General features: G+C 58.1%; 54 protein-coding genes (2 of these 54 running past the window's edge). 31 read left to right on the top strand and 23 right to left on the bottom strand.

Annotated features, from left to right (window positions below; all coding sequences use genetic code 11):
• From rsxC to G5195_RS13165, 4 genes are all read right to left on the bottom strand, one after another.
• Positions 1-1682 carry the 5' portion of an electron transport complex subunit RsxC gene (gene rsxC / locus G5195_RS13180; RefSeq protein WP_421223679.1) on the bottom strand. 1048 nt of this gene lie to the left of the window's left edge, so the window shows 1682 of its 2730 coding nt (coding positions 1-1682); the start codon lies at positions 1680-1682; its stop codon lies off the left edge, out of view.
• A gap of 14 nt (positions 1683-1696) precedes the next feature.
• Positions 1697-2275 carry an electron transport complex subunit RsxB gene (rsxB, locus tag G5195_RS13175; RefSeq protein ID WP_005350799.1) on the bottom strand — a complete coding sequence of 193 codons (579 nt, stop codon included), beginning with the start codon at positions 2273-2275 and terminating at the stop codon, positions 1697-1699.
• A 2-nt stretch (positions 2276-2277) separates the two neighbouring features.
• Positions 2278-2859 carry an electron transport complex subunit RsxA gene (rsxA, locus tag G5195_RS13170; protein WP_005337600.1) on the bottom strand — a complete coding sequence of 194 codons (582 nt, stop codon included), beginning with the start codon at positions 2857-2859 and terminating at the stop codon, positions 2278-2280.
• Positions 2860-3045: 186 nt separating this feature from the next.
• Complete coding sequence (locus G5195_RS13165) at positions 3046-3495, bottom strand: very short patch repair endonuclease (RefSeq protein ID WP_421223681.1); 450 nt, start codon at positions 3493-3495, stop codon at positions 3046-3048.
• 68 nt (positions 3496-3563) lie between these two features.
• Here G5195_RS13165 and G5195_RS13160 point away from each other — a divergent pair, with 68 nt between their 5' ends.
• From G5195_RS13160 to G5195_RS13135, 6 genes are all read left to right on the top strand, one after another.
• Positions 3564-5135, top strand: coding sequence for a DNA cytosine methyltransferase (locus G5195_RS13160; RefSeq protein WP_421223683.1), 1572 nt, complete (start codon positions 3564-3566; stop codon positions 5133-5135).
• Positions 5136-5181: 46 nt separating this feature from the next.
• Entirely contained in the window at positions 5182-6663 is a 1482-nt protein-coding gene (locus G5195_RS13155; protein ID WP_421223684.1) for an ATP-binding protein, read from the top strand.
• Positions 6660-9335 carry a Z1 domain-containing protein gene (locus G5195_RS13150; RefSeq protein ID WP_421223686.1) on the top strand — a complete coding sequence of 892 codons (2676 nt, stop codon included), beginning with the start codon at positions 6660-6662 and terminating at the stop codon, positions 9333-9335. The genes G5195_RS13155 and G5195_RS13150 overlap by 4 nt, the downstream gene beginning before the upstream one ends.
• The gene (locus tag G5195_RS13145) at positions 9328-10299 is read left to right on the top strand and encodes a PD-(D/E)XK motif protein (protein WP_421223688.1); all 972 of its coding nucleotides are present in this window, start codon (positions 9328-9330) and stop codon (positions 10297-10299) included. The genes G5195_RS13150 and G5195_RS13145 overlap by 8 nt, the downstream gene beginning before the upstream one ends.
• Entirely contained in the window at positions 10300-12372 is a 2073-nt protein-coding gene (locus tag G5195_RS13140) for an AIPR family protein (RefSeq protein WP_421223689.1), read from the top strand.
• 305 nt (positions 12373-12677) lie between these two features.
• Positions 12678-13046: a VOC family protein gene (locus G5195_RS13135; protein WP_005337594.1), complete on the top strand. Its 369-nt coding sequence runs from the start codon at positions 12678-12680 to the stop codon at positions 13044-13046.
• Positions 13047-13266: 220 nt separating this feature from the next.
• Here the strand turns inward: G5195_RS13135 and G5195_RS13130 are convergent, their stop codons facing one another.
• Entirely contained in the window at positions 13267-14847 is a 1581-nt protein-coding gene (locus G5195_RS13130) for an alpha/beta hydrolase (protein ID WP_421223691.1), read from the bottom strand.
• Between the two features lie 345 nt (positions 14848-15192).
• Here G5195_RS13130 and G5195_RS13125 point away from each other — a divergent pair, with 345 nt between their 5' ends.
• Complete coding sequence (locus tag G5195_RS13125; RefSeq protein WP_005359634.1) at positions 15193-15315, top strand: hypothetical protein; 123 nt, start codon at positions 15193-15195, stop codon at positions 15313-15315.
• Positions 15305-16321 (top strand): 23S rRNA pseudouridine(2604) synthase RluF, encoded by a 1017-nt coding sequence (gene rluF, locus G5195_RS13120; protein WP_115544538.1) that lies wholly within the window; start codon positions 15305-15307, stop codon positions 16319-16321. The genes G5195_RS13125 and rluF overlap by 11 nt, the downstream gene beginning before the upstream one ends.
• Positions 16322-16401: 80 nt before the next feature.
• On the opposite strand, the gene G5195_RS13115 is transcribed toward rluF, so the two are convergent.
• On the bottom strand, positions 16402-17718 hold the full coding sequence (locus G5195_RS13115; RefSeq protein ID WP_421236214.1) for an MFS transporter: 1317 nt from the start codon (positions 17716-17718) through the stop codon (positions 16402-16404).
• A 176-nt stretch (positions 17719-17894) separates the two neighbouring features.
• Between G5195_RS13115 and G5195_RS13110 the strand changes: the two genes are divergently transcribed.
• Positions 17895-18737 carry a LysR family transcriptional regulator gene (locus G5195_RS13110; protein WP_421223697.1) on the top strand — a complete coding sequence of 281 codons (843 nt, stop codon included), beginning with the start codon at positions 17895-17897 and terminating at the stop codon, positions 18735-18737.
• 60 nt (positions 18738-18797) lie between these two features.
• Here G5195_RS13110 and rsmS read toward each other — a convergent pair whose 3' ends face one another.
• From rsmS to G5195_RS13095, 3 genes are all read right to left on the bottom strand, one after another.
• Positions 18798-18953, bottom strand: coding sequence for a pleiotropic regulatory protein RsmS (gene rsmS / locus G5195_RS13105; RefSeq protein ID WP_080768580.1), 156 nt, complete (start codon positions 18951-18953; stop codon positions 18798-18800).
• Between the two features lie 95 nt (positions 18954-19048).
• On the bottom strand, positions 19049-19519 hold the full coding sequence (locus G5195_RS13100; protein WP_337072759.1) for an acyl-CoA thioesterase: 471 nt from the start codon (positions 19517-19519) through the stop codon (positions 19049-19051).
• Positions 19520-19539: 20 nt separating this feature from the next.
• Entirely contained in the window at positions 19540-19842 is a 303-nt protein-coding gene (locus tag G5195_RS13095) for a hypothetical protein (protein ID WP_421223698.1), read from the bottom strand.
• A gap of 142 nt (positions 19843-19984) precedes the next feature.
• Here G5195_RS13095 and G5195_RS13090 point away from each other — a divergent pair, with 142 nt between their 5' ends.
• On the top strand, positions 19985-20623 hold the full coding sequence (locus G5195_RS13090) for a tellurite resistance TerB family protein (RefSeq protein WP_042656069.1): 639 nt from the start codon (positions 19985-19987) through the stop codon (positions 20621-20623).
• 154 nt (positions 20624-20777) lie between these two features.
• Positions 20778-21236, top strand: a complete 459-nt coding sequence (locus tag G5195_RS13085) for a GNAT family N-acetyltransferase (RefSeq protein WP_421223700.1) — start codon at positions 20778-20780, stop codon at positions 21234-21236.
• Positions 21237-21329: 93 nt separating this feature from the next.
• On the opposite strand, the gene G5195_RS13080 is transcribed toward G5195_RS13085, so the two are convergent.
• On the bottom strand, positions 21330-22745 hold the full coding sequence (locus G5195_RS13080; RefSeq protein WP_421223702.1) for a PLP-dependent aminotransferase family protein: 1416 nt from the start codon (positions 22743-22745) through the stop codon (positions 21330-21332).
• Positions 22746-22867: 122 nt separating this feature from the next.
• On the opposite strand from G5195_RS13080, the gene G5195_RS13075 reads away from it, so the two are divergent.
• From G5195_RS13075 to G5195_RS13040, 8 genes are all read left to right on the top strand, one after another.
• Positions 22868-24439, top strand: a complete 1572-nt coding sequence (locus G5195_RS13075; protein WP_421223704.1) for a cytochrome ubiquinol oxidase subunit I — start codon at positions 22868-22870, stop codon at positions 24437-24439.
• Positions 24439-25578, top strand: coding sequence for a cytochrome d ubiquinol oxidase subunit II (gene cydB, locus G5195_RS13070; RefSeq protein ID WP_421223706.1), 1140 nt, complete (start codon positions 24439-24441; stop codon positions 25576-25578). The genes G5195_RS13075 and cydB overlap by 1 nt, the downstream gene beginning before the upstream one ends.
• Before the next feature lie 16 nt (positions 25579-25594).
• Positions 25595-25705: a cytochrome bd-I oxidase subunit CydX gene (gene cydX, locus G5195_RS13065; RefSeq protein ID WP_005337572.1), complete on the top strand. Its 111-nt coding sequence runs from the start codon at positions 25595-25597 to the stop codon at positions 25703-25705.
• 174 nt (positions 25706-25879) lie between these two features.
• Positions 25880-26839, top strand: coding sequence for an MBL fold metallo-hydrolase (locus tag G5195_RS13060; protein ID WP_421236213.1), 960 nt, complete (start codon positions 25880-25882; stop codon positions 26837-26839).
• Positions 26832-27161: a hypothetical protein gene (locus G5195_RS13055; RefSeq protein ID WP_201995464.1), complete on the top strand. Its 330-nt coding sequence runs from the start codon at positions 26832-26834 to the stop codon at positions 27159-27161. The genes G5195_RS13060 and G5195_RS13055 overlap by 8 nt, the downstream gene beginning before the upstream one ends.
• A complete protein-coding gene (locus G5195_RS13050) occupies positions 27149-28006 on the top strand; it encodes a DUF692 domain-containing protein (protein WP_201995465.1) in 858 nt (285 codons plus the stop codon). The genes G5195_RS13055 and G5195_RS13050 overlap by 13 nt, the downstream gene beginning before the upstream one ends.
• On the top strand, positions 27999-28793 hold the full coding sequence (locus tag G5195_RS13045; RefSeq protein ID WP_266135076.1) for a putative DNA-binding domain-containing protein: 795 nt from the start codon (positions 27999-28001) through the stop codon (positions 28791-28793). The genes G5195_RS13050 and G5195_RS13045 overlap by 8 nt, the downstream gene beginning before the upstream one ends.
• A complete protein-coding gene (locus G5195_RS13040; protein WP_064338242.1) occupies positions 28790-29398 on the top strand; it encodes a DoxX family protein in 609 nt (202 codons plus the stop codon). The genes G5195_RS13045 and G5195_RS13040 overlap by 4 nt, the downstream gene beginning before the upstream one ends.
• A gap of 113 nt (positions 29399-29511) precedes the next feature.
• Here the strand turns inward: G5195_RS13040 and G5195_RS13035 are convergent, their stop codons facing one another.
• The 7 genes from G5195_RS13035 to G5195_RS13005 form a co-directional block, all read right to left on the bottom strand.
• A complete protein-coding gene (locus tag G5195_RS13035) occupies positions 29512-30183 on the bottom strand; it encodes an NAD(P)H-dependent oxidoreductase (protein ID WP_421223708.1) in 672 nt (223 codons plus the stop codon).
• 167 nt (positions 30184-30350) lie between these two features.
• Complete coding sequence (locus G5195_RS13030) at positions 30351-31529, bottom strand: MFS transporter (protein ID WP_201995468.1); 1179 nt, start codon at positions 31527-31529, stop codon at positions 30351-30353.
• 488 nt (positions 31530-32017) lie between these two features.
• Positions 32018-32821 carry a 2,5-didehydrogluconate reductase DkgB gene (dkgB, locus tag G5195_RS13025; protein ID WP_216953294.1) on the bottom strand — a complete coding sequence of 268 codons (804 nt, stop codon included), beginning with the start codon at positions 32819-32821 and terminating at the stop codon, positions 32018-32020.
• A 65-nt stretch (positions 32822-32886) separates the two neighbouring features.
• Entirely contained in the window at positions 32887-33183 is a 297-nt protein-coding gene (locus tag G5195_RS13020) for a putative quinol monooxygenase (protein ID WP_064336428.1), read from the bottom strand.
• A 209-nt stretch (positions 33184-33392) separates the two neighbouring features.
• The gene (locus G5195_RS13015) at positions 33393-33983 is read right to left on the bottom strand and encodes a HEPN domain-containing protein (protein WP_266135073.1); all 591 of its coding nucleotides are present in this window, start codon (positions 33981-33983) and stop codon (positions 33393-33395) included.
• 265 nt (positions 33984-34248) lie between these two features.
• Positions 34249-34611 carry a VOC family protein gene (locus tag G5195_RS13010; protein ID WP_266135072.1) on the bottom strand — a complete coding sequence of 121 codons (363 nt, stop codon included), beginning with the start codon at positions 34609-34611 and terminating at the stop codon, positions 34249-34251.
• Positions 34598-34996, bottom strand: a complete 399-nt coding sequence (locus tag G5195_RS13005; protein WP_266135071.1) for a DUF6404 family protein — start codon at positions 34994-34996, stop codon at positions 34598-34600. Before G5195_RS13005 ends, G5195_RS13010 begins: the two co-directional genes overlap by 14 nt.
• A 194-nt stretch (positions 34997-35190) precedes the next feature.
• Between G5195_RS13005 and G5195_RS13000 the strand changes: the two genes are divergently transcribed.
• The gene (locus G5195_RS13000; protein ID WP_266135070.1) at positions 35191-36093 is read left to right on the top strand and encodes a LysR substrate-binding domain-containing protein; all 903 of its coding nucleotides are present in this window, start codon (positions 35191-35193) and stop codon (positions 36091-36093) included.
• A 171-nt stretch (positions 36094-36264) separates the two neighbouring features.
• On the opposite strand, the gene G5195_RS12995 is transcribed toward G5195_RS13000, so the two are convergent.
• The 4 genes from G5195_RS12995 to G5195_RS12980 all read right to left on the bottom strand — a co-directional run bounded on the left by G5195_RS12995 (position 36265) and on the right by G5195_RS12980 (position 41291).
• Entirely contained in the window at positions 36265-36498 is a 234-nt protein-coding gene (locus G5195_RS12995; RefSeq protein WP_421223350.1) for a hypothetical protein, read from the bottom strand.
• 193 nt (positions 36499-36691) lie between these two features.
• Positions 36692-38668 (bottom strand): methyl-accepting chemotaxis protein, encoded by a 1977-nt coding sequence (locus G5195_RS12990; protein WP_421236212.1) that lies wholly within the window; start codon positions 38666-38668, stop codon positions 36692-36694.
• Between the two features lie 217 nt (positions 38669-38885).
• A complete protein-coding gene (glpK, locus tag G5195_RS12985; protein ID WP_204477386.1) occupies positions 38886-40388 on the bottom strand; it encodes a glycerol kinase GlpK in 1503 nt (500 codons plus the stop codon).
• Between the two features lie 54 nt (positions 40389-40442).
• Entirely contained in the window at positions 40443-41291 is an 849-nt protein-coding gene (locus tag G5195_RS12980) for an MIP/aquaporin family protein (RefSeq protein ID WP_005350866.1), read from the bottom strand.
• Between the two features lie 489 nt (positions 41292-41780).
• Here G5195_RS12980 and glpT point away from each other — a divergent pair, with 489 nt between their 5' ends.
• The 9 genes from glpT to G5195_RS12935 all read left to right on the top strand — a co-directional run bounded on the left by glpT (position 41781) and on the right by G5195_RS12935 (position 51695).
• Positions 41781-43139, top strand: a complete 1359-nt coding sequence (glpT, locus tag G5195_RS12975; protein ID WP_005337540.1) for a glycerol-3-phosphate transporter — start codon at positions 41781-41783, stop codon at positions 43137-43139.
• Positions 43140-43241: 102 nt separating this feature from the next.
• Positions 43242-44000 carry a DeoR/GlpR family transcriptional regulator gene (locus tag G5195_RS12970; protein WP_005347045.1) on the top strand — a complete coding sequence of 253 codons (759 nt, stop codon included), beginning with the start codon at positions 43242-43244 and terminating at the stop codon, positions 43998-44000.
• Positions 44001-44316: 316 nt separating this feature from the next.
• Entirely contained in the window at positions 44317-45804 is a 1488-nt protein-coding gene (glpD, locus tag G5195_RS12965) for a glycerol-3-phosphate dehydrogenase (RefSeq protein ID WP_421223346.1), read from the top strand.
• 106 nt (positions 45805-45910) lie between these two features.
• Positions 45911-46999 (top strand): glycerophosphodiester phosphodiesterase, encoded by a 1089-nt coding sequence (gene glpQ / locus G5195_RS12960; RefSeq protein ID WP_103251021.1) that lies wholly within the window; start codon positions 45911-45913, stop codon positions 46997-46999.
• Positions 47000-47217: 218 nt separating this feature from the next.
• Complete coding sequence (gene eco, locus G5195_RS12955; RefSeq protein WP_005337529.1) at positions 47218-47700, top strand: serine protease inhibitor ecotin; 483 nt, start codon at positions 47218-47220, stop codon at positions 47698-47700.
• 298 nt (positions 47701-47998) lie between these two features.
• Positions 47999-48370, top strand: coding sequence for a DUF413 domain-containing protein (locus tag G5195_RS12950; RefSeq protein ID WP_005350885.1), 372 nt, complete (start codon positions 47999-48001; stop codon positions 48368-48370).
• Positions 48370-49242 carry an HTH-type transcriptional regulator HdfR gene (hdfR, locus tag G5195_RS12945; protein ID WP_421223345.1) on the top strand — a complete coding sequence of 291 codons (873 nt, stop codon included), beginning with the start codon at positions 48370-48372 and terminating at the stop codon, positions 49240-49242. Before G5195_RS12950 ends, hdfR begins: the two co-directional genes overlap by 1 nt.
• A gap of 175 nt (positions 49243-49417) precedes the next feature.
• A complete protein-coding gene (locus G5195_RS12940) occupies positions 49418-50359 on the top strand; it encodes a hypothetical protein (protein WP_421236211.1) in 942 nt (313 codons plus the stop codon).
• Positions 50360-50504: 145 nt separating this feature from the next.
• A complete protein-coding gene (locus G5195_RS12935; protein ID WP_421223341.1) occupies positions 50505-51695 on the top strand; it encodes an amino acid aminotransferase in 1191 nt (396 codons plus the stop codon).
• 116 nt (positions 51696-51811) lie between these two features.
• On the opposite strand, the gene G5195_RS12930 is transcribed toward G5195_RS12935, so the two are convergent.
• Together G5195_RS12930 and G5195_RS12925 are read right to left on the bottom strand one after the other, a co-directional pair.
• The gene (locus tag G5195_RS12930; RefSeq protein ID WP_421223354.1) at positions 51812-52315 is read right to left on the bottom strand and encodes a DUF2062 domain-containing protein; all 504 of its coding nucleotides are present in this window, start codon (positions 52313-52315) and stop codon (positions 51812-51814) included.
• Positions 52309-52827 carry a DUF2062 domain-containing protein gene (locus tag G5195_RS12925; protein ID WP_005350890.1) on the bottom strand — a complete coding sequence of 173 codons (519 nt, stop codon included), beginning with the start codon at positions 52825-52827 and terminating at the stop codon, positions 52309-52311. The genes G5195_RS12930 and G5195_RS12925 overlap by 7 nt, the downstream gene beginning before the upstream one ends.
• Before the next feature lie 27 nt (positions 52828-52854).
• On the opposite strand from G5195_RS12925, the gene G5195_RS12920 reads away from it, so the two are divergent.
• Both G5195_RS12920 and msbA read left to right on the top strand, forming a co-directional pair.
• On the top strand, positions 52855-55056 hold the full coding sequence (locus tag G5195_RS12920; protein WP_421223339.1) for a DNA internalization-related competence protein ComEC/Rec2: 2202 nt from the start codon (positions 52855-52857) through the stop codon (positions 55054-55056).
• 104 nt (positions 55057-55160) lie between these two features.
• Positions 55161-56895, top strand: partial view of a lipid A ABC transporter ATP-binding protein/permease MsbA gene (gene msbA, locus G5195_RS12915; RefSeq protein ID WP_157160501.1) — the 5' portion only. The gene runs 29 nt beyond the window's last position; only the first 1735 of its 1764 coding nucleotides appear in the window; it begins with the start codon at positions 55161-55163; its stop codon lies beyond the right edge, outside the window.

The raw sequence follows: 56895 nt of genomic DNA, 5'->3' as shown, positions 1-56895 counted from the left end.
TGCAGCGCAGCGGCTGTTTCGCTGTTTGCGCTTTCCGCCAGTTTGGCGGCGCGGCGCGCCTCCGCTTCCCGTTTGCGGGCTTCGCGGGCGGCAATCACCGCGCTGTTGTCAGGCAAGCCCTCGGCGGTGGCGGCAATGGCTGTGATGGGGGCATCCTGCTTGGCCTTGATGCGGGCGAGGGCGGCTGCCACCGGATCTTCGCCGCCTGCGGCCGTCATGGTCTGACGGCGCTGGGCGGCGGCTTCGGCATGGCGCGCTTCGCGGGCCGCTTTCTCCCGCTCGAAACGGGCCTGCTTGGCCTCGAAACGCTGCTTGGCTCGTTCGGCTTTTTCGGCCTCGGCACGGGCTTCGCGAATGTCGTCTTTGGCGATCTTGTAGTACTGCACCAGCGGGATCTCGCTCGGGCAGACCCAGGCGCAGGCGCCGCACTCGATGCAGTCCATCAGGTTGAGCTTCTCGGCCTTGTCATACTCCTTGGCCCGACTGTACCAGTAGAGCTCTTGCGGCAGCAGAGTAGCCGGGCAGGCATCGGCACAGGCGCTGCAACGGATGCAGGGCTGCTCCGGGCCGGGGGCGGGCAGTTCGGCCTGCGTCGGCGCCAGCAGGCAGTTGGTGGCCTTGACCACTGGCACCATGGCGTGGGGCAGGGTAAAGCCCATCATGGGGCCACCCATGATCACCCGCTGCTCCGCTTCCGGTTGCAGCTCGAAACGCTGCAGCAGCCAGCGCACCGGCGTACCGAGGCGCACCCAAGCGTTGCCGGGTTTCTTGAAGCTGTCGCCGGTGAGGGTGACGATCCGCTCGATCAGCGGCTCGCCGTCGATAATGGCGCGCTTGATGGCAAACACGGTGGCGACGTTGAGCACCATGATGCCGATATCGACCGCGCGGCCCCCCTTGGGTACCTGACGGCCGGTCAGCAGCTCGATGGTTTGCTTGGCACCGCCCGAGGGGTACTTGGTCGGCACCGTCTTGACCAGCACATCTTCGTCGGTGGCGTGACGGGTCAGTTGCTCGATCGCCTCGGGCTTGTTGTCTTCCACCCCGATCAGGGTTAGTTTCGGTTTGAGCAGGTGCTTGAGCACCCGGATGCCATCCATGATCTCGTCGGCATACTGCTGCATCAACCGATCGTCGGTGGTGATATAGGGTTCGCACTCCAGCCCGTTGACGATCAGGATCTCGGTGAGCTGGCCGCGGCCGTCGAGCTTGCTGTGGGTCGGGAACACGGCGCCGCCAAGGCCCGCTACCCCCGCCTGCTGAATGCGCTCGAGCAGCTCGCCCCGCTCCAGATTCCAGTAATCGGCTTTGCCGTTACGCTCGCCCCACTCATCCTCCCCATCCGGGGTGAGAATGACACAGAGATCGCCGAGCCCGGAGGGGTGGGCAACCGTGTGGTTGCCAATCTCGGTGATGGTGCCGGAGGTGGAGGCATGGACAGGGACGACCCGCCCCTTGGCATAACGGGTCAGCGGCTGCCCTTTTTTGACCTTGTCGCCCACCTGCACAAGCAGATCGCCGGCGGGGCCTGCGTGCTGGCGCAGCGGAATGATGAGGCGCGGCGGCAGACCGGCGTCTACCACCGGGCTCTGGCTTGATTGCAGCTTGTTGTCGGCGGGGTGAATGCCACCGTGAAAGTCCCAGAGCGTGCCGGCTTTGATACGTTCGAGTAAGGAATGCATGGTTGCTCCGCTGTTTATTCCACTATCTTGACCGGAATCTTGCCCGGAACATGCACGTTATTGAGATCCCACTTCCAGTTATCGACCGTGGTGGGCACCGGGATCATCTCGATGCAGTCGGTCGGGCAGGGATCGACACAGAGATCGCAACCGGTGCACTCGTTGGCAATCACGGTATGCATCGCCTTGGTGGCGCCGACGATGGCATCCACCGGGCAGGCCTGAATGCACTTGGTGCAGCCGATGCACTGATCTTCGTGGATAAAGGCGACCTTCTTGACCGGCACGGCGGCCTCGTCACTGCCTCCCAGCGGCTGGGGCTCCACCCCCATCAGATCGGCAATCTTGCGCATGGTGGCCTCGCCACCGGGCACGCACTTGTTGATCTGATCGCCGTTGGCGAGCGCCTCGGCGTAGGGTTTGCAGCCGGGATAGCCGCACTGGCCACACTGGGTCTGGGGCAGCAGGGCATCGAGCTGATCGACGATGGGGTCTGCTTCCACATGAAACTTGACGGCGGCAAAGCCCAGGATAATCCCGAACGCCAGCGCCAGCAGGGTGAGCACCAGAATGGCAAAGAGAATATGGATCATGGTTATATCTTGATAAGGCCGGTAAAGCCCATAAAGGCCAGCGACATCAGACCGGCGGTGATCATGGCAATCGACACCCCGCGAAACGGCGCGGGTACATCGGCGGCGACCAGACGCTCGCGCATGGCGGCAAACAGGATCAACACCAGCGAGAAGCCGGTGGCGGCGCCAAAGCCGTAGATCACGCTCTGGATAAAGTCGTGTCGCTCATTGATGCTGAGCAGCGCCACCCCGAGCACCGCGCAGTTGGTGGTGATGAGGGGCAGGAAGATCCCCAGCAGGCGATAGAGGGTCGGGCTGCTCTTGCGCACCACCATCTCGGTAAACTGCACCACCACGGCGATCACCAGAATAAAGGCGAGGGTACGCAGATAGGCGATATCCAGCGGCAGCAGGATATAGTGCTCCACCAGATAGGAGCTGGCACTGGCGAGGGTCATCACGAAGGTGGTCGCCAGCCCCATGCCGATGGCGGTTTCCAGCTTGCCGGAGACTCCCATAAAGGGGCAGAGGCCGAGGAATTTCACCAGCACGAAGTTGTTAACCAGCACGGTGCCGATCAATAAAAGCAGGTACTCAGTCATCAATTACCGTCACTGAAAGTCGGGTTATCGGGGTTTGAAGGCGGGCGGTATTATCTGACGTTAGGGCCAGTTAAACAACCGCAAGGCCGCATGGTTATTATGCAACTGGATAATTTAGCCGGGGTTTTGGGCAAGATTGCGGTAGTTTGGCGAGCTGTTCGCGTGAGCACCATGACTAGAGGGTACTCAGAGGTTTTCGAACTCAGGCCAGTCAAGAAAAGAAGTTGTTCCTCTGATCCGTTCCGGCAGCCAGCCCAATGTCTGAAAATCGGCATTTTTGAGTCCGCACTCCCAAATCCTGAACACTCGCCAGCCAGCTTCATGCAGCTGTTTTTCAACCAGTTCATCACGAGCGGTATTGGTCACAAATTTGTGCAGCCAGAATTCGGTATTGCTTTTGGGTATTGCAGCAAAGCGGCAGCCAGGATGGCGATGCCAAAAACAGCCATGAACGAAAATGCAGAGCCGGTAGCGGGGAAGAACGATATCAGGTTTACCGGGAAGCTCTTTGACATGCACTCGAAAACGAAATCCCAATCCATGAAGATATTTGCGCAGTGTCAGCTCAGGGCGTGTGTTTTTGCTTTTGATGCCAGCCATCATGGCTGAACGGGTTGTAGTATCGACAACATCCATGCTTTTGCTTCCTGCTTGGCGAGCTTCCTGGTATCTTTGTGGCCTGATCAAAAACACAGTAATTTTCAATGAGCATTTTTTCATCATCCATCCCCGTTGTCGATTTGTTTGCCGGTCCAGGTGGTTTGGGTGAAGGTTTTTCATCTCTCAACGATGGCAAGGCATTCGAGATTAGGGTTTCCGCGGAGAAGGACCCAATAGCACGTGAAACCTTGAGACTTCGCTCCTTTTATCGTCTGCTCAAGAATCATCGACGAGATTGCCTTCAGGACTATTACCGGTATTGCAATGGTGAAGCTGAACAAGCATTTACCGAACAGACCATTGATCTATGGGAAAAGGCTGGTTTGGAAGCCATGTCTCTGGAGATCGGCAGTGAATCTGGCAATCAACGACTTGATCAGGCAATTACCAAGGCGCTTGAAAACAGAAGCGAATCTCAGCCATGGGTGTTGATTGGTGGGCCTCCCTGCCAAGCATACTCTCTTGCGGGGCGTTCCAGAAACAAGGGCAAATCCGATTACAAGCCGGAAGAAGATCATCGGCACTTTTTGTACAAAGAGTATCTGCGGATTATTCAAAGAAACAGGCCGGATATATTTGTCATGGAGAATGTCAAAGGCATTCTATCTTCAAAGATAAATGGGGATTTCATTTTTCATCAGATACTGCGAGATCTGGCAAACCCCAATGCCGCATTGGATATGCCCGATGATGGTTTGCGTTACCAGATAGTTTCGCTTGTCAGTGACGAGGTATTCAGGGATGGCGATGACCCCAAGGAGATTGATGCCAGAAAGTTCATCATTCAATCAGAGGAATACGGCATTCCACAAGCTCGTCACCGGGTGATTCTGCTTGGCATTCGTGGTAATCACTCCTTAACTGACTTGCCCAAGCTATCCAGAACCAATCCTGTGACGGTAAAACAGGTTATTGGAAGCCTGCCTGTATTACGCAGCAAGCTAAGCAAGCAACATGATTCTTATGAAAACTGGGAATCGTTGGTAAGAAATGAGCTCAAGTCACTTGGTGTCTCCGCGTTGAATGGCCCTGCGCAGATAACACCACTTGCTACAAAACTTTCCGATGCCGCAAAGCATTTGAATGCACGAAATACCGGTGGGCTACGGAGTAGAAAGAGTGACAAAGATGGGTTCACTAATATCAGAGAGTACGATGACTGGTATTTAGATGCTGAGCTGAATGTCTGGTTGAATCATGAAACTAGAGGTCATCGTATAGATGACTTGGCTCGTTACGGATTTGCAGCATGCTTTGCGGAAAAACATGGGCGCTCACCTAAAGGTCATGCTGATTTTTGCCTGCCTGGACTGGCTCCAGATCATAAAAACTGGGAGTCTGGCAATTTTTCTGACAGATTCAGAGTTCAGTTGGCTGATGCACCATCAACGACAATCACTAGTCATATCTCGAAGGATGGTCATTATTTCATCCACTACGATCCAAGACAGTGTCGTAGTCTGACAGTGAGAGAAGCCGCACGTTTACAGACATTTCCTGACAACTATTTCTTCCAAGGAGGAAGGACTCAGCAGTATCATCAGGTTGGAAATGCTGTTCCCCCATTACTTGCGCGCAGAATAGCTGATGTCGTATTTAGCATTCTGCAAGGGTAATGGATTGTGTTGCTAGATTGTAAGGTAAAATAGAGAAGGTTATCTGATGGCTAGCGTAAGACAACATCCACCAAGTGCAGCGTGTTTGTCTGCCTCTATGAGAGATATAGGTTACTCGCTCGAAACAGCTATTGCAGATTTGATAGATAACAGTATTTCTGCTGGTGCCAGTAAGATCGAGATTATTTGTGATGTTGCATCAACATCTCCGGCAGTGGTAATTCTCGATAATGGCGGAGGTATGACCGAAGATGAGTTATTGGTAGCTATGCGTCATGGAACGCATAATCCCGGTCTGATACGCTCATCGCATGATCTTGGCCGCTTTGGCTTGGGCTTGAAAACTGCTTCTTTTTCACAATGTCGCTCTCTAACCGTAGTTAGCATCAAGCAAGGACTCATATCTGGCGCGGAATGGAATCTAGATCGCATTGATGCATCGGACGACTGGCTTCTATCAATTCTGGAGCCTGCTGAGATTGAAACATTGCCCCATATTGGGTTGCTTGGCGACACTGGTACAGTAGTCATCTGGCGTGAGCTGGATAGATTGATGGAATATGAAGTCGGAGCTCGCCGGGATGAAATCGTCCACGAAAAACTGGAGGCTGTTGGCAGGCATCTTTCCCTTGTATTTCATCGTTTTCTTTCTGGAGAGATAAAGGGATATTCCAAGATTTCACTCAGCATAAATGGTCATCCGATTACAGCATTCGATCCTTTCTGCAGAAAAAATCCTGCCACTCAGATTCTTCCTGAAGAGGTTGTGTACATTGGCGATGCTCAAGTTCGCCTGCAGCCTTTCATTTTGCCACATCATAGTCGCTTGTCAGCCTCCGAATATGACTATTACCAAGATCGCAGTGATTTTATTTCCAACCAAGGTTGCTATGTATATAGAAATGGGCGCCTGATGGCATGGGGCGATTGGTTTCGTATTGTACCTAAAGGAGAAACCACCAAGTTGGCGCGGGTACAAATTGATTTCCCAAACACTCTCGATGAAGAATGGACTATCGATATCAAGAAGTCGCGAGCTCGTCCGCCTCATGCTGTACGTGAACGTCTACGTCAGATTCTTGCGAAGGTCACTGCTCGCAGTGTAACAGTCCACCGAGGACGTGGACAAAAACTTTTCCATAATATTAGCTCTCCATTGTGGGAGCGGTATGCAGATCAAAAAGGGATTAGATATTCGCTGAATATCTCACATCTTCTTGTACAAAAACTTAAAGAGCGGCTCGATGGTGAAGGTATTCGTCATCTTGATCTTCTTCTTGCTGCAATATCCACATCTTTACCTGTTGAAATGGTGTATTCAGATTATTCAGCCAATCCTCGAGAGGTAGAGGTGAAGCAGACTTTTTCAATACAAGAGATACAGGGGCATCTTCATGACCTAAAAAAAGCACTCTGGGGAGAGCTTACTGGTAATGTCGAGGTATTTCGGGATGTGGTTAGGTCAATTAAATTATTTGAAGATCATAGTTCTATCGTTGAGGAATATATAAAAAAGGAATTTTTATGACGCTCCAGAATGATAAGGCAAAAGTTTTACTAGCAGCATTGATTGGTGCTTTTGATGATCAAGAAGAACTCCCATTGTATGATGATATTGCCGAAAAAGCCGCAGGGCTGGCCCCTCTAATTGGATACATTGGTCCTCTCCATAATATAATCTCTGAGGCTGAGGCTATAATGCCATCACGGATGAACGCAGGTGTATCTCTTGTTGACGTTAATGCGCCTCATGATGAGGATTGGATTCATAAACGAGATATCATAAGTATATATGGGGATGCTTATGGTGGATATCTACGAAGCCAAGGTTGGAAGCCAACAGTAGTAAACACCCTCCTAAATGGTGATGCTTCAAAAATTCTTGGATTGCTTCAAGACCCTACGAGTAAAGATGCTTGGAGCCGTCGTGGTCTTGTTATTGGTCATGTTCAGTCCGGAAAAACGGCTAACTACATGGGGGTGATTGCAAAAGCGGCTGATGCCGGTTATAAATTTATCATTGTCATTGCTGGTATTCATAATAATCTTCGTAAGCAAACTCAACAGCGTGTTGATGAAGGATTTGTTGGACGTTCTAGCGATCCTGCAGACCGTGTGAGTATCGGAGTCGGGCTTGATAGAAGCTACCCTAATCCTGTGACGCTCACTAATATCATTTCAGATTTCAATAAGCAGATGGCTGACAGAAGTGGTGCTCAGCTTAACGATTTCAAAAAACCTGTCATTATCGTCATCAAGAAAAATGTGAAAACTCTCGAGGCTCTACACGTCTGGCTTCGTGAATTGAATGCAAAAGGAAGGGACCGAATTGCCGACGTTCCCATGCTGGTCATTGATGATGAGGCTGACAATGCCTCGATCAACACAAATAAGCCAGATATTAATCCAACAGCGACCAACTCGTGGATAAGAAAAATACTACGTCTCTTCACTAAAAACTGCTATATCGGATATACTGCCACCCCGTTTGCAAACATATTCATAGATCCAGATGCCTTCGATAAGGAGGCCTACGAAGAGCTATTTCCCAAAGACTTCATTCATGCACTGGATGCGCCAACAACTTATTTTGGCCCTGACAAGGTTTTTCTGAACGATGAAAGCAGCGATGCTATTATCAGGAAGATTACGGACTGTGAAAATTATCTTCCTCTATCGCATAAGAATGGTTTTCCTGCATTAGAGCTGCCACCCAGCCTTTACCACGCCCTCGATCAATTTATTATCGCAAGAGCTATACGTAATCTTCGTGGGCAGAAAAGAAAGCACTGCTCGATGCTGATAAATGTATCGCGTTTTGTATCCGTGCAGAAAGAAGTTAAAAGTTTCATAGAAATTCGCTTAGAGCGGATACGCGAAGCAGTGAAGGCAAACTACATGATGCCGGAATCTACATCAGCGAAAAATGGACATATGGCGAGGCTACGATCGGTGTTCGATGCTGAATTCGCAGGCAATGAGCAGGGTGGGAAGCATTACTGCTGGGAGGAAGTAAAAGCCGCGCTCTGGTGTGTTTTTGAGCATATGCGGGCCTATGTGGTTAACAGTAAAAGCGACGAAATTCTGGATTTTGCAAAGTATGAAAAGGATGGGGTTGGCTTGACCGCGATTGCTATTGGCGGTCTTAGTCTTTCACGCGGTCTTACCATTGAGGGGCTGACTATCAGCTACATGTACCGCAATACAAAGATGTATGACACGCTGATGCAAATGGGGCGCTGGTTTGGCTATCGGCCGGGCTATGAGGATATCTGCCGTGTTTGGCTGTCCACTGATTCTATCAACTGGTACAAGCATATAGCGCTCGCTTCAGACGAGCTCCGCCAACAGATTACCCGAATGCGACAGGCTGAGATGAGCCCTAAAGATTTTGGTCTCTATATCAAATCCCATCCCGATAGTCTGCTAGTAACTGCTGCAAATAAGATGCGCAACGGTGAAAAAGTCATTCTAAATCAGAATTTCACCGGCCTCCTTGTCGAAAGTTACGACCTTCCCCTAAACCCAGAGATCAATGCTGCAAACGAGGCTCTGATCGAAGAATACTGGCGAAACGGTTTTGGCGGAGTGATTGAAGACACGAAGCAAAAGGGCTTGTTTATCCCTAATGTGGATGTTGAGAGAATTGAAGAGTTTCTACTTCGGTTTAAGTCGCATAAAGATGCAAGGCAGAGGAAAATGTCTGCAATTGAATATCTTCGAGCCATTTCGGCGCAGTATCCGAAAGGTGATGTTCTTTTGATTTCCAAGGGGCCAGTCGATTTTGATAGATTTCGCCTCGGGGTACAGGAGCGGACTGCTGAAGATGCAACGTCGGACAAATGGCGTGTTTCGGGGTACCGTGTTGCCAGTCGAGGTGACGAAAAGCTCGGTCTCAAACCGGAGCAGATTATGGCTGCAGAAAAACTGGCAACGGAGGGCTCTAAGAGTAGAGCGACAGGCCCTTCGGACATTCATTATCGGGTAGTGCGTGACAAGCCTTTACTAATGCTTCACGTCCTGGAGCCGACCGATAAGGCGGAATTGGCGGGAGTTCGGGTTCCTGCATGGGGGTTAAGCTACCCTGATGGTCTGTACGGCGTCGAGATTGAAGTCATAGCCAACAAGGTTTGGATGGAGCAAATGTACGGGTCTCTAGACGATAATCCTGACGCCGATGAGGATTATGACGATGAATAAAATTGTTCCATGGGATGGCATACCGATTCCGTCGGCAGATCTCAGTGTCCTGCGTGTTGCTGGAACCACTGGTATCCCCATTTACTGGGGCCGAGATCCGAGCTCGCAATGCCTGCTAATTATTGAGCTTGGCGGCGACCACATCGCACAGTTTCGCCGGGATATTTTCTCAGTGCATGGCATTGGTATTGATCTTCGCAATTCTAATGATACCGGTCGGCAGCGCCTTATTCTTACGCTGGCGCGTCATATCGATAGTGACCTATTTCATGGCCTTTGCGAAACATTAATAGCCAGTCTAAAAAATGTTGCTGATCCTGCGATAGCACTTGCAGTTACACTTGCCCATTTAAAACGTTGGAAAGCATTCTTGGCTGGCCGTAATGCTAGGCTGCTTTCATCGGAGGAGGTTCGTGGCCTTTTTGGAGAACTTCATATCCTTCGAACGCTTTATCACAAAACTCTCCCACAGGCTGTAGCTGTTGATGCTTGGTGTGGGCCTGATGATTCTCATCATGACTTCATTTTTGGTAACCGTGCCATAGAAGTTAAGTCACTTTCCTGTCGTGAGCGCAGCACTGTTCGAATTTCTTCTGAGGATCAACTTGAATCGCTTTCTGATAAATTGTTTTTGCTGACGCAGCGTATTAGCGATATGCCTAGTTCCGAACACTCCTTGTCATTGAATGGTATAGTCACGCTGATAAAGGACGAACTGATGGATTCCGAGGCTATCGAGCTGTTCATGGATAAGCTAGCAAATGTGGGTTATGCGCCGCTTGCTGAATATGACACGCCTTCTTTTGTTGTGAGTGGTGCTCAGGGATATCATGTTACCGCCGACTTTCCGCGGCTGATAAGGTCTAAATTACCGCAGGGCGTAACCAAGGTGACTTACGACCTTATGTTGGAGGACATCGAGCCATTTTCTTGTGCTCAAACAGATATTTTTAGCGGGTACTAAATGGACACAACCACTGAGGTTTTCTTCCACAACTTTCGGCAAGAGTTGTTAGCTGGAGCTGAAGCCAATGGTCGGTTTCAGCTTGACGAATTCATGGAAGCTGTTGCAGCTGAGCTGATCGATACCGGTTTTACTGAAGGTTTCGAACTCTGTCATTACCGGGCCCAGCGTGGTATGCGTGTTGATGGGTTCTGGTTTAATGATGAAGGAGTTCTAGATCTTTTTATTGCTGATTTTGATTCAAGGAATGAGCTAACAACCCTCAACAAAGCGGATGTAACTGCGGCATTTAAACGAATTTCCAAGTTCTTCGAAACAAGTGCCAATAAGCATTTAGCTAGAGATTTGGAGGTGACATCACCGGAGTTTGGTCTCGCCAAGCAAATTGAGGAGCGAATTACCACTCTACGGCAGATTAATCTGATCCTTTTTTCCGAACGCATACTCAGCGAGAAAATCCAGACCCTATCCGATGCAATAGTTGCTGGTATACCAACGATTTATCACATTTGGGATATCTCACGCCTGCATCGTCAGAGAAGTTCTCGAAACCATAAAGAACCACTTGATATCGATTTCATGCAGATGTTTGGTAAAGGAATTCCCTGCCTTCCTGCTCACTTGGGAACCGATGCTTATCAATCCAATCTCATGGTCATGCCTGCAGATGTGTTGGCAACCCTGTACGAAAAATTCGGTGCTCGCTTGCTTGAGCAGAACGTGCGTACGTTTCTGCAGGCTCGCGGCAACGTGAATAAAGGGATCAGGGCCTCGATCTTGAATGAGCCAAGCATGTTTTTTGCTTACAACAATGGGATAACTGCTACTGCGCAGGAAGTTGAAACAGTGATGACGACTTCTGGCCTTGTAATTACAAGAGTTGTGGACCTTCAAATTGTCAATGGCGGACAGACGACGGCATCACTGTTTCATACACGCAAGCGTGACAAGGCTGATTTGTCCCAGATATTTGTTCAAATGAAGCTGTCTGTCATTGATAGTCTTCAAAGTGAGGCGGTTGTACCAAAAATATCAGAGTATGCAAATACCCAGAATAAGGTGAATGCTGCAGATTTTTTCTCAAATCACCCTTTCCATGTTCGAATGGAAGAGTTCTCACGCCGTATATGGGCTCCTGCGCAACAAGGATTGCAACGTGAGACCCGATGGTTCTACGAGCGAGCACGCGGCCAATATGCCGATGCGCAGTCGAAACTTACCCCTATGGAACAGCGCAAATTTAAAGCTGAGCATCCGAAGCAACAGATGTTCACTAAAACCGATCTTGCGAAATTCGAAAATGTTTGGGATGACCATCCCAAGTGGGTAAATCTTGGTTCTCAGAAGAATTTTGCACGTTATGCCGCTCGGATAGGGGGGGAATGGGATAAATCATCCGACGAGTTCAATGAGTTTTACTTCAAGAGAGCTATCGCTAGAGCTCTAATGTTCCGTGCAACAGAACGAATTGTTTCTGCTCAGTCTTGGTACAACGGTGGGTACCGTGCAAACATTGTAGCCTATACATTGGCGCTACTCGGCTATATCACGAAGCTGCGAAATGCAAATATAGATTTTTTGGATGTCTGGAATATGCAGAAAGTTAGCCCTGCACTTGAAAAGACCATCGCAGTCGTGTCAACAGCTGTGAATGATGATGTCATCAGACCCCCGCAGGGTATTTCCAATATTTCCGAGTGGTGCAAGAAAGATGCATGCTGGGCAAGGATACAGGCCCGTGTCGAAGCTATAGCGAATTCTCTTCCAGCCGAATTTTACGCTGGACTGATTTCACTCGATGAGCAAACCGCTACTATTCGGTCGGCAAAGCAGACACAGAGAATAGATAACGGTATTGAGACACAGAAAAAAGTGCTTGCAGTGTCCGCAACAGAATGGGCTCGTATCCATCGGTCGCTGATTGAGAAGGGCCTCCTCACGCCAAAGCAAGACAGTGCATTAAGGGTGGCCATGCAGCTCCCCTCCAAGTTTCCGACCGAGAAACAAAGTGCGGTGTTGCTGGAGATGCTTGAAAAAGGAAGGCTGGAAGGGGTGACGGTACATGAGGGCTGAATATGTAGCCCATTCCTATCGATGGTGCCCTTGAAAAAGTTCTAGCAAGCAAAAAGCCGACCACAAAGTGTTTACGATTTTTAGGTTGGTCCCAGTGCGGCTGGCCTGTACTCCGATCCCGTAAATAGATGGTGGATAAAGGGTTGCCTGAACCGGCGCCACCTGATGATGCGCGGATTGCGCGCCACGGCACAAATGGGCTTCCACTTGCCGGGTAAGATGGGGTTGCCCGCCGTGGCGACGACAGTCGGATGCTTGCGGGTATATGCCGGTCACATCAGCCAGATCACCACCAGGAGGTAACCATGATCAGCCATATCGACCATCTGGTATTGACGGTCAGTGATATCGAACGGGCCGTGGCGTTTTACAGTTCGGTGCTCAATATGGAGGCCATCACCTTCGGTGCGGGGCGCCGGGCGGTAGGGTTTGGCAACCAGAAGATCAATCTGCAACTGCTTGGGCAGGAGCCGCGCAACCGGGCGCAGGTGGGGTCGGGGGATGTCTGCCTTATCACCCGCTGGCCGCTGGAGCAGGTGATGGCCCAGCTTGCCTGCCACGGGGTGGAGATTGTCGAGGGGCCGGTGACCAAAAGCGGGGCTTGCGGGCCGATAGAATCCATCTACTTCCTCGACCCTGACCAGAACCTGATAGAAGTGAGCATCTATCCCTGACAGGGTTGGTGCGGCGCCTGACGGTGCAACACCTATCAGAATCACTCTACTTCCTCGACCCGGATCAGAACCTGATAGAAGTGAGCATCTATCCCTGAGCCCACCAAGCCATCACTCCCATCGCCATCATCAATAGAAAGGGGCCGTCAATTGACGGCCCCTTTCTTGTATCGCCATCGACCCAGCGCCAGTGGCTCTTTGCCGATACTCCAGAAACATCCTAGAAAGGCGCGCTGCTCTCGTCGCTCTCCTGTAAAAACAGCTCCAGCTCGGCCTGATGGGCCGCATCAGGTTGACCACTGCTGGCAGGAGTTACAGCGGCAGGTCGGGCGACAGGAGGGGCGGTGAGGGTCTCCATTACCCGCTGCTGCAGATAGGGGTAGAAGGGGTTGGAGGAGGTGCGGGTGAGGGCGCCGGGGTTGACGATCAGCACGCCACGCTCGCCACGCAGGGCCAGACCGCCGAGATTGATGCCATATTGCTCCCGCTGCTCCGGGCGCGCCGCCATGCCATAGAGGGGGTCGTCCATCGGGAAGGGGAGCGCCACGTGGGAGAGGGAGTAGATCTCCTTGGGATAATCGACATCCAGCGGGCGGACCTGCTCAGGCTGATCGCCGGTGGCCAGCGTTCTGGCCTGCGTCGCGGGGGAGGCGGGGTCCACATTGCCCACCACGGTGAGGCGATAGTGCCCGGGGGCGTTTGGCAGCAAGCGGTGCAGCGCCAGCTCGGAGGCCGAGCTCATCAGCGGGCCAAACAGGGTGCTGCGGTTGATATCAAACAGCACCAGTTCGCTGCCGTTGGCCGGCAGGTAGTGGTAGAGATCGGCAATGATGGAGCGGGTGCTGACGGTGTAGTCCATCACCGACTGGAAGGTGAGGGCGGGGGGAAATGCCGCCAGCTCGCCACTGGCGGCCAGCTGGCGCACCTGCTGCTGAATGGCGTGGGTCAGGCGGTAGGACTGGCGCGCGCCGTTGACCGGGAACGAGTTGTACTTGAACGGGTTGAACTCCGGCATGGTGTCGAGCCAGGCGGCGTTGGCAAAGGCGGGCAGCAGGGCAGGCACGGCCTTGATCCCGGCGAAGCGGGCAAAGCGGGTCACCCCGATCATCGGGGAGATCAGCACCAGCCGATCCGGTTTTGCCAGCGCACCGCTCGGGTCGGCCAGCGCATCGAACGCATATTTCACCGCCAGCGCGCCGCCGTTGGAAAAGCCCACCAGATGCAGCGGCCGCTTGCCCGGTGCCAGCAATCTGGCCTCCCGCACCGCCAGTCGGGTGGCGGCCAGCCAGGTTTCCCAATCCACATCCACGAGGCCTGCGGGCACGGTGCCGTGGCCGGGGATCCTCAGCCCCAGCGCGATAAAGCCCTGCTGCTGATAGCGTCTGGCCAGATGGCGCAGGCTGTAGGGGGAGTCGGTCAGGCCGTGCAGCAGCACCGCCACCCCTTTGACTTCCCCCTCGGGGCGCAGCAGATAGGAGCGGTTCCAGTTCTGCTGAAAGCGGGCGGGATTGATGGGGGCGTCCTGATAGTAGCGATTGCTGGCCAGTTGCTGCTCCGGCGGCGTCTTGGCGACTACCTCGGTGGCCACCAGCTCGAACAGCTCTGCTTCGCGGGCCAGATAGGCTTGCCAGTCGCTGTTGTCGAGCTCCTCGGCGCTGAGTTCGGGGGGCACCACTGTGTGCCACAGCTGCAGCGGCGCTGCCTGCCAGGCGAAGTAGGCGATCACCGCCCACGCGGTCAGCAACAGCAGCAACAGGGTCAGCAGAGCACGGCGAACAAGGCGGCGAGTGTGAGCCAGCATGGTGCAATCCTTGGCGATAGAGATGGGGCCGCCTCTGGGCGGGCGAGTTCGGCGCAGCACATTTGGCGCGGCCAACCGGCTTAAAGCCTAATGGAAACAAGGTGATATGTATAGTTGATGGCGTTCGTCCGCGCTGGCTGTGGGCACCAGATCCTGCCGTTGGCATCAGGCTGGCCGTTCGAAGGCTGCATCGCGGGCCATCTGGCGCTGTGAACTTATCCGCGGATGCCCGCTTGGGCGCTGCGACCTTGCAACTATCTGCCCCTGAAAGGGGGCAATTATGCTACTGTAGCGGCGTTTTTTGATGGATAAGCTGGCATTGGCCTTTTTTGAAGATGGAATGGTATGCAGAACTTTGACGTAGTGAATTGGCTGATGCAGCAAACAGCCTCCCCGGCACAGCCGGAACAGGCGATGGCACAACCGGGCGCGGCCCAGAACCTGTGGCAGGTGATCCATGCTGGCTAACGAATCCATGCGCCTGAACAAATACATCAGCGAGAGCGGTATCTGCTCGCGCCGCGAGGCCGACCGCTTTATCGAGCAGGGCCACGTCTTTATCAACGGCAAGCGCGCCGGGATTGGCGATCAGGTGCAGGTTGGTGATCTGGTCAAGGTGAACGGTCAGGTGATCGAGCCGCGCGAGGCGGACAGTCTGGTGCTAATCGCCCTCAACAAGCCGGTGGGCATCGTCAGTACCACGGAGGCGGGCGAGAAAGACAATATCGTCGATTTCGTCAACCACAGCACCCGGGTCTTCCCCATCGGGCGGCTCGACAAGGATTCGCAGGGGCTGATTTTCCTCACCAACCACGGCGATCTGGTCAACAAGATCCTGCGGGCAGGCAACGATCACGAGAAAGAGTATCTGGTGACCGTCGACAAGCCGGTGACCGACGAGTTTGTGCGCGGCATGGCGGCCGGGGTGCCGATCCTTGGTACTGTGACCAAGAAGTGCAAGGTGAAGAAAGAGGCACCGTTCGTCTTTCGCATCACCCTGGTGCAGGGGCTGAATCGCCAGATCCGCCGCATGTGCGAACACTTCGGTTTTGAAGTGACCAAGCTGGAGCGTATCCGCATCATGAACGTCAGCCTCAAGGGGCTGCCGGTGGGCGAGTGGCGCGATCTGACCGACGACGAGCTGATCGATCTGTTCAAGCTGATTGAGGACTCCTCCTCCGAGGTGAAACCGGCCAAAGGCGACAAACCCAAGGCGGCCAAGGCCCCTGCGGCGCAAACCGCCAAACCGGGGCAGGGCAAGAAGCCGCGCCGCGATGATGATCACGAGATTGGCGGGCGTCCTAATGTGCCGGGCCCGGAGGCTTTCGAGAAGAAGCTGCCGGTGGGCAAGGGGGGCGCGGGTAAAGGTGCTGCCAACAAGGGCGGCGCTGGCAAAGGGGCTCCCAAGGGTGGCAAACCGGCCGCTGGCAAGCCGCGCACCGCTAACACCGGACGGCAGAAGAAGGGGCGCTAAGTTGCTCCCCTGAGTGGCATCAGCCGCCAGTCATCTCCAATACGGTTATCCCCAACACTATTATCTCCAACACACCGGCCTCAGGCCGGTGTGTTGTTTTGGGCAGCAGAGCTGGTTGGGAGGGGGGCCGAAATGGTCGGCTCGCTGGCGGTCGGTAACCCCATGACGCGGGGATAGTGGCGCGGGTCTAGGCGCAGCACCAGCAGGCTCATCAGCAGCAAGCCCCCCAGTTGCCACTGCCAGGCGGCCGCAAAGTCGCCCACATAGTGATAGAGCCGCGCCGCCACCCAGGGGCCGGTGGCCGCCAGCATAAAGCCGAACCCCTGCATCAGGGCGCTCAGGGTGCCTGCGCGGCGCGGGTCTGGCAGGTGATCGAGCGCAATCACCATGATCAGCGAAAAACTGCCGCCAAGACCGGCGCCGCACAGCATACACCAGAGAATGGGGGCGCTGGCTGGCGCCAGCCAGAGGCCGCCGAATCCCGCCAGCTGCATGGCAATTGCCAGCGCCATCCATGGCCGCCGATCCATCTTGCGGGCGGCCAGCAGCGGCAGGCCGAGGCCACTGGCAGTCTGGGCCAGTGCCAGCCAGGCGACCAGCTCGCCCGCCTGCGCGGCGCTCCACCCATTCGCCATATAGGCGGGGGCCAGCCAGGCCACTACGATGCCGTAACCGCTGTTGATGATGCCAAAGCAGACGATCAGCAACCAGCTGCGGGGCAGGGTGATCAGCCGCTGTTCGCCGTGGGGAATAGCGACTGCCGCGGTGCTTGGCAGACGCACTTTCCACCCCAGCCAGACGAGGGCCAGCAGCACCGGCAGGCTCCAGAGTGCCAGCGCCCGCGACCAGTCGAGGCTCACTGCCAGCCTTGGCGTGAGGCTGGCCCCCAGCGCCCGCGACCAGTCGAGGCTCACTGCCAGCCTTGGCGTGAGGCTGGCCCCCAGCGCCCCTCCCCCCATCATGCAGGCGGAGAAGATCCCCATCACCAGCGGCACCTTGCGGGCGAAGGCCTGCTTGATAAGGGCGGGCAGCACTCCCTGCACCAGTGCCGACCCCAATCCACACAGCGCCGCGCTGGCGATCAGCAAGGCACCGCTTTGGGCATCGAAGCGCATAGCGCTGCCAATGCCGAGCAGCAGCAGGGCCGCCCCCAATAGTTGGCACGCACTGGCGCGCCGACGCAGGCTGGGGGTGAGCAGCACGCCAACCCCGATCAGCCAGAGCGGCAACAGGGTAAGCCAGGCGAGGGTGTCCATCCCCAGCGACAGGGCGCGGCCAATCTCGCCGCTCAGCGGGCCGATGGCGGTAAGAAAGGGGCGCAGATTCAGGCCAGTCAGGATCACCAGCACCAGCAGTGCGGTCTGGCCTGCGGGTTGATCCGCATTTTGTTGATTCATCGGGTGCTGTTTCCGGTTCTGAGAGAGACAGGGGGCTTTCGGGACGCGGAGTCATCGGGGCTGAACATGGCAGATCACCGTCAAAGGAGGCAAAAGCGCCAGCCTAGCGGCGAAACAAACCATTTGGAAATTAAATGATAAAATGAGTTTCAGTGATTTTATAAATGGAGAAACCCATGCTGGATCCCCTGTTACTGCGCAGTTTTGTCGCCATTATCGACACCGGCAGCTTTACCCGCGCCGGTGAACGGGTCCATCTGACCCAATCCACCATCAGCCAGCAGATCCGCCGCCTTGAGCAGCAGCTTGGCTGCCCACTGCTGGATCGCGCTGGCCGTCAGGTGGTGGCGACGGCGGAGGGGGAAAAATTGCTGGGGCTGGCCCGCCGCATTCTGGCGCTGCTGGCACAGGCCGAGGAGCAGGTGAGCGAGGGGAGCGTGTCCCTCAGCCTCGGGGTGCCGGAGGATTTCGCCGCAGGGGCCATTACCCCGGTGCTGGCCGCCTTTGCCCGCGACTACCCCGAGGTGCGGTTGGAGGTGCAAAGCGGCCTGAGCCACGAGATCTGGCAGCGCTTCGAGGCGGGAGAGCTGGATCTGGCGCTGGTCAAGCAAACGCGGGGGCAGGGTTCGCCCCTTGCCAGCTGGCGCGAGCCGCTGGTGTGGGTCGACAGTCGCGACTGGCCCGCACGGGAACGGGATCCGCTGCCGCTGGTGGTGTTTCCGAGCGAAGGGCTCTATCGGCGGCAGATGACCGAGGCGCTCGATGGCCTCGGTCGGCGTTGGCGTATTGCCTATGTCAGCGCCAGCCTTGCCAGTTTGCAGGGGGCGGTGAGCGCGGGGATCGGGGTGAGCTTGCTACCCAAAAGGTTGATGCCCGCCGATCAGCTGGCCCTGACCCAGTGGCCCAAGGTGGCGCCGGTGGAGCTGGCGCTCCATGCCGGGGTAAGCGGGAGTGAGCCGCTCACCCGCTTGAGTTCGGCCCTGATCGCCCTCTGTGACGAGGTGATGGGGCCGCAGTGAGTGGCTCTGTGGGGAAAAACTGGCGTCGGAAAGATAAGGCAGAAAAAGTGCGGGGAGGGATCAGTGATCCTTCCCCTCCGCCAGCTTGCGCTCGTAATCCTGTTTCACAATGGCCAGTGCCGCCAGCACCAGCTCGGGAGCCAGCTCATTGGTTTCCAGCAGTTCAATCAGATCCACCGCGAGTTTTACCTCGGGCGGGGCAGTTTCCAGTGACATGGGCAGGGTTCCGGTTGCGGGAAGAGGGGGGATTATACAGGGGCGCCGCCGCAGGCCGAAAGCGCCCGCTGTATCGGGAAGGGGAATCACCAGGGTCAGAGGTGCTGGCGCATCTCCTTGTCGATCTCCTCGCGCAGGGCGATCAGCTTTTTGGCGTACTGCTGCAACTGCAGATCGCTCTCGCTCACCGGTTGCCACTGAGGTACCGGGGTCGGCTTGCCCTGCTCATCCATCGCCACAAAGATGATGATGCAGTGGGTGGTCTTGTGGCGCTCGGTGTCGGTGGGGTGGCGGCTGTAGACATCTACCGCCAGATGCATGCTGGTGGTACCGGTGTGGATCACCTGGGCGTGCACCTCTACCAGCTGGCCAATCTGGATGGGGCGCAAAAAGCGGATCCCCCCCACATAGACGGTCACCGCATAGCCACCGCACCAGCCAGCGGCGCAAGCATAGCCCGCCTGATCGATCCATTTCATCACCATGCCGCCATGCACCTTGCCGCCGAAATTGACGTCAGAGGGTTCGGCCAGAAATTGCAGGGTCAGTTCGCGGGGGGGGATCATGCTCTCTCCTTGGTTCGGTGTCATTGGCGGTAGCTCTTGCGGTAGGCGTCAGCCTGTTGGCAGGGGGGCAGGTTGTTGAGGTCGGGCCGCTTGTTGCCCTCGCGCTGGCCGAAGCTGGCAAACTCCTGCTGACACTTGTCGGCCTTGCCGTCCTCCTTGATGCAGGCGTCGATCCGCTGTTGCTTGCCCTGCTCGACCAGTTGCTGCTGAGCTTGCTGGCAGGCGGCATCCAGCTTGGCCTGCTGGGCTGAGCGATCCAGCTCGCTGGCGGCACTGGCGGTGCCGCACAACAGCAAAACCACGAAAGGGGTGATGATGCACATCCTGATGCTCCTTGTTGACCTGTTTCAGGTATACCGCGAATGGCGGCAGGATGCACAGGGGACGGCGCAATAATGGGGGCCCATTCACTCTTGGTTCATGACGCCAGCGCCAGCATGGGGCGAACAATAGCGAGGTGTCACGATGAAACAGATGCTGGAACAGTTGCTGGGGGCTGGCAAAGGCTGGCTCAACGAAGGTGGAGACAAGCGCAAGGGGCAGATGCAGGGGGCGCTGGCCGGCGGTGCGCTCGGTCTGCTGCTGGGCAATAAAAAAGTGCGCAAATATGGCGGCAAGGCCGCTGCCGTGGGCGGCGCCGCAGCCCTTGGTGGGCTGGCCTACAAGCTCTATCAGGATTGGCAGGCCCAGCAGGCGGCGCCCGCCCAGCCCACCCATCCCATCAGTGGGCTGGAAGGCAATGCGCTGGATGCCCGCGCGGCGCTTTTGGTGCGCGCCATGGTGGCTGCGGCCCGGGCCGATGGCCATATCGACGGCGCCGAGCGCCAGAAAATTCAGGAGTACCTGACCGAACAGGGTCAGAGCGATGTCGCCCGCTGGATTGACGCCGAGCTGGCCCGTCCCCTCGACCCCCACGCGCTGGCGCGGGAAGTGACCGACATGGAGCTGGCCACCGAGGTCTATCTCGCCTCCCTGCTCGCCATCGAAGTGGATCACTTTATGGAGCGCGGTTATCTCGACGAGCTGGCACGCGCCCTCAAACTCGATGACAACCTCAAAGGGAGCATCGAGCGGCAGGTGGCCCAGCTTAACGCCCCCGCCTGATATCCCTCATCGCCATGGATTGCCGATAACGCCCCGCTCAAGGGGCGTTGTTGTTTAGGTTGCTCGTCAAAAGATGCGGATGAGCCTATTTGGATTGCGGGGCACAGCCCCTAAGATGGCGCAGAACCATCACCATTTTTGCAAGGAGCAACCGTTGGAGATACGCAAGGCAACAGCACTGGATATAGACGCCATTGTCGAGCTGAACCGGCAGATAGGAGAGATCCACCATCAGCACTATCCCGAGGTGTTCTGCCCGCCGTCACCAGAGGAGCGGGCATTTCTGCTCGGCGCCATCGGTGCAGAAGGGCGTCTGTTCTGCGTTGCCGAGCAGGATGGCAGGGTGGTGGGCTTTTTGACTGCGCGGATCGACATCAATGAGAGCGTGCCTTTTCTCAGCAAGCTGCCTCTCTGCCGGATCGGCTCGGTGGTGGTGGATGAGCAGCACCGCTCCCGCGGGATTGGCAAGGCGCTGATAGCCCATTGCGATGAGTGGGCCAAGGCCCGTGGTGCTCAGCAAATCCGGCTGGAGGTGATGGTCTTCAACGAGCGCGCCAAAGCCCTCTACGAGGCGCTGGGCTTCAAGGTGCAGTCGCAGATCATGGCCAGATAACCAGTTTCTGATGGCGAGCCAAGGCGCGTCACTCCCCAACTACACAGGCCCGTTACGGGCCTTTGTTCGTTTCGTCAGCGGCTCTTTGCCTCGTTACTTTTCACCGAGCTGCGCGGCAATCAGCGCCGCCAGCCGGGTGAGGGCCTGCTCCAGCTGTTCGCTCCAGGGATGGGAGCTGTTGAGGCGCAGGCAGTGGTTGTGTTGCCCCTGACTGGAGAAGAGCGCGCCGGGGGCCACTGAAAAACCGCTGCCCAGGGCCTTGGCGTGCAGGGCGCGGCTGTCGAAATGAGCAGGCAGCGCCAGCCAGAGGAAGTAGCCACCATCGGGGGAGGAGATCCGCACCTCGTCCGGCAACAGCCGTTGCAGGGCCGCCCGCATCTGCTGCTGGCGCTGGGCCAGGGTGTGGCGCAGGCGGCGAAAGTGGGCATCGACTCCGCCCTGGCGCAGCATCTCGGCCAGCGCCAGCTGGCTCGGCACATTGGTGGAGAGGGTGGACATCAGTTGCAGCCGCTGCACCCGCTCGGCATGGGGCCCCGCTACCACCCAGCCGACCCGAAAGCCCGGCGCCAGGCACTTGGAAAAGGAGCTGCAGAGCAGGCTGTCGCCACGCTGATCCCAGTGGCGGATCGGCTTGGGGCGCTCGCGGCCAAAGTAGACCTCCGCATAGACGTCATCCTCCACCAGCGGCACCCCATGGCTGTTGAGCAGCGCCATCAGCCGCGCTTTGTGACTATCCGGCATGGTGTGGCCGAGCGGGTGCTGCACATTGCCCATCAGCCAGCACGCCTTGATCGGCATCTGGCTGAGGGCGTCGGCCAGCAGGTCGAGATCGATGCCCACCCCCGGAATGACCGGGATCTCCACCGCCTTGAGTTTCAGCCGCTCGATGGCCTGCAGGGCGCCATAGAAGGTGGGGGACTCCACCACCACCCAGTCACCGGGCTCGGTCAGCACCTGCAGGCTGAGGGAGAGTGCCTCCATGGCGCCGGTGGTGATGATGATCTCCTGCGGATTGACCGCCACCCCGTCGCTGGCGTAGCGCTGGGCGATGGCGCGGCGCAGCGCTTCGTTGCCGGGGGGCAGGTCGGCCACCGTGCTGAAGGGATCGAGCTTGCGCATGCAGCTGGCCATCGCCCGCCCGAGCTGGGGATGGGGGAACAGGGTCGGGTCTGCCACCGACATGCCAAGAGGTACCAGATCCCGCGATTTGCTCGCCTGCAACACCTCGAACACCAGATCGTTGATATCCACCGAGCCGCTGTAGTGGGTCTGGCTCGGGGTGTGCTGCACGACCTGTGGTGAGGCGGCTTTGACGTAGTAGCCGGACTGGGGACGGGCCAGGATCCGCCCCTGACTCTCCAGCAGTTGATAGGCCTGCAACACCGTCATGGGGCTGAGCCCGTGGGTCTTGCAGCTCTGGCGAATGGAGGGGATGCGCTCCCCCGGTTGCCAGATACCATCGTCAATCTGGCTTTGCAGGCGGTCGGCCAACTGCTGGTAAAGGGACATGATCTGGATCAACTGTTATAGGTGTAATTCAATATAACTGCATCTGTTATAGGTGTCATGCTCCGTGATGTACTTGTCACGCACGAAACGTGCAAGGCAAATACAACAAAAGAGAGTGACGCATGATCAATCCGGATGACGTGGTCAGCCTGTCTCGCCTGCAATTTGGCGCCACGGCCCTGTTCCACTTCCTGTTTGTGCCCCTCACGCTGGGGCTGTCCTGGATCCTGGTGATCGCCGAGTCGGCTTATGTGATGACCGGCAAGGTGATCTATCAGGACATCACCCGCTTCTGGGGCAAACTGTTTGGCATCAACTTCGTCATGGGGGTCACCACGGGGATCACCATGGAGTTTCAGTTCGGCACCAACTGGGCTTACTACTCCCACTATGTGGGGGACATCTTCGGTACTCCGCTGGCCATCGAGGGGCTGATGGCCTTCTTCCTCGAATCGACCCTGGTGGGGCTCTTCTTCTTCGGTTGGGACAAGCTCTCCCGCGGCAAGCACCTGCTGGTGACCATGCTGGTGGCGCTCGGCTCCAATCTCTCGGCGCTCTGGATCCTGATCGGTAACGGCTGGATGCAAAACCCGGTGGGGGCCGAGTTCAACCTGTTGACCCAGCGGATGGAGCTGGTGGATATCGCCGCCGTGCTCTTTAACCCGGTGGCTCAGGTGAAGTTCGTTCACACCGTTGCGGCGGGCTATGTGGCCGCCTCCATGTTCGTGATGGGGGTGAGCAGTTGGTATCTGCTGCGCAAGACCGAGGTGCAGTTTGCCCTGCGCTCATTCGCTATTGCCTCCGGCTTTGGGCTGGCAGCCATTCTCTCGGTCATTGTGCTCGGGGATGAGTCGGGCTATCGCACCGGCGAGGTGCAGAAGGTCAAGCTCGCCGCCATCGAGGCGGAGTGGGAGACCGAGCCAGCGCCAGCTTCCTTTACCCTGTTCGGCTTCCCGGATCAGCAGGGAGAGACTACACACGCCGCCATCAAGATCCCGTATCTGATGGGGATCATCGCCACCCGCTCCATCGACGAGGCGGTGACCGGCCTCAAGGATATCAAGGTGCAGAACGAGGCGCGTATTCGCAGCGGCATGGTGGCGGCCGAGGCCCTCGACCAGATCCGGCAGGGCGCTGATACACCGGCCAACCGCGCCCGCTTCGAGCAGCACGGCAAGGATCTCGGCTACGGTCTGCTGCTCACCCCCTATGCCAGCAATATCGCCAAGGTGGGGGAGGCGGAGATTGCCAAAGCGGTCGATGACTCCATCCCGCCGGTGGCGCCGCTGTTCTGGGGCTTTCGGGTGATGGTGGGGCTTGGCATCACCATGCTGGGGCTGATGGTGGTGAGCTTTGTCCAGCTCTGCCGCAACCGGCTGCAAGACTCGCCACGGTTGCTCAAGACCCTGCTCTGGAGCATTCCGCTGCCCTGGATTGCCATCGAGGCGGGCTGGCTGGTGGCCGAGCTCGGCCGTCAACCCTGGACCATCAGCGACGTGCTGCCGGTCTCGGCCTCGGTCTCTTTGCTTCAGCCGGGCCAACTCTGGTTCAGCCTCATCGCCATCTGTTCCATCTACACCCTGTTGCTGGTGGTGGAGCTGTTCCTGTTGCGCCATGTGATCAGCAAGGGGCCCGCCATTCTCCATACCGGCCGCTACAGCGGTGAACAACCCGAACTTGCGAGGATCGCCTGATGGATTACGCAACCCTGAAACTCATCTGGTGGGCGCTGGTGCTCTTCATGATGGTCGGTTTTATCGTGATGGATGGCTTCGATCTCGGCATCGCCATGCTGCTGCCGGTGGTGTCGAAAGATGATGACGACCGCCGTCTGGTGATCAACAGCGTGGGGCCGGTGTGGGAGGGCAATCAGGTGTGGCTGATTGCCGGCGCCGGTGCCCTGTTCGCCGCCTGGCCGCTGGTTTATGCCGCCGCCTTCTCGGGGCTTTACATCCCCATGGTGGTGCTGCTGCTCGGGCTATTTTTGCGTCCGGTCGGTTTTGACTATCGCAGCAAGCTGGCCGATCCGGTTTGGCGCCGCTGGTGGGATCGGGCGCTGGTGGCGGGTGGCCTGATACCGGCGCTCATCCTCGGTGCGGCTATCGGTCTGGTGATGGAGGGGCTGCCGTTTCGCTTCGACACGGCGCTGCGCCTGCACTACGGCGCCTTCGACTTCCAGTGGGGCTGGTTGCTCTCGGTGCTGGCCACTGCCATCAGTCTGTTGCTGCTGCACGGCGCCGGTTTTCTGCAAGCCAAGGTGACCGGCACCCCTGCGCTGCGCGCACGGGGGATCGCCATCCTGCTGGCCCCGCTGGTGAGCCTCTGCTACCTGCTGGCCGGCTGGCATCTGGTGGATCTGCAAGGGTTTCAGCTGACCGGTGTGGGCACACAACCCTTTGACCCGAATGCTGCCATCAGCCCGCTGATGAAGGGGGTGATCCCCCACGCCGGAGGCTGGCTGCGCAACTACTTTGACTATCCGCTGCTGTGGCTGGTGCCGATCATCGGGACGCTGGCGCCGCTGGTGAGCGGGATTGCCTCCTGGCTGGAGCGGGGCCGGATTGCGCTGCTGGCCAGCGCCATCGCCTGCGCCGCCATGCTCTGCTCGGTAGCCATCGCCCTGTTCCCCTTCGTGCTGCCCTCATCCCTCGATGCGGTCAGCAGCCTGACCCTGTGGGACAGCACCTCCAGCTACAAGACCCTGGCCATCATGTTCGGCCTCGTGCTGGTGCTGATGCCGGTCAACCTGGGCTACACCGGCTGGGTCTATCGGGTGGTGCGCGGCAAGCTCGACCGTGCCCGCATCAAGCGCGACAGCCATCAACTCTACTGACCTCAAGGGATCTGCTATGTGGTACTTCACCTGGATTTTGGGCCTCGGATTCGCCCTGCTGCTAGGCCTGTGCAACCTGCTCTGGCTGGAAGCGCGCTGGCAGGCGGACGAACGGGACGGTAACTGACAGCGGGGCTCGCGCCCCGCCACGGCCGGTGGCTGGCGTTCACTCGTCGCCATCGGCCCCTCTATCCCCCCTCTTTAAACGACACAAACGACACAAACGACACAAACGACACAAACGACACAAACGACACAAACGACACACTTTCAACCGACAACCAACCGACAGGTAATTGTGATGAAACAGAGATTGAAAGCGGTGGCGCTGGCCATCGGGTGCGCGCTCACCGTCGCCCCGGCCTGTGCCGAACCGGTACAACTGACGCCACTGGATAAAACCTTCACCCTGCAGGTGCTCGGCAGTGGCGGCCCCATCTCCGACGACCTGCGTGCCTCCTCCAGCGAGGTGATCTGGTGGAAGGGGAAATCCCGCATCCTGATCGATGCCGGTGGCGGCGTCTACCTGCGCTTCGGCCAGGCGGGGGCCAAGCTCGAAGAGGTCGATTTTATCGGCATCACCCACTTTCACACCGATCATGTGACCGACCTGCCCGCCCTGCTCAAGGGGGCCTACTTCTTCGAGCGCAGCGATCCGCTGGATCTGGCGGGGCCAGAGGCCGGCTCGGCCTTCCCCAGCATGAGCGGCTACTTTGATGCCCTCTTCAACAAGGACAAGGGCGCTTATGCCTACCTGAGCGGCTTCAAGGATGGCACCGATGGCCTCTTCCCCATCACCTTGCACGATGTGCCCTACCAGAGCCCGCAGCCCCACACCGTCTATCAGCAGGATGGGCTGACCATCACCGCCCTCGGCATCCCTCACGGTGACGTGCCCTGTCTGGCCTATCGCATCGAGAGCGCCGAGGGAACCATCGTTATCTCTGCAGATCAGAACGGCAGCAACCCGGCCTTTGTGCCGTTTGCCAAGGGGGCCGACATTCTGGTGATGCCGCTCGCCATCCACGAAGGGGCCGACCCTGTCTCCGCCTCGCTTCACGCCAAGCCGTCGGTGGTGGCCAAGATTGCCGCCGAGGTGAACCCCAAGCTGCTGGTGCTCAACCACTGGATGGGGGTCGGCCTCAATCACAAGAAAGAGGCGATGGCCATCGTCAAACAGCAGTTCCACGGCCAGATCGTGGCCGCCCGCGATCTCTCCAGCTACCCCGTTTCATCCGTCAAGGAGTTCGCCCATGAGTAACTCAAGCAGCAACAAAACCACCGGCAAACTGACCCTCTCCATCGCCATGACCAGCCTGATTGCCCTCACTCCGGGGCTGGCGCTGGCGGCCACCCCGAGCGATGCGCCGGTCAAGGCCGCCCCCAGCGAACAGCACGGCGGCAAGTGTGCGGCGGGCAAGTGCGGCACCGAGAAGCGCTTCGAGAAGCAGGCCCTCGACAGTGATCCGCAGGGGCGGCTGGTGCGCGCTCGCGATGGCAAGTGTGGCGTGGTGGGAGAGGGGATTGATGGCAATACATCCAGCCAGGGCAGCAAGATGACGGAGGGGGTATGCGGCCAATAAGCTCCCGCAGTCGGGGGATCGGGCTGCGTCAGGAGCATCTGGATGCGCTCTGCTCCGGCCCCGTCCGCCCCGGCATCGACTTTCTCGAGCTGGCGCCGGAGAACTGGATGGCCATCGGCGGCGCCAGGCGCGAGCAGTTGCACCGGATCGCCGAGCGGTACCCGCTGGTGGCCCACGGCCTCAGCCTCTCCCTCGGCGATTGCCAGCCCCTCAATCGCACCCTGCTCAGCCAGATCCGCACCTTTCTGGACGAGTTCGGCATCGAGATCTACAGCGAGCACCTGAGCTTTTCCCGCGACCAGCAGGGTTATCTCTACGAACTGCTACCGGTGCCGCGCCAGTGGGAGAACATCCCCTATCTGGCCGAGCGGATCGCGCAGGTGCAGGAGGCGCTGGCCCGCCCGCTGGTGCTGGAAAATATCTCCTACTACCACGGCTATGACCACGAGATGCCGGAGGAGGATTTTCTCGCCGAGCTGGTGGCGCGCAGCGGCTGCGAGCTGTTGCTCGATATCAACAACGTCTTTGTGAACAGCCGCAACCACGGTTACTGCCCCAAGCGGATGATTGCCGGGCTGCCGAGCAGTGCGATCAGCTATTTTCATATCGCCGGTCATCTGGAAGAGGCGGATGGCACCTTGCTGGATACCCATGGCAAACCGGTGTGCGAGGCGGTGGTAGCGCTGGCCCGTTATACGGTGCAGACCCACGGCCTGCGCCCCCTGCTGCTGGAGCGGGATCACCATCTGCCACCGCTGGCAGAGCTGGAGGCCGAGCTGGCGCGGGTGCACGGCGCCTGTTGCGAGGCGATCGACAGTCAGGTGCGGGAGGTGCGTTATGGGTAGACGGTTATCTCTGATCACTGCGCCCAAAACGGCGCCGCAGCGGATGCAGCTGCAGACCGCCTGGCTGGCGAGCCGGGTGCGGCTGCCGCAGGATGGCATCGCCAGCCACTATGCCCGCAGCGTGCGTGCCAATGTGGAGTCGGTGCTGGAGAGTGCCTTTGTGCTCACCCACGCTCATTGGGCGCCGGTGGACAGGTGGCTGCTGGTGGAGGGCTTTGTTATCCAGCACGGCGCCGAGACCCCCGAGTTTCACCATATCGCCACCGAGTTTGTCCGCTATGTGCAGCATCGCCACAGTGAGGGCTCTCTCAACTGGCCCAAGCAGCGGCTGGCGCTGCTGGAGTACGAGTGGGCCTGCCTCTGTGTCGAGATTGATGAAGGGGTGGTGCCGCAAGTTATATCGGGGGTTGAGGTGACGGCGGAGAGTCCGCTTGTGCTCAATCCCACCCTGCAACTGCTTGAGCTCCCCTTTGCCATTCGTCGCAGCGGCGTGGTGCCGACCCGGCAGGGCAACCACTTCTATGGCCTGTTTCGCAGCCCGGAGCATCAGGTGGTGACCCAGCGGTTGCGCGAATGGGACGTGGCGCTGATCCAGTTGCTGCAACAGCAACCGGGGATCACCCAAGCCGCGTTCCTGCAACAGGTACAACAGGTTCGCAGCGACTTTGATCTGAGCGAGTGGGCACGCCATTTTCACCGGCTGGGTCTGCTGACCTTGCCCGTCGGTGAGCGCCAGACTGGCACTCCCTTGCCCTCATTTAGCAAACACCAAGGAGAATTCCCATGAACAACACCCTGATCCAGTGGTACGAGCGGGCGGTAGCCCAGTGCAAGCGGCTCGATTTTCTGGCCCTGCTGGCCATTCGCCTCTATCTCATTCCGGTCATCTATGTGGGGGCCCACTCCAAGGTGATGGGGTTTGCCGGCACGGTCGCCTGGTTTGGTGCCCCGGTCTCGGAAGGAGGGCTCAACCTGCCGTTCCCGACCCTGCTCGCCTTTCTGGCGGCGGGCACCGAGGTGCTGGGTTGCATCTGCATCGCCCTTGGCCTCTTTACCCGCATCATGGCCATTCCCACCATCTTTCTGATGAGCGTGGCGAGTGCCATGGTGCACTGGAAGCACGGCTGGGATGCCATCGCCACCGGCAGCATGGAGGCCACCTTGCGCCTCAACGGCTTTATCGAGTGGCTGGCGGCGAACTTCCCCGGTCGTTACAACTACATCACGGAGCTCGGGGATCCCGTGATGCTCAACAACGGGATGGAGTTTGCCGCCACCTACTTCGTGATGCTGCTGGTGCTGCTGGTTTACGGCGGGGGCCGCTACGTCAGCCTCGACTACTGGCTCAAACGTGCCGTGACCGGCAAAGCAGGCGTGCAACAGGCGGCATAAGGCTTGTCCACGGATAACAAAAACCATAACGACAGAGCGTGAAAAACAGCGAGCGGCCGGGTGCCGCTCGCTGTTTTTGTGCTGTGTGGGGGGAGTGTCAGCCGCGTCAGCCGCTACTGGTAGCGGCCGACTGCGATGGGGGACTCCTGCTCAATCTGGCCAAGGCGCTCGGCCCACTGGGCGAGCCAGGTTTCCCGCTCTTCTTGCGAGACCCGCACCGGGGCATAACAGATATGGGGGCGCAGCACATCGAAGCCGACAAATTGCAGGATCCCGCGCTGGATGGGGCGCAGCACCCCGTCGATATCGCCGTTGAAGCCGTCGGGCAGATAGGTCTCGGTAGGGCCGCCGGTGGTGAGGCTCAGCAACGCCCGCTTGCCGCGAAACTTGCCGCTCTCGTAGATATGACCCTGACCGTAGACCCGCCCCATGGCAAAGACTCTATCCACCCACCCCTTGAGGATGGCGGGCAGACCAAACCACCAGAGCGGGAACTGGAAGATCAGCAGATCGGCCGCCTCCAGCTTTTGCATCTCCTGCTCCAGCAGCGGGGCGAAGCTGCCCTGCTCGGTGGCAGCCAGCTCTTCAAGCTGCAGCTTGAGAAAATCGGGATCGCTGGCGGCGGTGAAGTTGCGCCGATCCGAGACGGGATCAAAGCCCATGGCATAGAGATCGCTGGTCATCACCGTGTGGCCCGCCTGCTCCAGCGCCCTGATGGCGTGGCAGAAGAGGGCACCGTTGAAACTTTTGGGTTCGGGATGGGCATAGACGATAAGCACCTTCATAACAGACTCCGTGGCAAATGATGCGAGGGTGACAGGCTTGGTTACTGAAAAAGTGACTGAAACAGTTGCTGAAATAGTTGCCGGGTTGACGCTGTGTCACAGCATAGAAGCCTGCCGCACCGATTGCAGCAGGCGCCACGCCCTTGCGTGACGCCTGCTGGCGCAGCTTATGCCTGACAGGCGGCGAGCCGGACGGCTTCGCGGCGCTCGCTGACATGGGTCAGTCCGTAGGCCAGCAGTACGATAAGGGCGCCGATCCAGGGGGTGTGCATCAGGCCGAGGTGCTCCACCACCAGGCCACCGACGACGGAGCCCAGCGCGATGCCAACGTTGAAGGCGGCGATATTGAGGCCGGAGGCCACATCCACCGCCTTGGGGGTGTGCAGCTCGGCTTGTTTCACCACCAGCACCTGCAGACCCGGCACGTTGCCGAAGGCAAAGGCGCCCCACACCAGCACGGTCAGCACGGCCAGCACCGGATGGGGGGCGGTGAAGGTGAGGGCCAGCAGCACCAGCGCCAGACCGGCAAACAGCAGCTTGAGCGCCGGCAGGGGACCCATCTTGTCGGCCAGCTTGCCACCCCAGATATTGCCGATGGCGACCGATACCCCGTACACCAGCAGGATCAGGCTCACCGCACCGGCGCTAAAGCCGCTCACCTGCTGCAGGATGGGGGCGAGGAAGGTGAAAGCGGTGAAGGCGCCGCCATAACCGAGGGCGGTCTTGGCGTAGACCAGCAGCAGCGGCTTCTTGGTCAGTACCGAGAGTTGCTCGCGGATGGTCGAGGCTGCTCCCTTGGGCAGGTTGCCCGGGATTAGCAGCAGGCTACCCACCATGGCGATGAGGCCCAGCAGGCTTACCACCAGAAAGGTTTCACGCCAGCCAAAGACCTGACCAATCCAGGTGCCGAGCGGTACGCCTGTCACCAGCGCCACGGTAAGGCCGCTGAACATGATGGCGATGGCGCTCGCTGCCTTCTCTTTGGCCACAAGACCCGTGGCGATGGTGCTGCCTACCGAAAAGAAGACCCCGTGCGCCAATCCGGTCAGGATGCGGGCCACAATCAGGCTCTCGTAACCGGGGGCCTGCCAGGCCAGCAGGTTGCCGGCGGTAAAGAGCGCCATCAGCCCTACCAGCAGCCACTTGCGCGGCACCTTGCCGGTCAGCGCTGTGAGCACGGGGGCGCCGATGGCTACGCCAAGGGCATAGAGGCTGACCAGAAGGCCCGCCGAGGGAAGCGAGACATTGAGCTGCTCGGCAATGGTGGGGATAAGCCCCACGATCACAAATTCGGTGGTGCCTATCGCAAAGGCACTCAGGGTAAGGGCAAATAACGCCAGTGGCATAACAACTCCTTGGTTAGGGACTCCCGACGGGAGAATGGCGCCAGTATGCCGAGACAGTTTGTTGGCAAAAATGATGGTTACATCAAATTACTTTTGCCAAATCAGCAGCAATGGCGATGAGTAGGAGGGGAATGGGAGAGACAAGAGTGGCCGCAAAGAGGGGGGAAGAGAGATGAGATCGAAGTGACTGGAAAGCAGAGACAAAGCGTGTTGAGCGAGTAGGGTATAAAAGAGGAAACGGGGGCGGGGGTAATGGAAGGAGACAGGGTTGGCTGAACCTGCTGTGCGTGGGGGAATGAGCAACGAGTGAGATGAAAGGGCAAAAAAAGCGGGAGGCATGATACCTCCCGATTTTGCTGAAAAATGTCGTTGAGCGTTATTTGCACCCTTCTCCCGTCGGGAGAGGGGATAGTTCGCAGTTGCAATAGGCTCGTGAGAGTTGCCGGTATCCGCCGTCGAAGCAAGAGAGCCCATGTCTCCCTTCCCGTTTAATCCCAATCTGGTGCAAAGTCCGGGTTGGCGCAGCGCTCACCCCGATCCAGCGTGGCGATGGCGGCCATCTCCTCGCTGCTCAAGGCGATATCGAGAGCGGCCAGATTGGCAGCCTGATTCTCCCGCTTGGTGGAGCTCGGGATCACTGTCATGTCCTGCGCCAGCAGCCAGGCCAGCGACACCTGTGCAGCCGATACCCCGTGGCGTTTGCCAATCTCCATCAGCAGCGGCTCGCTCAGCACCTTGCCATAGGCGAGCGGCATATAGGCGGTGACGGCGATACCGTTAGCTTTGCAGAACTCGACCACCTTGCGGTTTTGCAGCAGGGGATGAACCTCGATCTGCTGGTGGGCGATGGCCCCAGGCCCCAAAATCTCGATAGCCTGTTTGAGCTGGGCCACGGTGAAGTTGGAGACCCCGATCTCCCGGGTCAGGCCCCGGGCCTTGGCCTCGGTCAACTGCTCCAGATAGACTGCCATCGGCACCTCATCCTTGGGGGAGGGCCAGTGGATCAGCGCCAGATCCAGATAGTCAGTGCCCAGTTTTTCCAGGCTTACCTCCAGGCTCGGGAGCACCTTGCCCGGGCCAAACTCGCTGGTCCACACCTTGGTGGTCAGGTAGATCTCGTGGCGGGCAACAGTGCTGCGGGTCAGCACGGCGCCGACTTCGGCTTCGTTGTCATAGATCTGGGCGGTATCGATATGGCGATAGCCCAGCTCCAGACCGTTGGTCAGGGTGGCAAGCAGCGGCTCGCCCTTCAGGCGGAAGGTGCCCAGACCCATGGGTGGCATATTGATCATCTTATTCCTCAATGGGGTGGTGGTTGGCCCTTGATGGGCTGAACAGAAACAGGCTCTAGGGCCAGTCAGGCGCCCAGTGGCTGATAGCGGCGAATGGTGCTGCTGGCAAACCAGGGCTCGGCCTTGGCGACAAATTCGGTAAAGTGGGGTTGGCCCTGATGGGCGGTGAGGGCCGCTTCGCTCTCCCACACTTCGTAGAGCATCCAGCTGTGGGGATTGTCCAAGTCTTGGTGCAACTGATAGCGCTGGCAGCCCGCCTCTTGCAGCGTGGCCGCAATCAGCGGCTCAAGGGCGGCGCGAAACTGGGCGGCGAATTCGGGTTTGGCTTCAAGCTGGGCAATCACAATCACGGGTGATGACATCTGAACCTCCTTGGCAAAAACGAAGGGTCAGTATGCTTGTCGTGACTTGCTGGAAACAGGGCGCTGGTCGCAAAACAGTATTGAGGGGAGAGCAGCAATGGGATCCGATAAATGACACCGACAAAGTCGGTGTCAAGTGATAGTTAGAGCTGTATAGACTTGCGTAGTTATTATGGAATCGCCAAGATACAGCACTTTTTTTCAGTTGTTTAGCTTGATATCTGATGCTGTCTCTCAAAAACAGAAGCATGGTGCTGATCTATCTTTTCATTGACATAGTTGTCGGTGGCCTTCACCAAGTCTTTTATAAATCTGATTACTTTTTCAAGTTCGTCACGTTTAATCAAATGAGCTGATGGAATTCCTGAGTTTATAGGTTTTGATCGATGGGCTGCATCCCCACGCTTCTTAATCCATTGATTCAATGTTGATCTGGCTTTATCTGGCTCGTAATTTGACCACCGCCACCCTTCAGTGACATCAAACCCTAAATAGTCTTGAAAAATTCGTTTTGTTTTATCGGAGCTAGGGTTGTGGAATGTTTTCAAATCTGCATGAAGTTTTTTTAATATAAAATCACCAAGATAGCTACCTTGAACAATCGCAAGCTTTTTATGCATTTCTTCGACAACACGATCTTCTACATAGGTTTCCCATGCAGTGAGTGCCATTACAAGTCCTGCTCGTTTTAGTACTTCGCTGTTTGGTGGAGGTGGGTTTGCATTTACACTATCAAAATGGGCTAATAACTCTTCAGCATCCTTTATTGCGTATTCAAATCCTTGAATTGCTTTTGACATAATCCCTTCCAGATAAAACGGTATTTAAATATTGTATGGTTGGTATTCAATGTATGGATATGAAAAACATATATACAAGAGCAGCATCATGCTAATAACAAACATTAGCATTGAATGTCGATGATACTTCATTGTTTCCAAAGAATTGCATCGGCAAGATCACAAAACAAGTTATTAATTAGTATTTTTAGATATTTGTAAGAGATCACGGCTGATTATGGATATTGTTGGGGCGCATCGTGTGGATGCTTCTCCCACTAACCCATCACGCACAAGCCGGTTCAGCCCAGACGGCAAACTCATTGCCGCTGGGCTCAACGAAGTGGAAACGACGGCCACCGGGAAAATCGAAAAGAGGGCGGTTGATGATGCCTCCGTGTTGGCTCACCTTGGCTTGGGTCGCTTCAATATCTGCGCTGTAGAAGACCAGCAGGGCGCCGCCCTGATCTGTCAGGTTGCACTGATCCGCCCGATAGAAGCCGCCATCCAGCTCCTCATCGGCAAAGGCGCAGTAGTCGGGGCCGTAATCGACAAATTGCCAGCCAAATACGGCCTGAAAGAATGCCTTGGTAGCGGCAAGATCTCGCGCAGCAAACTCCACATAGTCCAGTTTTTCATGGGCTTTCATTCAGTTCGTCTCCCTCATCATCAGCATCGCTGGGCTCAGCAAGTTGTTCCCACGGGGTCAGTTTAAGTTGCTTATGCCGTAACCTGAGGACACTGGCCATAATGAGGCCGATAAATCCCGCAAAAAATGCGGTTTGACGTAGAGCAAATAGCAGATCCATTCCCATGGGTTGCCAGCTGAAAAACCACAACAGTATGCTCCAGATCAGTCCAAGGCCGATGCCAAATACCAGAAAGTTGGTAAGCCAGCTCTCGTAATGTGGCGGTTTGACAGACCAACCCAGTTGGCGCAACAACCAGAACAAGGGGGGATTGTAGTTGGACTGCCATACCCCTTTGTTAGCCAGCTCCTGATGGGCGGCGGCCAGCCGCTCTTCAAATGTCATGGTATTCATCCTTGTGAAATAAGTGGTGTCATACGGTGCTTTTCAGGCTGCATTGTACTGACAAATCGCGGGCATGATGTGGGCTCGCGGTCACGTTCTTTTTCTGTAGAAAAAAGAACTGGCCTCACCGCACGCTTGCCAATCCACAGCGGCTGCGCCTATAAAGGCCCATTACTCTTGTCCGGATAACAGCAATGAAGACCCATTCTGATGAACTGACCCTGTTTGTGGCGGTGGTGGAGGCGGGCAGTTTTCGCCAGGCGGCGGAGAACCTCGGCATGGACAACTCGGTGGTGAGCCGTGGCATCAAGCGGCTGGAGGAGAAGCTCTCAACCGTTTTGCTCAATCGCACCACCCGCCGGGTCAGTCTGACCGAGGAGGGGAGTTGGTTCTATCAGCGGGCGGTGAAGATCCTGACCGAGATGAGCGAGGCGGAGGGGCATCTGCTGATGCGCCGGGAGCAACCAGAGGGGATCTTGCGGGTAGATGCCGCTACCCCCTTTATTCTGCACCGGCTGGTGCCGATCATCGGCGAGTTTCGCCGCCGCTACCCTGCCATCGAGTTGCAGCTGCACAGTTCGGAGGGCTTTATCAATCTGATGGAGCGGCGGGTGGACATGGCCATCCGCATCGGCGAGCTGACCGACTCCTCACTGCGCGCACTGCCACTGGGCCGTTCGCGGTTGCGGCTGCTGGCTTCCCCTGGCTATTTGAGCGAGCGCGGCACCCCGCGCCAACCGGCGGATCTGCTGAGCGGTCACGAGCTGCTCGGCTTTTTGCATCCCGATCACCTCAACCACTGGCCGCTGCTCAGTGCCGAGCAGGGGGATCGCTTTGCCATTACCCCCAGCCTGCGAGCCAGCAGCGGCGAAACCTTGCGTCAGCTGGCGTTGGCGGGGCAGGGGATCGTCTGTCTGTCAGATTTCATGACCGGGCCGGATCGGGAGAGCGGCGCGCTGGTGGAGGTGCTGGCCCGCAGCAACAGTGGCGCCTCGCGCCCCATCAATGCGGTCTTCTACTCCGATGCCCAGCGGGATATCCGGCTGCGGGTCTGGCTCGATTTTCTCAAAGAGCAGCTGGGCAGCCATACCCTGTAGTTCAGGTTGGTTTGTGCGGTTTGTTTGAACGGTTCGTCGTTGCGGTTTGCTTAACGAAAAACAAGCCGCGCCTTCGTTGCGGCCAATCAGCATGAGCCAGGCGGCAGATAAACAGACGGCCGACTTGAGGGTCGGCCGCCGGTTCGGGAAGGTGTGTGAGCTGAAGCGCAGTTAGCGGGGCAATTTGCGCCATACCCGGCTGAGCAGGGCGCCGCCGATCACCGGTGGAATGGCCAGCAGCAGGGTCCACTGCCAGGAGAGGCCGCCGACGGTGGCGGCCAGTACGATGCAGGTGAGCACCACCAGTTGGGCCACCATCATCAGGAAGGTGCCTTCGCGGGGGGTCAGGGTCTCTTTTTGAGTGGCGACGTGAGCTACGGGCGCTTGAGTGGTGGTGGGTTTCATGGCGATATCCCTCTGTTGAGTCTGATATCACTAAGCAATGGCTGTTCCACATTTTTTCATGTTAATAATCAATGTGTTGTGCTCTTGCTCGTCATTCCCGTTTCGAGAGCGCAGGCAAAATGATTTGCAAAATGAAAACGCCACCCTGAGGTGGCGTCTTGGTTATTGAGAAGAGGAGGGGGAAGCGCCGGGCCTAGCCAATCCGGTATTGGCGGATCTGCTCGTCGATGGCTTTGGCCAATTCGAACAGTTCGCGGCTGGCGGCATTGCTCTCCTCTGCGTGTTCACGCTGATGCTCGGCCACCATGGCGAGCTCGTCAAGCGCAGCTCTGGCTTGCCCCATCTGTTGATCCTGAGCTTGTGCCAGCGCGCTGATTTCGTTGAGTTCCCTTGCTGTCTGGTTAATTTGGCTGGTGGCATCGACCAGCACCTCTCTAGCTTGATGCATCCGGCTATAGCCCTCTTCGCTCAGGGTGTGGGAGCCTGCCATCGAGCTGCTGGCCTGCCGGGTACCCTCCTGCAGACGCAAGATAAGATCCTGCACATCCTTGGTGGCGGTCTGGGTGCGCACCGCCAGTTGGCGCACCTCGTCGGCCACCACCGCAAAGCCCCGCCCCATATCCCCTGCCCGGGCAGCCTCGATAGCGGCATTGAGGGCCAGCAGGTTGGTCTGGTTCGAGACATCGCGGATGAGGTTCATGATCTGGGTGATGTTGTTGCTGTCCCTGACCACCTCTTCAAGCAGCGCGGACGAGGTGCCGATGCTGCTGCGCAAAGTATCGAGACGATCGGCACTCTGGATCACATCCTGTTCGACACTGAGCATGTGGTCAGCGATGCGCCGGGTCACGTCGCTGACCCCCTCGGAACGGCTGGCGATCTGCTCGGCATTGCTGCCGATGGCAGCGACTACATTGGTCAGTTCTTGGATGCTCCTTGCCTGCTGGCACGCTTCTCCCGCCAGTGCCTGCGCCTGATGAAGGGTTTGCGAGGATTGGGCGGAGAGGGCACTCCCCGATTGTTGGAAGCGGGAGAAGCTCTGGTTAAGACTCTGGATCAGCCGGTTGAAGCTCTGGGCCATCTGGCCCAGCTCCGACTCGTCGGAGAAGTCGAGGCGGGTCGCCAGATCCCGATCGGCGGTGATGTGGTGCATGCCATCGGCAGCCTGACGAATCGGGCGACTGATGGAGTGAGCCAACCAGGCGGAGGCCAGCATCGCCAGAGTGCCGATGGCGAGCGACACCATGATGATGAGCTGGCGTGACTCATGTAATCCCTCTTCCAACTCGGCGCTGTTGATCTCGCCAATCAGCAGCCGGTTGAGGGTGGGGATGTAGCGTACAGCAAGAAGGTAGGTTTCTCCCTCCAGCGTCAGTGCCTCAACTGCCACCTGTTCCCCAGCCTTGGGGATAAGCCGTTTGACGGTATCGAGAAAGGATTGTTGATGGTGAGCGGCATCTTTTTGCTCCAGTGCGGGGTGGATCTCGATATTGCCTTCCATGTCCGCCAGATAGACCTGACCGCTCTTGCCGATCCGATAGCTGCTGATGAGCTTGCTCAGGGTGCTCATGTCGATGGAGGTACCGGCCACCGCCAGGGTATTGCCCTCGTGGGTGACGGCGGTATTGATATAGAGGGAGGCACGCTGGTTGAAATCGGAGATGTCGAGGTTCAGTTCGTAAGGTTGATTGCGCTGGAGAAAACCGTAAAACCACTCATCTTTCGGGTCTGACTCGCTCAGCGCTTTCTGGGCGGTGGGGCCGTCACTGAAGTTGAGCAAGGTGTTGGTCTGGCGAGGGGCAATAAAGACGTTACCGCCGAGACGTCGTTGCAGAGCCTGAAAGTAGCGCTCCATCTCGGGCCACTCAGCTTCTGGCATGCCAGCGGTCAGCCAGTCGATGACGAAGCTGTTGCTGGCGAGCGCTTGCGCCTCGGTCAGGTGCTGGGTCAGCTGGGCGGTCAGCTGGTTGGCAATGCGGTCCACACTGCTTGGCAGCTCATAGCGTTCGACCCGCTGCTGTGCCTGCGTGTGGGATATCTGCTCGAGGATCAGGGTGATGCAACTGATGGCGATAACCATCAGTATCGCTACGCCGGAGAGGATCCGGGTGCGGATCCCGAGCCCTGACCAGAGTGAGTGCAGTGTAAAACGGTGTATCGCCCTCTCCATATTTCTCTCCTCCATAAAGAAAGGCCGCATATGCGACCCAGATGATGATTATAGATAGAGAACTCAATTGTGTTGTGACGGTTGGTGAGAACAAGATTCACCAGATAAAAACAGGGGGAGCAACGGGAGGGGAGGGCCGGCAAGGGGTAGACAAAAAGAGGCCGACGTGATGGTCGGCCTCCTTGGTGTTTATCTCAACGGAATGTCGGGAGCCCGATCAATCCTCTTCAGCCCAACGGCGTGAACGCTCAACCGCTTTTTTCCAGCCGTTGTAGCGCTTGGCGCGATCGTCTCTGTCCATCTGCGGGATGAACTCGCGGTCCACGCTGAACTTGTCTTCCAGCTCGTCGGAGCTCTTCCAGAAGCCGACTGCCAGACCCGCTAGGAAGGCGGCGCCCATGGCGGTGGTCTCGATGCGGGTCGGACGCACCACAGGGGTGTGCATCATGTCAGCCTGGAACTGCATCAGGAAGTCGTTGGCCACGGCGCCGCCGTCTACTTTCAGCGCAGCCAGCTTGATGCCGGAGTCTTGCTGCATGGCATCCAGCACATCGCGGCTCTGATAGGCGATGGATTCCAGCGCGGCACGGATGATGTGGTTGCGGTTGGCGCCACGGGTCAGGCCGACCATGGTGCCGCGAGCATAGGGATCCCAGTAGGGCGCGCCTAGGCCGACGAAGGCCGGTACCAGATAGACGCCGTTGGTGTCACCCACCTTGGAGGCGAAGTAGTCGGTATCGCGGGCATCGTGAATGATCTTCAGCTCGTCACGCAGCCACTGGATGGTGGCGCCGCCCATAAACACCGCACCTTCCAGCGCGTAGTTCACTTCCCCTTTCGGGCCGATGGCAACGGTAGTCAGCAGGCCGTTGCTGGAGCGAACCGGCTCGGTGCCGGTGTTCATCAGCATGAAGCAGCCGGTGCCGTAGGTGTTCTTGGCCATCCCTTTTTCAAAGCAGAGCTGGCCGAACAGGGCAGACTGCTGGTCACCGGCGATACCGGCGATGGGGATGCGGGAGCCGCCACCACGGGTGGTGTAGCCGTACACTTCGGAAGAGGGTTTCACTTCCGGCAGCATGGACATGGGGATGCCCAGCTCGTCCAGCATTTTCTCGTCCCATTTCAGCTCGCGGATGTTGTAGAGCATGGTACGGGAGGCGTTGGTCGGGTCGGTGACGTGCACTTCGCCATTGGTCATCTTCCAGACCAGCCAGGTGTCGATGGTGCCGAACAGCAGCTCGCCGTTCATCGCCTTCTCGCGGGCACCTTCCACGTTGTCGAGGATCCACTTCACCTTGGTACCGGAGAAGTAGGCATCCAGCACCAGGCCGGTGTTCTCGCGAACATACTCTTCCAGACCGCGAGCTTTGAGCTCTTCGCAGATGGCGGCGGTGCGGCGGCACTGCCAGACGATGGCGTTGTAGATGGGCTTGCCGGTGGCCTTTTCCCATACCACTGTGGTTTCACGCTGGTTGGTGATACCGATGGCGGCGATCTCTTCGCTGCGCAGGCCAGTCTTGGCCAGCACTTCGGTAAAGACGGAGGATTGGGTCGCCCAGATCTCCATCGGGTCGTGCTCTACCCAGCCCGCTTTCGGGTAGTGCTGGGTGAATTCGCGCTGGGAGGTACCGACAATATTGGCATCCTGATCAAACACGATGGCGCGGGAAGAGGTGGTTCCCTGGTCCAGAGCGACGACATATTTCTTTTCAGCAGACATGATGTTCTCCACGTTTCTATTTTCCACGTTTTTATACGTTGGAGGGGGCCGCTCTTATGCGGCAGCCTCTTCTTTGGCGGTTTGGGTAGCTTGCTCGGTGGTGACGACACGGTTGCCCGGGACGCAGGGAGCCAGCACTTTGACATACAGAGCGGTACCAATCTGGGCGCCAACGATGGGGCCAAGGATCGGAACCCAGAAGTAGGGGTTGTCACGACCACCGGTCAGGGCAACATCACCCCAGCCAGCAAAGAACGCGAACAGTTTCGGACCAAAGTCACGGGCCGGGTTCATGGCAAAACCGGTTAACGGGCCAAGGGAGGCACCGATCACCGCGATCAGGATACCGATCAGCAGGGCGGCAGCGAAACCCTTGGGGGCGCCGTTGTTGTTGTCACCCAGCGCCATGATGCCCAGCATCAGGACAGCGGTGATCACCAGCTCGACGGCAAAAGCTTGCATGTTGGTCAGCAGGGCATTGGGGTAGGTGGAGAAGATCCCGGCGGTGCCGAGGCTCTCGACACTGCCGCGCACCACGTTATGGGTCACTTCCCATTGGGTGAAAAGGTTACCATAAAGGAAGTAGACAAGGGCCGCGAAGCAGAAGGCACCGGCCATCTGGGCGATGATGTAGGGCACCACCTTGCGCTTGTCGAACCCGCAGAAGGTCATCAGCGCCAGGGTGACGGCCGGGTTCAGGTGGGCACCTGAAATACCGCCGGTCACATAGATGGCGATGGCCACACCCAGACCCCAGGTAATGGAAATTTCCCACTGCCCGAAGTTGGCGCCTGCCAGCACCAGTGCGGCCACACATCCGACACCGAAAAATATCAGCAGGCCGGTTCCGATAAACTCGGCGATGCATTCGCCAAGCAGGGTATTGGGTCTTTGTATGCTCATACTTTTATTCCTTATATCCACCCGTAGAGGTTTGATGTTCCGTTCTATCTTTTTGTGTCTATCCGTTGCTGCCGAAAACGTTTCCTTGTTGTTTTTGCGTCTTGCGCAAACGTTATGCTCGTTTGCGCTCGTTATCGGTCGTGACAGAAAATAACCCTTCCCGCTAATTTCACCATCCCCCCTCCATAGGAAATGTGGACAAGATCCCACTCATTGCTAAGAAAATGTGACGTAAAGCATCTTGATAACAGCCGCTTACCACTTAGGGGGTAGCTTGCAACCCTTGCCACACAAGGGCTGGCGCTTGCTGAGCGATTTCTCATTTGGAGCTTTTATTTGTAATAAAACTGCAATATTTGAGCATGCATCACAGATTAAATGAGCGCATATGAGCACAATTGGCTCGCTTGCGAATCGGTGGACTCACATGATTCGTTGGAATGGTCAGGGCATCCTCAACCGCCCATAACAACAATAAGGAAGCAGAACATGCTTAGTCTCTTCAGGCCTGCGGCGCACATCGACAGGCTCCCGGCTGACAAGGTCGACCCCTTCTACAAACGCATGCGTTGGCAGGTGTTTTTCGGGATCTTCTTCGGTTACGCCGGCTACTATCTGGTACGGAAAAACTTCAGTCTGGCGATGCCCTATCTGATCGAGCAGGGCTTTTCCCGTGGTGATCTCGGTTTCGCGCTCTCCGGGGTCTCCATTGCCTATGGTCTCTCCAAATTTCTGATGGGGAACGTCTCTGACCGTTCCAACGCCCGTTACTTCCTCTCCGCCGGTCTGCTGCTCTCGGCTGCCATCATGTTCATGATGGGTACCATGCACTGGGCCACCTCCAGCATTGCCATCATGTTTGTGCTGTTGTTCCTGAACGGTTGGGCACAGGGAATGGGCTGGCCGCCCTGCGGTCGCACCATGGTGCATTGGTGGTCACAGAAAGAGCGCGGCGAAGTGGTTGCGGTCTGGAACGTGGCGCACAACGTGGGTGGCGGCATGATTGGCCCGCTGTTTATCCTCGGGATGGGTTGGTTCAACGACTGGCGAAGTGCCTTCTATGTGCCTGCGGCAGCGGCGGCCGCCATCGCAGTGATCGCCTTCTTCGTGATGCGTGATACCCCGCAATCGGTCGGTCTGCCTCCTATCGAGGAGTACAAGAACGACTATCCGAAGGATTACAACGAGAGCCACGAGCAGGAGTTCTCCGCCAAGGAGATCTTCGTCAAGTACGTGCTGCACAACAAACTGCTGTGGTACATTGCGATCGCTAACGCTTTCGTTTACCTCATTCGTTACGGTGTGCTGGACTGGGCGCCAACCTACCTGAAAGAGGCCAAGCACTTCACCGTCGACAACTCCTCCTGGGCTTACTTCCTCTACGAGTGGGCCGGTATTCCGGGCACCCTGCTGTGTGGCTGGATCTCTGACAAGATGTTCCAGGGCCGCCGTGCACCGGCCGGTATCCTGTTCATGGTGCTGGTGACTCTGGCTGTGCTGGTTTACTGGTTCAACCCGGCCGGCAACCCGACCATCGACATGATGGCGCTGGTGGCTATCGGCTTCCTGATCTACGGCCCTGTCATGCTGATCGGCCTCTATGCTCTTGAGCTGGCACCGAAGAAAGCTGCCGGTACTGCGGCAGGTTTCACCGGTCTGTTCGGTTATCTGGGCGGCGCCGTGGCAGCCAACGCCATGCTGGGTTATACCGTTGACCACTTCGGTTGGGATGGCGGCTTCATGGTGCTGACCGTCTCCTGCGTGCTCTCCATCATCCTGCTGGCGATGACCCTCAAGCATGAGAACATTGCCGTTGCGGCCAAGAAAGCGGCTGCCCATAAGGCATAAAACGTGATCCTCAGCTTATTGATCCCAAAGGGGATCAGGTAAACTGCCAAAAGGCCCCGCATCTGCCGGGGCCTTTTTTTGTCTCATCATCGGAGTGCAAGCGTGAAGCAAACCCAACGACATCTGGAGATCCTGGACGTCCTGACGCGGCAGGGATTTGTCTCGACCGACGATCTGGTGACCCACTTTGACGTCAGCCCCCAGACCATTCGCCGGGATCTGAACGATCTCGCCGAACAGAACAAGATCCGGCGCCATCACGGCGGTGCCTCCCTGCATTCGAGTACCGTCAATACCGCCTACAGCGCCCGTAAAGTGATGCAACTCAAGGAGAAAGAGCGCATCGCCCGCGAGGTAGCGGCCAATATTCCTGACGGCTCATCGCTCTTTATCGACATAGGTACCACCACCGAAGCCATTGCCCGCGCCCTGCTCGATCACCGCGAGCTACGCATCGTCACCAACAACCTCAACGTGGCCAGCATTTTGACGGCGAAGGATGACTTCACCGTCATCATTGCCGGTGGCGAGATCCGCAACCGCGATGGCGGCATCGTGGGGGAGGCGACCCGCGACTTTATCGGTCAGTTTCGCATGGACTATGGCGTCATCGGGATTTCGGGGATCGACAACGACGGCTCCCTGCTCGATTTCGACTATCACGAGGTGAAGATCGCCCAGGCCATTATCGCTCACTCCCGTCAGGTGTTCCTGGCCGCCGACCACACCAAGTTTGGTCGCAACGCCATGGTCAATCTGGGCAATCTCAGCCAGATCCACGCCCTCTTTACCGATCAGGAGCCACCGGAAAAGCTGACGCGATTGATGGCGCAACACCAGATCGCTTGCCACATCTGCTGACGGCGAAACACGCCAAGGCTGTGCCGGTCGCCCGTCAGGGCGGCCTCCTTTCTTTTTTGTCTCCCATCCCTGCACCCATCTCACCCCTTTATGGGTATTGCCAAAACCACTATTCAATCTGGTTTTTTTGGCTATTAACTCGCCGATGTTGGCCCGACGCCATTTGTTCCGCTGACCAGTTCCCTTTGCCACCTCTGACGGGCTGTGGCGATCACACTTTCATCATAAAATGTTCGTTTGTTGTATTTTCATGTTCTAAAATGAGCGAAATCAAACATTGCTGTTATGGCAATCATAAAAATGAAAGTAGGTGAACATGAGCGAACATTATGATCTGGTCGTCGTCGGTGGCGGCATCAACGGGGTCGGCATCGCAGCCGATGCGGCAGGACGGGGTCTGAAGGTTGCCCTGTTTGAGGCGCAAGATCTCGCCTCTGCCACCTCGTCCAACTCCAGCAAGCTGATCCACGGCGGTTTGCGCTATCTCGAGCATTACGAATTCCGGCTGGTCAAAGAGGCGTTGGCGGAGCGTGAGGTGCTGCTCGGTATGGCGCCTCACATTGCGCGTCCCATGCGTTTTCGCCTGCCGCACCGTCCACACCTGCGTCCGGCCTGGATGATCCGTGCCGGTCTGTTCCTCTATGACAATCTGGCCAAGCGCGACAAGCTCAAGGGGAGCTGTGGCGTGCGCTTCCTGCCGCAAGATGGTTTGACCGTGGGGATCAACAAGGGGTTTGAATATTCCGATGCTTGGGTCGACGACGCCCGGCTGGTTGTGCTCAACGCCATGATGGCCCGTGACAAGGGGGCCGATGTGCAGACCCGCACTCGCTGCATCAAGGCGGTGCGCGGTTCCAAACACTGGACGCTCACTTTGGAGCGGGAAGGGGGCGAGCAGTTCACCGTCACCTGCCGTGGTCTGGTCAATGCGGCGGGCCCCTGGGTCAAGACCTTCTATGACGAGAGCCTGCACGAGAAATCCCCCCGCGGCATTCGCCTTATTAAAGGCAGCCACATGATAGTGCCGCGCATCCATGAGCGCGAAGAGGCTTATATCCTGCAAAACGAAGACAACCGCATCGTCTTCGTCATCCCTTATCAGCAGGACTACTCCCTCATCGGCACCACCGATGTGGAGCACCACGGCAGCCCGCGGGAAGCGAAGATCAGCGAGGCCGAAATTACCTACCTGTGCAAGGTGGTCAACGCCCACTTCACTCGCCAAATTGCGCCGAAAGATGTGATCTGGACTTACGCCGGGGTGCGCCCGCTCTGTGATGACGAGTCAGACTCGCCGCAGGCGGTGACCCGCGACTACACTCTCGAACTTTCTGGCGAGTCTGACGGTGCACCGCTCTTGTCGGTGTTTGGAGGCAAGCTCACCACCTATCGCAAGCTGGCGCAGGCCGCCTGCAACAAGCTCAAGCCCTGGTTCAGCCAGATGGGGGATGACTGGACTGCGACCAGCCGGCTGCCCGGCGGCGAGTTTGACTGCTCGGTGCGCGAGCTGGCCCGCGCCTTTGCGCTGGAGTTTGACTGGCTCGATGATCGCAGTGCCCTGCGCATTGCCGAGGCCTATGGCGCCCATGCCCGTCTATGGCTGAAAGAGGATCGCGGCATTCACTTTGGTGGCGGTCTCTACGAGTCGGAAGTGCGTTATCTCATCGAGCGGGAGTGGGCCTGTTCACTGGATGATATCCTCTGGCGCCGCAGCAAGCTGGGGCTGCGCCTGAACGAGTCAGAGCAGCAGATGCTGCAGATCTGGCTCGACCAATACCATCAGGCTCTGCGCAAGGCGAGCTGATGAGTGACGGTGGGCAGTGCGCTGCTGCCCACCGCTTTCCACCGTAAATATGCAACAAACCTCTGATAGAACAATTACCTACACACAATAATAAAGAGCATCACATATGAAAAAACTCGCCGTTTCCCTCATCGCCTTGAGCCTTGGGGCCTCCCTCTCATTACCCGTGTTGGCTGCCGATGAAGGCAAGGTGGTGATCGCCCACCGTGGCGCTTCCGGCTACCTGCCCGAGCATACCCTGGAGTCCAAGGCGCTGGCCTATGGCATGGGGGCTGACTATCTGGAGCAGGATCTGGTGATGACCAAGGATGACCAGCTGGTGGTGATGCACGATCACTTCCTCGATGGCATCACCGATGTGGCGGTGCGCTTCCCCGGCCGTGCCCGTCCGGACGGCCGTTACTATGTGGTGGATTTTACCCTGGACGAGGTGCGTTCCCTGCGTATGACCGAGCCGTTCCAGCTGGTGGATGGCAAGCAGGTGCCGGTCTATCCGGCCCGTTTCCCGCTCTGGAAGTCAGACTTCAAGATCCATACCTTCCAGGAGGAGATAGAGATGATCCAGGGGCTCAACAAGAGCACCGGCAAGAACATCGGCATCTATCCGGAGATCAAAGCGCCCTGGCTGTTCCGTCACGAAGGCAAGGATATCTCCAAGGCGGTGCTGAAGGTGCTCAAGGAGTACGGCTACACCGGGAAGGATGACAAGGTCTATCTGCAGTGCTTCGATGCCGATGAACTCAAGCGCATCAACAGCGAACTGATGCCCGCCATGGGTATGGATCTGAAACTGGTTCAACTGATGGCCGAGACCGACTGGAACGAGACCATGGTCTACGACGCCAAGGGCAAGGCAACCCCCTACAACTATGACTGGATGTTCAAGCCGGGGGCGATGAAAACCATCGCCAGCTATGCCGAAGGGATTGGACCGTGGAAGCCGATGATCGTCACCGAGCCGGGCACTTTGGGCAAGCCGGTCTTCACCGGCATGGTAAAAGAAGCCCACGCTGCGGGCCTGAAAGTTCACCCCTATACCTTCCGTCAGGATGAGGGGCAGATCCCTGCCTATGCCAAGGACTTCACCGATCTCCTTAACATCTTCCTCTATCAGGCCGATGTGGATGGGGTGTTCAGCGACTTCCCCGACAAGGCGGTCGCCGTCATCAAGGCCCATCAAGAGGCGGCCAAATAGCACTCTGGCGCCATTTGAATGCAAAGCGAGGCCAATTGGCCTCGCTTTTTGTTTCAGGTTCCCGTAACGGGAGTGTGCGCCCTGTCAGAAAATAGCCAGATCACGTCATGGTGTGCCGGATCTGCATCATTTTACGCAGTTTTTACGTAGCAGATCGCTGGCATGAAATCGGCAGAGCGGTTAGTCTAGCGGCGTTGAACCAACCCCATGAGGTACAGATGAAAACCGTATTGCGTTTTAGCCTGCTGGGCGCCTTGTTGCTGGGTGGCCATGCCTTCGCCGCCGAGCCGAAAAAATTTGATATCAGCATGTTCCCAGCCGCTGACGTGAATCAGGAACGTGTGGTGATCCGCCTGCCTGAAGTCGAGAAAGAAGCCGACATGATGGTCGAGCTGCAGGTCGGCAAAAAGATGATGGTTGATTGCAACGTACCGCGTTTTGCAGGCAACCTGGAACAGCACAGCGTCAAAGGCTGGGGCTACAACTACCTGAAACTGGGCAAGGTTTCCGACCCCATCAGCACCCTGATGATGTGCCCGGATAACCAGCAGAAAGAGACCTTCGTCCAGATCTACGGTCAGGGCTTCTTCGTGAACTACAACTCAAAACTGCCGTTCGTGATCTACGTGCCGCAGGAGTATGAAGTGCGCTACCGTCTGTGGCGTGCCGACAACCTGGCCCAACCGGCCATGATTGAGTAAGCATGTTTGAACCAAAGGTTCAGCTGGTTCACCTGATGTGATAAATAAAGCGCCGTATGGCGCTTTATTTTTGCCTACACAGTCCAAAAAGTGACGTGTAAATTGGCTGCACGTTTACATAAGTTTATTATTTATCAACGTTTTTTGTGTATTATGCCACAAAATCGGCGTCAGCGATGGGGCAAAGTGACATCGATAAAAGATATTTATTAACATAGTGAGAAAATTGATTTTGCACTCGGCGATGGCCTGATGATACTTGCCCGCAAAGGTCAAACTAACCAGAAAAAAGAGCACTATGAGCTTCGAATCAGACAAGCGTTTCAACGACTTCAAACATTTTCCCCGTGGCCTGCGTCGCAGTGGCGAATTCACTGTGGCCGAAGCGGACAGTCTGGAAAAGTATGGTACCGCCATGCTGGCACTCTACCAGGGCAACCTTGCACCCCGTGACGATGTCGAGTCCGCCTTCGTCGAGCAGGTCAAATCCGGCGAAGCCGGTGCCAACCCCCATGCCAAGGTGTGGTTCAAGTACCTCAAGGTGATTGGTCCCAAGCGCGTTCATCGCCTCTGCACCGTCGTTGGCGGCGCCAGCGAAGAGAGCAGCGGTGGCGGTAGCTTTGATGTCGGTGGTGGCAGCGGCGGTGGCAGTGACGAGTCCATCGATTAATGGATACCGAGCTGCTTCGGACCTTTATCGAGGTGAGCAAGACCCGGCATTTTGGCCGGGCTGCTGAAAATCTCTACCTGACCCAGTCGGCGGTGAGTTTCCGGATCCGCCAGCTAGAGCAGCAACTGGGTGTCAGTCTGTTTGCCCGTCATCGCAACAACATCCGCCTGACCGCCTCCGGTGAGCGTCTGCTGCCCTACGCAGACGCCATCTTGCACACACTTGGTCGTGCCAAGCAGGATGTGGCGCTCTCGCCAGGATTCAGCCAGCAGTTGGCTATCGGCGCGCCCGCGGTGTTCTGGGAGCTCGATTTCAACGACTGGCTGAATCACATCTATGCACTGGCGCCCGGTTTGGCGGTGCGACTGGAAACCGCCTCCCGCGAGCACCTCTGCCGCCAGTTGCTGGAGCGCTCCCTCGATCTGGCCCTGCTCTCCGAACCCACCAAGATCGACGAGATTGCCCTGCATCCCATCGGTGAGCTGGTGTTCGAGCTGGTGAGCCGGGATCCGGCCGCCAATGCCGACAACCTGATGCAGATGCCGCACATCCACCTCGACTGGGGCACCAGCTTCGAGCCGCAACCCAGCCGCTTGCAGAGTCTGCAAAAGACCCCGGTGCTGCACTCCAGCTCCGCCAGCATGGCGTTGCAATTTGTGCTGGCCAACGGTGGTGCTGCCTACCTGCCACGACGGATGGTCAGCCCCTTCCTCGAGAAGGGGGCGCTCCATCTGGTGGAGGGGAGCCAGCCGCTGAGCCGCCCGCTCTATCTCGCCTATCTGGAGAAATCCGATCGCCGGGAGCTGATCGATCAGCTGTTGACCCTGCCACTGGGTTGGCACGACGCCGAACTGCGCCTCAACGTCGAATAAGCGTCGAGTGTTATCCAAGGAAGAGCCCACCCCACGGTGGGCTCTTCTGTTTGGAGAACATTGCAGGGAGCGAGGTCACGTAATTGGCGCGGGAGGCTTGGCGTCATCGGCCTGTAACGGTACCTTTTCAGGCTGTTTGTTTATCCGATTGAGCACTGACAGGGATGGATTGTAATTGATCGACTTTAGTCACCCCGAATGGCGGGCACTGGCGCAGCAGTTGCTGAGCCACTCACCTGTGGTGATCCGTGGCCGCCAGTGGCAACCGCTGGTGGGCCTGCTCAAGGATAACCAGCTGTTGCTCGCCCATGGCAGCCACAGCTATGAGCTCACCCCGGCCGGACGGCGCTATCTCACCCGCGAGCTGATGCTGGCCGAGATCGCCACCGCCCCCCCCGAGCCCGAGGAGTGGTTGCATGCTCAGGGCTGGCAATTGGGGGAGCAGGTCAACGAACGGGTGCTGGCGGCGCTCTATCGCAAGTCAGAGGTGAACTTCACCCCCAACGAGCAGATCGATTTCGAGGACAAGGGGATCCGGCTCTGTGCCGATCAGCTGTTGCGCTTGCGCGCCGCCCAGCCGTTCAGCCTCTTTTTTAGCGGCGGCACCCTGATCGACGCAGCCCCCTGGTTGCAGGCGCTGGGGGAGGTGGCGCTGCCCGAGCGCACCCTGGCGGGTCTTGGCAAGATCCTGTGGGGGGAGGGGAGCATCGAGCGGGTGATCACCACAGACAGCGTCGGCGCCTTTGCCGAGCTGCCTCTTGAACCCGGCACCTTGCTGGTGTGGGCTCCCCCATCGGCTCCTCTGGCCTTGCAGCAGGTGGTGGCCGCCTTGCCCCCCAATGTGCTGTGGAGTCATCTCACCGCCCTCGACCCTGCCGGGGTGGATCGGCTACAGGCGCTGGCCCAGCGGCTGGGTCGTCCGGCCAGCTGGTGGTTGCCCCGTGATCTGGCCCCCATCCTCAGCGCGTATGCCCAGCCTTTGACTGAGGCTCGGCCCTGGGAGCCGAGCCGGATCCCCAAGCCATTGTTAGCCGTTTGTAGCGGTTTGGTTGAGTCCAATGGTGGCTTGTCGGCCGAGGTGTGCGCGCTGGCACCAGCGTGGCATGCCATTGGTTGAAATTGGCCTGAAAGCGAGCCAAAAAGCGGTTTTCCCCCATTGAACGCGGTGATATAAAGAGTTGACGAAGCGCTCGCCAGATGAGCGCTTTTGTTTATCAAGCCGCTTTGCCACCCAACGAACTCAACGGAATACAGGGAATACCATGTTTGAAAAGGTTGTTGCCGCCCCAGCGGATCCGATCCTGGGCCTGACCGAAGCCTTCCGCGCTGACTCTCGCAGCCACAAGATCAATCTGGGCGTAGGGATCTACAAGGACGAGTCCGGTGCTACCCCCATTCTTCACTGCGTCAAGAAAGCCGAGCAGAAGCTGCTGACCGACGAGAAGACCAAGAACTACCTCGGTATTGAAGGCAATATCGAATATGGCCGTATCGTGCAGCAACTGCTGTTCGGGCAGCACTCTGCGCTGGTTGCCAGCGGCCGCGCCAAGACCGCGCAAGCACCGGGCGGCACCGGTGCCCTGCGTATCGCGGCCGAATTCGTGGTGCGCAACGGTCTGGCCAAGACCATCTGGATCTCCGATCCCACCTGGGCCAACCACGTCAGCGTGTTCCAGGCCGCGGGCCTGACCGTCAAGTGGTACAAGTACTACGACGCCGCCGCCAAGGGGCTCGACTTTGCCGCCATGCAGGCCTCGCTGGCCGAAGTGCAGCCGGGTGAGCTGGTGCTGCTGCACGGCTGCTGCCACAACCCGACCGGTATCGACCCCACAGCTGATCAGTGGCGCGCGCTGGCCAAGCAGAGTGCTGCTGCCGGCTGGTTGCCGCTGTTTGACTTTGCCTATCAGGGTTTTGCCCGTGGTATCGAAGAGGATGCCGAAGGTCTGCGCATCTTCGCCGAGTGCCATGACGAGCTGCTGGTGGCGAGCTCTTTCTCCAAGAACTTCGGCCTCTATAACGAGCGGGTCGGCGCCTTCACGCTGGTCAGCGCGACCAAGGAGATCGCCGATGTGGCTTTCACTCAGGTCAAGACCGTGATCCGTGCCAACTACTCCAACCCGCCGTCACACGGTGCCGCAGTGGTTACCGCCGTGGTGAGCGATCCGGCTCTCTATGCCGAGTGGGTCGAAGAAGTGGCTGCCATGCGGGTGCGTATTCGCGAGATGCGCGAACTGCTGGTAGAGAAGCTGGCTGCCCTCGGCGTGAGCCAGGATTTCAGCTTTATCCGCGAGCAGAACGGCATGTTCTCCTTCTCCGGTCTCACCAAGGATCAGGTGGAGCGCCTCAAGAGCGAATTTGCCATCTACATCGTCGGCTCAGGCCGGATCAGCGTGGCCGGGATCACCCGCGCCAACATCGATCCCCTGTGCGAGGCCATTGCCAAGGTGCTGTAATCGCATTGCCTTGTGCTCTGGCACTATGCGGCACTATGCCATGAAAAAGCCCGTCACCTTGGTGACGGGCTTTTTTGATCGCCAACGGCTGATCGTCAAACGATAGGAAGGGGGACTCACTGGTGGCGGGCACCTTGCCACAGCTTGCGCAGTTGTAACAGCAGCGCGGTCAGGACGCCGCCGCTCAGGGCGGTGAGTACCGCCAGCAGCAGGCTGCCGAGCAGGAAGGGAGGCACCAGGGTGGCCGCCTCCTGCTCCAGCCAGTGGAGGGTCCAGCTGAGGTGGAAAGGCTCCGGCGTCTGGTGCAGTACCATACAACCGGTGCGATAGGCGTAGAGATACATGAACGGCAACGTCAGCGGATTGTTGAACCAGACCGCCAGCAGTGCCAGCGGCAGGTTGAGGCTGAATGCCAGCGCCAGACCGACTGCGATGAGCGAGTGCATCGGGATGGGGAACCAGCAGGCGAAGATCCCGGCTGCTACCGCGCCGCTCAGGGCGCGGGTGCCCCCTTGCCAGAGGGCAGGGGCAAGCAGCCGTTCACCAAACAGGGCAAACCACTTCTGCTGGCGCAGGGTGTCGGGATCTAGCTTGAAGCGGGCAAACCAGCGACTCAGCATGGGCGGGCCATCTTGCGTTTTTGCCACTGGCGCACCGTGCTGATCCGCCAGAAGGTGCGGATCAGGGTGTAGCCGATAAGGGAACTGAGCAGTGCCAGGATCAGCGAGCCCAGCAACAGCGGTGGTGCCACTGTGCCCAGTACCGAGACCAACCACTCCCAAGTGAACTCAATCTCTATCTGCTGCGCTGAATGTCCCAGCAGCTGGCAACCCACCAGATAGGCACCATAGAGCAGGGGCGGCATGGTAAAGGGGTTGGAGAGCCAGACCAGCGCCACCGAGAGCGGCAGATTGACCCGGCACAGGATGGCTCCACCGGCAGCCAGCAGCATCTGGCAGGGGAGCGGCACCCAGGCCATGAAGAGGCCCACCGCAAATGCCCCGGCAGCCGAGCGGCGGTTGAGGTGCCAGAGGTTGGCATCGAGCAGCAGTTTGCCGAACAGCCGCAGGTGCTTGTGTTCTTTCAGGGTTTGCTGATCGGGCATCCAGCGTTTAATGAGTCGTTTGGGCATATTGAAACCTTGCTAAATACTTGCTCCATGGATCTGCGTCTGTTGTCGTTTGCCCTGGGGGCAAGCTCCTCACTGCTCTGGCCATGGTTACCTTCACTCGCATGGGGGGGCCTGTTGCTGTCCCTGCTGATCCCCCTTGCATATTGCCGTGCCTGGCGGTGGCTGTTTCTCCTGCTCGGCATCCTCTGGATGCAGGCCAATCTTGCCTATCGGCTGGCCTGGCTGGAGCGGTTGGGCGATCAGACGAGCCACATGATAACCGCACAGCTGCAAAGTGCAGAGCCCGAGGGGGATAAATTTGTCCGGCTGCTGCTGCGGGTGAGCATCCTCGACGAACAACCGGTGACACCTGAGCCCCTGATCCGGGTCAATGCCTATCAGGCATTGCCAGCCATGACGGTAGGTAGCCGGATCACCCTGATGACCTCGTTGAAACCGGCTCACGGTCTGGCCAACGAGGCGGGGCTGGATGGGCGGCGTCTGCTGCTGGGCAAGGGGATCACCGCCACTGGCAATCTGCGTCGGGTGATCGACATTCAACAGGCACCTGTGGGGTGGCGCGAACGCTGGTTGGGGGCGGCGACCGAGAGTTGGCGTCCGCTTGACCATGCCCCCTTGCTGGCGGCGCTCACTTTTGGCGAGCAGAGCGGCATCACGGATGCCCAGTGGGAGCTGTTTCGCGGCAGCGGCCTGACCCATATCATCGCCATCTCAGGGCAACATATCGCGCTGGTGGCGGTGCTCGGGTGGTGGTTGGGCAGGTTGTTTGGCCTGCGCGGCGCCATCATCACCTCCCTGCTCTTTGCCGCCGTCTACAGCGCGTTGGCCGGGTTTGCTGTGGCCACCGAGCGGGCCCTGATCATGGTGCTGGTGTGGAGCGTGTTGCGCTGGAGTCGGCGAGAGTGGCCGGCCTGGCGCATCTGGCTGTGGGCCTTTGTGGTATTGACCCTCTGGGATCCCTTCGCCCTCTATTCGGCCGGCTTCTGGCTCTCGTTTCTGGCGGTGGCCATCTTGCTGCTGGTGGGATATGTCCACGACAAGCCGGGGCTCTGGCAGATCCAGCTCTGGCTGCTACTCGGTCTGCTGCCGCTGCAACTGGCGTTGTTCGAGGGGATAGCGCCCCTTGCCATGGTGATCAACCTGTTGGCTGTGCCGCTCTTTTGTATCGCCATCATCCCGCTGGCCCTGATCGGTGTGCTGCTGGCGCCGCTCTCCACCTCGCTTGCCTACGGCCTGTTCTGGCTGGCGGATTTAGGGCTCGGGTGGGTGTTGACGATCCTGAACTGGCTTTCCGATCAACTGCAACTGTGGTGGCCACTGCCCGGCTGGTGGCTGCCGCTTTGCACCCTGCTGTTGCTGCTCTGGTTCGCCGCGCAGTGGCGCCCGGCACGTTGGCTGTTGCTACCGGGTCTGTGTGCGCTGTTGTTGGCGCTCTGGCCAACGCCAGTCCGCTGGCAACTGCGGGTGCTGGATGTGGGGCAAGGGCTGGCGGTGCTGATCAGCAAGGGGGAGCGTGCCATCCTCTATGACACAGGTGATCGCTATCCCGGAGGCTACAACATGGCGGACGCGGTGATCCTGCCCCAGCTAAGCCATCTGGGGATCCGGGTCATCGATCGCCTCATCATCAGCCACAAGGATCGGGACCATGCCGGCAATCGCAAGCGACTGCTCAGCGCCATGCCGGTGCGTCACGAGTTCTCCTCTTACCCCTTCAGTGAGGGAACCACCCTGTGCCAGCGTGGGCAACAGTGGCGCTGGCAGGGGCTCTCGTTTGCAGTGCTCTGGCCCGAGCGCCCCGGTGGCGGGCGCAATAATGATGGCTGCGTGGTGCGTATCAGCGATGGGCAGCGCAGCGTGCTGCTGAGCGCAGATATCGAGCGGCAAGCCGAGCAACGGCTGGTGGCGCTGGAGGGGGAGGGGTTGGCCAGCACCTTGCTGGTGAGCCCCCATCATGGCAGTCGCACCTCCTCCACACCCTCGTTTGTCGCGGCGGTGGCGGCAAAGGATGTGATCCACAGCGCCGGTTTTATGAATCAGTGGGGCTTTCCCCGTCCCGATGTGGTGGCCCGCTATCGGGATGCCCGCCAGTGGATCACCGGTCAGCAAGGGGCGATGCTGGTCGAACCCACCGCAGCGGGCTTGAGCGTCACTGCCGAGCGAGATCTGGGTCCCTGGTACCGGCGCAGTGGCGAGTGGTGGCGACCGCGAGTGTGGTTTGAGCAATAATCGGCCATTTCTGCCGTGTAGGAATGCGATATAGGTGGCGGCGCTTGGTGTAAGCCTGCGCTTTGGCTAGAATAGCCCGTCATTTCCATTACTAACGGCTATTCATGCAACAAGAAACCTCACAAGAGAGCTGGCCAGTATTCAAACGCCTGCTCGGTTATGTCCGTGATCGCAAGCTGGGCCTGGTCGGTGGCATCATCGGGATGCTGGGCTACGCCGCCGTGGATACCACCTTTGTCTACTCCATCAAGCCGCTGATCGATCAGGGCATCAATGGCAACGACAGCACCGTTTTGAAATGGATGCCCTTCTTCGTCCTCGGCATCGTGGCCCTGCGTGGTGTCGCCAACTTTCTCTCCAACTACTGCATGGCCTGGGTCGGCAACCACGTCGTGATGCGTCTGCAACAGCAGGTGTTCAATCACATGGTGGCGATGCCGATGAGCTTCTTCGACCGTCAGAACACCGGTCATCTGCTCTCCAAGGTGACCTATGACGCCAGCCAGGTCTCCTCGGCGGCAAGCACCACGCTGGTGACCCTGGTGCGGGAAGGGGCGACCGTGGTCGGCCTGCTCGGCCTGATGTTCTGGCACTCCTGGCAGCTGTCGGTGATCTTTTTGGTGGTTGGCCCGCTGGTGGGGGTCATCATCGGCCTTATCAGCCGTCGTTTCCGCCAGATCAGCCGTCACATTCAGCAGGCGGTGGGGGATATCACCACCTCCACCGAGCAGATGCTCAAAGGGCACAAAGAGGTGCTGATGTTTGGTGGCCAGAAGGTGGAAGAGAAACGCTTCTTCCAGGTCAGCAACAACATGCGCCAGCAAACCATGAAGATGGTCGCGGCTGATGCCATCGGCAGCCCTGTGGTGCAGATGGTGGCCTCCATCGCGCTTGCTGCCTTCCTCTATGTAGCTACCATCGACAGTGTGCGCAGCGAGCTGACTGCCGGTACGTTTACCGTCATGATCACCTCCATGATGATGCTGCTCAAGCCGCTGAAAAGCCTGACCGACGTCAACAACCAGTTCCAGCGGGCCATCACTGCCTGCCACAGCCTGTTTGGCCTGCTCGACAGCGAGCCGGAGCAGGATACCGGCACCCGTACTCTGGAGCGTGCTCGCGGCGAGATCGAGTTTCGCAACGTCACTTTCACCTACCCGACCAAGGATACCCCGGCGCTGCACAACGTCAGCTTCAAGGTGGAGGCGGGTAAGTCGGTGGCGCTGGTGGGCCGTTCCGGCTCTGGCAAGAGTACCATTGCCAGCCTGCTGACCCGTTTCTACGACATCGATCAGGGCGAGATCCTGCTGGATGGCATCAACATCCGCGAATACAAGTTGAGCGAGCTGCGCAAGCAGTACGCGCTGGTCTCCCAGCATGTCCACCTGTTCAACGACTCGGTGGCCAACAACATCGCCTACGCGGCAGAAGACAAATACAGCCGCGACCAGATCGTGCAGGCTGCCCGCATCGCTCATGCCGACGAATTCGTCAGCAAGATGAGCAACGGGTATGACACTGTGGTTGGCGAGAACGGTGCATCCCTCTCCGGTGGTCAGCGTCAGCGTGTTGCCATTGCGCGCGCCCTGCTGCGCGATGCGCCGGTTCTGCTGCTGGATGAGGCCACCTCGGCCCTCGATACCGAATCCGAGCGCCACATTCAGGCGGCTATCGACGAGCTTTGCAAAGCGCGTACCTCGCTGGTGATCGCCCACCGTCTCTCCACCATCGAGAAGGCGGACGAGATCCTGGTGATCGACGAAGGCCATATCGTCGAGCGCGGGAACCACGAAGCATTGATGGAGCAGCGCGGCACCTATGCCCAGCTGCGCGCTATTC

Origin of the sequence: Aeromonas sp. 601039, from assembly GCF_049174415.1 — a bacterium.
Taxonomy (GTDB): domain Bacteria; phylum Pseudomonadota; class Gammaproteobacteria; order Enterobacterales; family Aeromonadaceae; genus Aeromonas; species Aeromonas veronii_A.
Note: the sequence above shows the minus strand (reverse complement) of the source record. Positions and strands in the feature narration are given on the sequence as shown.

Bases quoted from the DNA above. Each gene is read 5' to 3' on its own strand.
- G5195_RS13090 (WP_042656069.1), top strand. From the start codon at position 19,985: ATGAAACAGATGCTGGAACAGTTGCTGGGGGCTGGCAAAGGCTGGCTC.
- G5195_RS13115 (WP_421236214.1), bottom strand. From the start codon at position 17,718: ATGAATCAACAAAATGCGGATCAACCCGCAGGCCAGACCGCACTGCTG.
- glpT (WP_005337540.1), top strand. From the start codon at position 41,781: ATGCTTAGTCTCTTCAGGCCTGCGGCGCACATCGACAGGCTCCCGGCT.
- rsxA (WP_005337600.1), bottom strand. From the start codon at position 2,859: ATGACTGAGTACCTGCTTTTATTGATCGGCACCGTGCTGGTTAACAAC.
- G5195_RS13020 (WP_064336428.1), bottom strand. From the start codon at position 33,183: ATGTCATCACCCGTGATTGTGATTGCCCAGCTTGAAGCCAAACCCGAA.
- G5195_RS13160 (WP_421223683.1), top strand. From the start codon at position 3,564: ATGAGCATTTTTTCATCATCCATCCCCGTTGTCGATTTGTTTGCCGGT.
- G5195_RS12980 (WP_005350866.1), bottom strand. From the start codon at position 41,291: ATGAGCATACAAAGACCCAATACCCTGCTTGGCGAATGCATCGCCGAG.
- G5195_RS12930 (WP_421223354.1), bottom strand. From the start codon at position 52,315: ATGCTGAGTCGCTGGTTTGCCCGCTTCAAGCTAGATCCCGACACCCTG.
- G5195_RS13130 (WP_421223691.1), bottom strand. From the start codon at position 14,847: ATGCTGGCTCACACTCGCCGCCTTGTTCGCCGTGCTCTGCTGACCCTG.
- G5195_RS13050 (WP_201995465.1), top strand. From the start codon at position 27,149: ATGCGGCCAATAAGCTCCCGCAGTCGGGGGATCGGGCTGCGTCAGGAG.
- G5195_RS13015 (WP_266135073.1), bottom strand. From the start codon at position 33,983: ATGTCAAAAGCAATTCAAGGATTTGAATACGCAATAAAGGATGCTGAA.
- G5195_RS13100 (WP_337072759.1), bottom strand. From the start codon at position 19,519: ATGATCCCCCCCCGCGAACTGACCCTGCAATTTCTGGCCGAACCCTCT.
- hdfR (WP_421223345.1), top strand. From the start codon at position 48,370: ATGGATACCGAGCTGCTTCGGACCTTTATCGAGGTGAGCAAGACCCGG.
- G5195_RS13125 (WP_005359634.1), top strand. From the start codon at position 15,193: ATGCAGAACTTTGACGTAGTGAATTGGCTGATGCAGCAAACAGCCTCC.
- G5195_RS12935 (WP_421223341.1), top strand. From the start codon at position 50,505: ATGTTTGAAAAGGTTGTTGCCGCCCCAGCGGATCCGATCCTGGGCCTG.
- G5195_RS13055 (WP_201995464.1), top strand. From the start codon at position 26,832: ATGAGTAACTCAAGCAGCAACAAAACCACCGGCAAACTGACCCTCTCC.
- G5195_RS13110 (WP_421223697.1), top strand. From the start codon at position 17,895: ATGCTGGATCCCCTGTTACTGCGCAGTTTTGTCGCCATTATCGACACC.
- G5195_RS13155 (WP_421223684.1), top strand. From the start codon at position 5,182: ATGGCTAGCGTAAGACAACATCCACCAAGTGCAGCGTGTTTGTCTGCC.
- G5195_RS13080 (WP_421223702.1), bottom strand. From the start codon at position 22,745: ATGTCCCTTTACCAGCAGTTGGCCGACCGCCTGCAAAGCCAGATTGAC.
- rsxB (WP_005350799.1), bottom strand. From the start codon at position 2,275: ATGATCCATATTCTCTTTGCCATTCTGGTGCTCACCCTGCTGGCGCTG.
- glpK (WP_204477386.1), bottom strand. From the start codon at position 40,388: ATGTCTGCTGAAAAGAAATATGTCGTCGCTCTGGACCAGGGAACCACC.
- G5195_RS13150 (WP_421223686.1), top strand. From the start codon at position 6,660: ATGACGCTCCAGAATGATAAGGCAAAAGTTTTACTAGCAGCATTGATT.
- G5195_RS13000 (WP_266135070.1), top strand. From the start codon at position 35,191: ATGAAGACCCATTCTGATGAACTGACCCTGTTTGTGGCGGTGGTGGAG.
- G5195_RS13165 (WP_421223681.1), bottom strand. From the start codon at position 3,495: ATGGATGTTGTCGATACTACAACCCGTTCAGCCATGATGGCTGGCATC.
- G5195_RS13040 (WP_064338242.1), top strand. From the start codon at position 28,790: ATGAACAACACCCTGATCCAGTGGTACGAGCGGGCGGTAGCCCAGTGC.
- G5195_RS13075 (WP_421223704.1), top strand. From the start codon at position 22,868: ATGATCAATCCGGATGACGTGGTCAGCCTGTCTCGCCTGCAATTTGGC.
- glpQ (WP_103251021.1), top strand. From the start codon at position 45,911: ATGAAAAAACTCGCCGTTTCCCTCATCGCCTTGAGCCTTGGGGCCTCC.
- G5195_RS12925 (WP_005350890.1), bottom strand. From the start codon at position 52,827: ATGCCCAAACGACTCATTAAACGCTGGATGCCCGATCAGCAAACCCTG.
- cydB (WP_421223706.1), top strand. From the start codon at position 24,439: ATGGATTACGCAACCCTGAAACTCATCTGGTGGGCGCTGGTGCTCTTC.
- G5195_RS13060 (WP_421236213.1), top strand. From the start codon at position 25,880: ATGAAACAGAGATTGAAAGCGGTGGCGCTGGCCATCGGGTGCGCGCTC.
- G5195_RS13030 (WP_201995468.1), bottom strand. From the start codon at position 31,529: ATGCCACTGGCGTTATTTGCCCTTACCCTGAGTGCCTTTGCGATAGGC.
- eco (WP_005337529.1), top strand. From the start codon at position 47,218: ATGAAAACCGTATTGCGTTTTAGCCTGCTGGGCGCCTTGTTGCTGGGT.
- G5195_RS12995 (WP_421223350.1), bottom strand. From the start codon at position 36,498: ATGAAACCCACCACCACTCAAGCGCCCGTAGCTCACGTCGCCACTCAA.
- cydX (WP_005337572.1), top strand. From the start codon at position 25,595: ATGTGGTACTTCACCTGGATTTTGGGCCTCGGATTCGCCCTGCTGCTA.
- G5195_RS13005 (WP_266135071.1), bottom strand. From the start codon at position 34,996: ATGACATTTGAAGAGCGGCTGGCCGCCGCCCATCAGGAGCTGGCTAAC.
- G5195_RS13045 (WP_266135076.1), top strand. From the start codon at position 27,999: ATGGGTAGACGGTTATCTCTGATCACTGCGCCCAAAACGGCGCCGCAG.
- G5195_RS12990 (WP_421236212.1), bottom strand. From the start codon at position 38,668: ATGGAGAGGGCGATACACCGTTTTACACTGCACTCACTCTGGTCAGGG.
- G5195_RS12950 (WP_005350885.1), top strand. From the start codon at position 47,999: ATGAGCTTCGAATCAGACAAGCGTTTCAACGACTTCAAACATTTTCCC.
- glpD (WP_421223346.1), top strand. From the start codon at position 44,317: ATGAGCGAACATTATGATCTGGTCGTCGTCGGTGGCGGCATCAACGGG.
- G5195_RS12920 (WP_421223339.1), top strand. From the start codon at position 52,855: ATGGATCTGCGTCTGTTGTCGTTTGCCCTGGGGGCAAGCTCCTCACTG.
- G5195_RS13035 (WP_421223708.1), bottom strand. From the start codon at position 30,183: ATGAAGGTGCTTATCGTCTATGCCCATCCCGAACCCAAAAGTTTCAAC.
- rsmS (WP_080768580.1), bottom strand. From the start codon at position 18,953: ATGTCACTGGAAACTGCCCCGCCCGAGGTAAAACTCGCGGTGGATCTG.
- G5195_RS13140 (WP_421223689.1), top strand. From the start codon at position 10,300: ATGGACACAACCACTGAGGTTTTCTTCCACAACTTTCGGCAAGAGTTG.
- G5195_RS13145 (WP_421223688.1), top strand. From the start codon at position 9,328: ATGAATAAAATTGTTCCATGGGATGGCATACCGATTCCGTCGGCAGAT.
- G5195_RS13010 (WP_266135072.1), bottom strand. From the start codon at position 34,611: ATGAAAGCCCATGAAAAACTGGACTATGTGGAGTTTGCTGCGCGAGAT.
- G5195_RS13135 (WP_005337594.1), top strand. From the start codon at position 12,678: ATGATCAGCCATATCGACCATCTGGTATTGACGGTCAGTGATATCGAA.
- rluF (WP_115544538.1), top strand. From the start codon at position 15,305: ATGCTGGCTAACGAATCCATGCGCCTGAACAAATACATCAGCGAGAGC.
- dkgB (WP_216953294.1), bottom strand. From the start codon at position 32,821: ATGATCAATATGCCACCCATGGGTCTGGGCACCTTCCGCCTGAAGGGC.
- G5195_RS13095 (WP_421223698.1), bottom strand. From the start codon at position 19,842: ATGTGCATCATCACCCCTTTCGTGGTTTTGCTGTTGTGCGGCACCGCC.